Source organism: Paucilactobacillus vaccinostercus DSM 20634 (assembly GCF_001436295.1).
GTDB lineage: Bacteria > Bacillota > Bacilli > Lactobacillales > Lactobacillaceae > Paucilactobacillus > Paucilactobacillus vaccinostercus.
In genome coordinates this window covers 1-57443 of sequence record NZ_AYYY01000070.1, presented here as the reverse complement: position 1 = coordinate 57443, position 57443 = coordinate 1, and the positions used below count along the sequence as shown (strand labels likewise).

Genomic DNA, 57443 nt, shown 5'->3' with positions numbered 1-57443 from the left:
GACTTTGACTCCATCATGTTAATTGATTGATTTCCTGATCGCTAGTAACATGGTGGTATAGCCAAGTGGTAAGGCAGAGGTCTGCAAAACCTTCATCACCGGTTCAAATCCGGTTACCACCTTATGATTGTCAGTTTGCTTAGTGACACTTGATGCCGCTGTGGCGGAATTGGCAGACGCGCTGGACTCAAAATCCAGTTCCCGCAAGGGAGTGTGGGTTCGACCCCCACCGGCGGCATAATTGATGATCATAGGTTAAAAGACATCTTGTAAGTGTTTGAGCTTACAGGATGTCTTTTTTATTATCATTTAACCATCAAAGATTCGGAATTCAGTGAAATAAGGAGCCAGTTTAGGTAAATGGTTTATGGTAAACTAGCGAAGTCCTAGTTGTTAAGGACCCTCATACACTTTGTGCAAGCTGACACGTACCATCCCAATCGTGTTTAGCTCAAGAGCTGTGATCTACGCACAGCTCTTTTTATGCGTTTTTCGGAAACTTTAATTACGTTATATTGTCAATGAAACCTCTATGGGATCCGAAGTCCTGCTTTGTGGGTTTAATTAAAACAGCCGTATGATTTAAAGTATAAATCATACGACTGGCAAGTTAGCATAGCAATTTGGTACCTGATTAGATCAATGAATGGGATAAAATATTCAGATTGAAACAACAATCTTATGTTTTTGAATCAGGCTCTTATTCGACATCAATTAACTGTTCAGCTTGCCGAACCGCCTTTGTGTAGAAGAATCCGTCACGCACAAGACGCCCCAGCTGTGCGGACCCATGAGCCAGTTTATGATATTGAACGTCATCCATTGCGTAGAAAATATCTTCAATATCGCCAATACTGTCAATGACAAGTGCAGCATTGGCGGCTCGTAGAATTGGTGCGGACGCTGCTCGAGCATTGACAATGATTGGTAATCCAGCTGCAAGAAACAGGGATACCTTATGTGAGAGATTCAGCGTTTGATAGTTTGCAAAGTGACCAGCATCCGAATCAACATCAAAAGCGAGTCCAAAGCCGTAGTTAATTAAGTTCGGCATTTTATCAGGGGTTAGGTACCCGGTGTACGAAATTGAGTCGTGAAGTTGATCGATATGATCGATAGCCTCTTCGCGAGCAAAAATATCAATGGGAATATGTGATTGCCATCCTTGCATATAGGTGGCTTTGTAGGGAGAACCAGCAAAAATGAGTTTCTTCATGTATGTTGCTGGTAGAATTTCTCCCTCTGAAAGGTAGTCGTGAAGATCAAGCACGACCATCGGGACATTAACCCCATCCAAAAGAAGCTGTTGATTCATCGCTTGAGAGAGGGTAATTAACACGTCTGCTTGTTGCAGTGCGCTGACCGTAGCTGCTTTATCTGCGGTGTCATAGCGTAGGTAATCAATATTAAGCGTGATTAGAATCAATTTAACCTGTTTTTCTTTGATCTTGGTTAGAAAGGCCAAATCATCTTGTTCCCGTCCTTTACCTGATGGAAAAGGAAAGAGGAGGACATCATCGCGCCGCATTTGTTCGATATTCTGATCAAAATTATTTTGTTCATCCGATTCAAAACTTAAATAGCCTAGTTTACTAGCAATCGACACAATGTCTTTTCTGACCTTATGAGAGGATAAAATAATTTTTGAATGGGCATGAGCCACGTATTTTGCCAATATAACCGCCTCCTTAACTTAATTATAACTAACCATACCACGTCAATTAACGGAATGCAGTAGCCTAAGCTCAGAAAAGCCGGATTTGTTGTCTTAAATGAAAGCCAATATGAGGGCCCTTATTGATGTAAACGTTATTTTTATGCATAATAAAGTGAAAAAATGAAGAAAAAAGGATTATTATGCAACTTTTTTGATATTTTCACTTGCTTTTAATCAAGGTTTAATTTATGATATCTGTAGTATAAAAAAACAGATTTATGCATTCTATATTTCAATAAAGGGGTGTTATTGCCCTTGCTTCGGGATAAACAAGGGACACATTAAAAGAATGCCTGAATAAATATTCAATGTCATTAGGATGGAACTGTTGAGGAGGAAATTGAGATGAAAAAGTGGATGAAGAAAAGTTGGTTAGTCGCACTTAGTGTGGTGATGGTGCTATCCGTTGGGCTTGCCGGTTGTGGCAGCAAGAGCTCAGATAATAGTGTTAAAAAGATTCAGGATAAAGGAACTTTGGTTGTCGGAACTTCTGCCGATTACGCACCATTTGAATTTCCGATCGTTAAGAATGGTAAGAAGCAAATTACTGGTTACGATATTTTAATCGCCCAAAAGATTGCGGATGAACTAGGCGTTAAGCTGAAGGTTCAAAATACTGAATTTACATCATTGATTTCTGATTTGAAGGGTAACAAAGTTGATCTGGTAATGGCCGGGATGGTTTCAACTAATGCTCGTAAGAAACAGGTCGCTTTTTCAAAGAGTTACTACACTGTTCGCAACGTTTTGTTAGTTAAGAAGCAGGATGCAAACAAGTTCAACACGATTGCTGATACGAAGGGTGCTCAAATTGGGGCACAACAAACGACCACACAAGAAAGCATCGCCAAGGAGCAAACGAAGGCAACGGTCGTTTCAGAAGGTTTGGTTACGAGCTTGACGACAGAATTGCTAAACGGTAAACTTGACGGAGTTGTCGTTGAAAATGAAATTGCTGATAACTACTTGAAGAATTACCCTGATAAGTATGCGGTTGCCAAGGTTAACTTGACGACACCTAAGTCACAACGTTATATCAACGTTGCTGCTCGGAAGGGTGACAAGAAGCTGATGAAGAAAGTTAACAAAGTTATCACTAAGCTTCAGAAGAACGGTGACATGGATAAATTATTGCAAAAATCACAAGATCTTCAATCGAAGTACGGAAAATAAAAAGGAGTATGTAAATGTTTAGTTTCCTAGGCCAGTATTATCCGTTGTTCTTAGACGGAACTGCATTAACAATTATTATTTCAATTATTGGGGTTGCTCTGGGGATCGTCCTTGGACTCATCATGGTGCTGATGCGTTTGTCACATCTCAAAGTATTACAGTGGATTTCACGACTTTATATTTCAATTGTCCGTGGAACACCATCGATGATCCAAGTGATGTTGATCTATTACACCTTATCAAAAGTTTTGCCGATTCCTTCAATTCAGTTCCTTGGATCTGGGTTGGACCGGATGATTCCAGGTGCGATCGCGTTGGGGATTAATTCAGGCGCTTATACGGCTGAAATCTTCCGTTCAGGAATTATTTCAATTGCTAAGGGACAAACTGAAGCAGGGATGTCTTTGGGACTTAGTGGCCGTCAAACTATGTTTTCAATTGTCCTGCCACAAGCAGTGCGGAATATCTTGCCGGCTTTAGGAAATGAATTCATTACTCTGATTAAGGAATCTTCAGTATTGTTCTATATTGGGGTTCAAGAAGTAACTGCCCAAGCACTGGGGGTCGGTGGAACCTTGTACGATTTCGTGCCACCTCTGCTCGTGGCTGCGGTGATCTACTTCGTCTTGACGCAAGTTCTTGCACAAGTGATGAAGGTATTTGAGAAACGGATGGGTAGTAAGTACGCCCACTAAATAATTATATGGAACGATGAGAGTCTGCCAATTATCTTTGGCGGCTCTTTTTTTGATTGAAAATGATTATCCCCTTAACAAGTTAGTCGCAACTACTTGAATTTGGCTGTGAGGTCGCATATTCTTTTTAGAAGCGGCTGGTTTACCGGATTGGACAACCAGCAATGACACAGTATCGGACAGTGGGGAGTCAGCATGTATTACGAATTTGAAATTGGGAACTTGTTTTTAATCATGGGCGTTATTGCCGTGTGTAAGTGGTTAGAAGATCGATTAAATACGATCAGGTTGACGTCTGTGATGGTCGATACGACGATTGCGACTATCTTGTTTGGAATGCTCGTCTTTTTGCATACGGAAGTTGTGACGTTTAAAAATTATAGTGCCGGGGCAGTTTCGTTTGACTGGGTCTTTTTAAACATCCAAATTATTCTATACGTCTATTTGGCCGTGACGGTATCGTCACGAATTGGGATGGCTTTTTTGACCGGTACCTTAATTCTGTTTTATTGGGAGCGGGGATTCTTTTCCGATTGGCGAGCATGGCTGACGTTTATCTTTGTTTTGGTAGGCTCACTATTGATTTGCCGCTATGCCGAATGGCTGTTGCGGCAGTTTTGGCGAATTTGGTTAGCAACGCTAATTGTGAGTGTGGCTGTGTGGTACACGGTTGCTATGACAATGGTCAACGATACTTTTGCTGATTGGGCAATTAATTTTTTGATGTTCAACATTCAATTCTTAATTGTGAACGCTTTTAATATTCGACTAAGACGCGATTATAATCGTGAAATGATGCTGGCCAATCAAGTCAGTCACGATGAACTTACGGGATTAAAGAACTTTCGCGCATTTAGTACGGAGCTTAATACGTTTTATACGGCGTTTCAGGAACAGTCTCAATCTTTTGTGCTCATTACAATGGACATTGATCATTTTAAGCACATCAATGATACGTTTGGTCATTTGGTTGGTAATGATGTGCTCCAACAAACGGCACGGGTGTTGGCACACTTGATTGATCAAGAAGGCGCCCCTAATCAAGCCTACCGGACCGGTGGTGAGGAGTTTAGCCTACTGATGCCAGTTAAAAATCGGGATGAAGCTTGGCTAAAGGACTTTTGTCAACGGATTCAGCAAACCATTCGGCAGCAGCAGATGATTGTTAATCAGCAGGCGGTCCAATGGACGGTGTCGATTGGCTGTGATGACGTGATACAAGACGACGATAGCTACCTTGAAGTGTACCGACGGGCGGATAAAGATTTGTATCATTCTAAGGAAAATGGCCGTAATATGATTACTATCCGCGGGGAATCTGTTCAGGTCGGATAGGCTAGATTAGAATGTCTCTTGTTAGGAAAGTGACAAAAAAGGTCAAAAAAGTTTCTGCATATTTTCATTTATCAAATACTAAATTTGGCTTTTCATTTGCTTAAAAATGATGTAGAATTTAAACACTGTCTATTCGAAGATCCGTAACCTATCGATTGTTTCGCATCATAATCGAACGATTAATCGAATCTCAAATAAGGTGTAAAAATGCACCAAAAGTTGCTCCTGCATAAAGCACAACATATTGTATTAGCTCAAAAAAGCCGATACTATATGTTGTGTTTTTGCTATTTATGGGCTAACATAACGAGTGTAGAAACTAAGAAATTTACAGCAAAAGAAATGCTGATGTTCGGGGGAATTGATGATGAATTTACAAATTGCAATTGAGACACAAACGGCCGTCTTAAAGGCTTTGAAAGTAATTAAACGTGACGGAACACCTACTAATTTTTACCCATATAAAATTAACTTAGTCCTCCAACAATTAGGCGCAGATCAAGCGGTGAGCGACTTTGTTTTCCAATCACTCTACGATCAATTTAATGATCGTCAGGAAGTTGAAACAGCAGAGATTGCTGGTGCCATTAAGGAAGCATTGATCGAAGCTAATCATGATGATTTGGCACAAAGCTACCAAGCCTATTACGAGCAATCAGAAGCCAACTTTAAGCAGGCCACTGATCCAACCTACCGCTTAAATAAGTTGTTTAACCAGTCCGATACAGTTGTTCATGAAAATGCGAATAAGGATAGTAAAGTATTTAATACCCAACGTGATCTGGAAGCTGGTTCTGTGAGCCGTGCCTTGGGGTTACAAATGATGCCAGAAGTAGTGGCTAAGGCCCATCTGCGTGGTGATATTCATTGGCACGATTTGGACTATTCACCAGTAACGCCCGAGACCAATTGTTGCTTGATTGATTTTGATGAAATGCTCAAAAATGGATTTAAGATCGGAAATGCGTGGGTGGCTTCACCGAAGTCAATTCAAACGGCTACCGCGCAAATGGCACAGATCATTGCTAATGTGGCATCGTTACAGTACGGGGGATGTTCCGCAAACCGTGTCGATCAACTGCTAGCACCATATGCCCAATTGAACTACGACAAGCACATGAAAGATGCCGAGGAATGGATTGCGCCTGAAAAACGGGAGGCCTTCGCCCAAAAGAAGACCAAGAAGGACATTTACGACGCCATGCAGGCCCTCGAATACGAAATTAATACCTTGTACTCATCACAAGGCCAGACGCCATTTACGACCGTTAATTTCGGTTTAGGAACTAATTGGATTGAACGTGAAATTCAAAAGGCGATCCTAGAGATCCGGATCAAAGGGTTGGGGAAGGAACACAGAACCGCCATTTTCCCTAAGCTGGTGTTCACCGTTAAACGTGGATTGAACCTAGATGTAACGGATCCCAACTATGATATCAAGCAACTCGCACTCGAATGTTCAACCAAGCGGATGTACCCTGATCTATTAATGTATGACAAGATCAAAGAAATTACTGGAAGTTTCAAAACTCCGATGGGATGTCGGTCATTTCTCCAAGGCTGGAAGGATGATAATGGGGTAGAAGTGAATTCTGGACGAATGAATTTGGGTGTGGTGACGGTCAACCTTCCACGGGTGGCACTAGAAGCACAGGGTGACAAAGACTTGTTCTGGGATATTATGAAAGAAAAGATGACTTTGTGTAAGCAAGCTCTGGACTATCGTATTGAACGGACTAAGGAAGCGAAACCAGAAAACGCCCCGTTACTCTATATGTATGGTGCATTTGGAAAGCGACTAGATAAAGATGATAGTGTTGATGAGTTCTTCAAGAATAGTCGTGCAACGGTTTCTCTTGGCTATATCGGACTTTATGAAGTCTGCACCACATTCTTCGGTCCCCAATGGGAAGACGATCCTGAAGCCCATGATTTTGCGGAAGCAATCGTGAAGTATATGTCTGACGACTGTAAAGCATGGGAAAAGGAAGAAGGCTACCACTTCAGCCTGTATTCAACGCCGGCTGAATCATTGACTGACACATTCTGTCAGGCCGATTTGAAGAAGTTCGGGAAAGTTGAAGACGTGACCGACAAGGAATACTACACAAATAGTTTCCACTATGATGTTCGCAAACACCCAACACCATTCCAGAAGCTGTCATTTGAAGAGATCTTTCCGAAGTACGCTGCGGGTGGTTTTATCCACTACTGCGAGTATCCAAACCTACGTCAAAATCCTAAGGCGCTTGAAGCTGTCTGGGATTGGGCCTACGATCATGTTGGTTATTTGGGGACGAATACTGCAATTGATCAATGCTTCAAGTGTGGTTTCCATGGTGACTTTAAGGCCACTGCTAAGGGCTTCCAATGCCCACAATGTGGTAATCACGATCCGCAATATTGTGATGTTGTGAAGCGGACTTGTGGTTACTTAGGTAATCCACAACAACGGCCAATGGTTCATGGCCGGCATCTTGAAATTTCAGCACGAGTAAAGCATATGTCAGGAGATATGATTAAACATGCCGCAGAACACGAAAAAGCCAAACAATCCGATGCCGAAAGAGTGGTTGGCTAAGGATCATAGTCTAGGCTATATTGCGAGCTATAAGCCCTTCAATTTTGTTGATGGTGAAGGTGTTCGTTGCAGTCTCTACGTTAGTGGATGCCTGTTTAACTGCCCTGGTTGCTACAATAAAATTGCGCAAAATTTTCACTTTGGTCATCCCTACACGCAGGAACTAGAGGACCAAATTATTAAGGATATGAGTGAGTCTTACGTTCAAGGATTAACCCTGCTAGGGGGAGAACCCTTCCTCAATACTCAAGTTTGCATCCAGTTGTGCAAGCGAGTTCGAAAAGAATTTGGTCACGATAAGGATATTTGGTCGTGGACTGGGTATAAGTGGGATGAATTGATGAAAGAATCAGACGATAAATTAGAACTTTTATCGCTTCTCGATATCCTTGTTGATGATCGGTTTATGCTTGATAAAAAGGATTTAACCCTTCAATTCCGGGGAAGCTCTAATCAACGAATCATCGATGTTCCTAAGTCACTGGCACAAAATGAAGTTGTGATTTGGGATAAACTCGTTCGATAAAAAATAAAGGCCTCGATTAACATTGACGTTAGTCGAGGCCTTTTGTTGTGTTTTTTAATCGGATAACTCGTTCAGGAGCGTGGCTAGTCGCCGCTGAAGATCATTGATTTGTGCAGGCTGCAGTCTCGGATAACTCATTCGGACGCAGTTTTGGTGAACGCCAAACAAGAAATCTGGTCGAACAAGGACTTTGTGATGTAGGAATTGATGGTAGTCGCTTAACGTCAATGAGTGTCTCGTGTGTAAATGAACCCAGAAACTATTACCATTTTGCGGCAGTTGATAACTAAGCTGGTTTGATTGAACAAACGGTGCCAAACAGGCGGCTAAAAGGGCCTGTTGTTGGTAAAGTTGCTGCTGCTGGGCGTTGATTTGATCAACAAGAATGGATTGGTTGAGTAGTTGGGTGGCAACAATTTGTGGAAAGATACTGATCCCAGCTTCCATTTGTTGTCGAATTTCGGCGAGACGCACCGTGACGGCACTCGGTGCAATTAGCCAGCCAATGCGCGTATGGGCCCCCGTAAGCGTTGATAGTGAGCCTACGTAGAGTACGTTATCGAAGTCGAGTGCTTTGAGCGGTTGAATGGGGTGCTGGGTCACGGCGTTTGTGAGTCCATGCGGATCATCTTCCACGATGGGAAGTTGGAGACGATGACAGCATGTAATCAGTGCCTGACGGGCCGCAAGGGGCATCGTACGACTGGTTGGATTTTGCCCCGTAGGATTGACGAATAAGAATCGTAAATGGTGCTGATAGTATAGTTTTTGTAAAACCTCAAGGTCCAAGCTCCCATCATCATTAAGTGGTACCCCAAAAACCCGAATACCGGCTGCCTGGAAGAGTGACAGCTGATAAAAGTAGGACGGCGCTTCAATAGCAATGGCGTCTCCGTATGAGAGTAGTCCCTGGGTGATTAAGTAAAAGGCTTGTTGCGCGCCCGAGGTAATGAGAATTTGGTCAGGTGTCAGTGCGGTGCCGAGAACCGGTGACAATCGGTGAACTAGCGCGGTTTTAAGGCTGGTTGCACCAGTGATGGCAGTCTGTGTTTCTTGGTTAAGTAGTTCATCGGATGACAAATCGCGTAGGGTGATCGGTAAAGCTAAATTAGACGTGATACTAGCGTGCGAGAGATTGATGCTGGCTGGATCGGCTTCAAGGTGTCGTAATTGAACCATGTAGTGTTCGGGATCACTGAGTCGGCCGGTGGTGAGGTAGCTTTGCCAATTAACTGATTGGGAGAGGACGCCCCATTTGCCGGAGTTAACCCAGGTGCCGCTACCGATTTTTCGGATGAGAATCCCGCGACTGACTAGTTCATTAAAGGCATGCTGAACGGTAGACCGGTTGATATGAAGTGATTGTGCTAATTGTCGTTCTGGCGGGAGCCGTGATCCGGGGAGTAATTGACCGGTCGTGATCGCGGTTGAAATTAAATTTATCAACTTTAAGTATGGTGCATCAGTACCCGTTGGAAGTTGCCAGTTCATTTTTAAAGACCCTCTTTGAAATTGGTTGGGATAAATACCTGCCAATTGGTGGTTTGAATTGGTCCTAGGATACCATAAGATAAAGCCAATTTTCAATGAAAGATGGAGGAATTTAAAATGACACAAACAGGAACGACACTTGTTAAACGCGGAATGGCACAGATGCAAAAAGGTGGCGTCATTATGGACGTTGCTAATGTAGAACAGGCTCGAGTGGCAGAGGCTGCGGGCGCGGTGGCCGTAATGGCATTGGAACGGGTTCCTTCAGATATCCGGGCGGCCGGTGGGGTTGCTCGGATGTCTGATCCGGCCATGATTAAGGCGATTGAAGCCGCCGTGACGATTCCAGTGATGGCAAAGGCTCGGATTGGCCATTTGGCCGAAGCCCGAATTCTGGAGGCCATTGGCGTAGACTATATTGATGAGAGTGAAGTTTTGACGCCAGCCGACGATAATTACCACATTAACAAGACCAAGTTTACGGTGCCGTTTGTTTGTGGATGCCGCAACTTGGGCGAGGCACTACGGCGAATTGGTGAAGGGGCTTCGATGCTTAGAACTAAGGGCGAACCAGGGACCGGTAATATTATTGAAGCGGTGCGGCATATGGAGAAAGTGAATGAGCAAATTGCCCATGTGCAGGCAGCCAATGAGGATCAGTTGATTTCAATCGCGCGTGATTTACGGGCACCGTACGAATTAGTCCAGGAAGTTCATGAAACTGGCAAGCTCCCCGTGATTAACTTTGCGGCCGGTGGGGTTTCAACTCCGGCTGATGCGGCATTGATGATGAATCTTGATGCTGACGGAATTTTTGTGGGGTCCGGAATCTTTAAGTCAGAAAACCCGGCCAAGTTTGCCAAGGCGATTGTGACGGCTACGGCTCATCCAACCGATTGGGATCTGATTGCCCGTGTTTCCGAAAACCTGGGTAATCCAATGAAGGGAATCGAAATTTCAACATTATCAGAAGATCAAAAGATGGCTAGCCGTGGCGTTTAGAATGGGAGTGAAGTGAATGGTGATTGGCGTTTTAGCTTTGCAAGGAGCGGTAAGTGAGCATGTGGTCAAGCTCCAAGCCTGTGGTGTAGCTACAAAACTAATTAATGAATTATCAGATTTAGCGGGGATTGACGGTATCGTCATTCCCGGTGGTGAGAGTACCACGATCCGAAAGTTATTGGTGCGTGAACAGATGTTGACGCCGCTCAAACAACTAGTTAAAAGTGGGCTACCAGTATTTGGAACGTGTGCGGGGTTAGTCCTGTTGGCGCAACCCGACTCGTTGGATGGGTTAAATGGGCAGGTTGAGCGTAATGGATTTGGCCGCCAGCGTGAAAGTTTTGAAACTGAGCTAACTGTAATGGGCTGGTCACGGCCATTCCATGGGGTCTTTATCCGGGCCCCATTTTTAACCCGTGTTGAGACGCCCGCCAAGCCAATTGTCACGTTGCCTGACGGACGCATCGTTGCTGCGCAACAGGCCAATGTATTGGTGACCGCGTTTCACCCAGAATTAACGGATGATGGTCGGTTTCATCAACTGTTTATCGACGAAATTGTTCGTGGCAGAGGATGACCAATTAAAAAGAGTAGGAAACGATAACGTTTCCTACTCTTTTTAATTTTGCCACGGCTTATTCGTGGTTATTGTAGCTAGTTGTTTTTGAAAGAGCTGCCGTTCTTGTCGTCGTTCCTGCACGCGCTGTTCGTAGCCGGCACACATTGCCTGTTGCTCTTCGGTTTGGGGGATGACACGATTGTATTTTACCTGAGCGAGCTGATCTTCAATTACGAAGGTCGCAAAGCATGTAAAGCCCAGAAAGGTTTGTCCTGTTGTGAGATCCTTGCCGATGATTTTAGCGAAGACTTCAATTGAACGATGCCCCATGCCGGTGACGTAGGCCTCAAGGTTCATTGAGTTGTGAAGTTGAAATGGGGCAATAAAGTTAACGTGGTCCAGTTTGGCCGTCACGACCGTTTGTCGCGCAACTTCCATTGCAGCCAGTGAGGCTTCACGATCAACAATATTAAGCGTGATACCACCAAATAAGGTGCCGTGTTCGTTGAGTTCGTCTGGGAAAATCCGGTGAGCGGAAATCGCCAGTGTTTCATTACAAGTGATACTAGGTTGTGCTGTCATTGCTGTCACTCCGATTTAGTAGGATGCTTTTTTACTTGGTAGTAGTATACCGGAATTCCGATGAGAACAAAAATAAACGAAATTAGAACACCTTGCCAGTCCGACATTACTTCACTGATAAGAACGAAGAGAGAACCACCAATTGCAATCAATGGCGTGATGGGATACAGCGGAATGGAGAAGTCGCGCTTAGCGTTTGGGTTGCGACGTCGAAGAATTGTGGGGCCAAAAAAGGCCATCACATAAAAGCAGTATACGGTGAAAATACAAAGTTCTGACAGTCGATCGGCGTCAAAGAAAATAATCATGATTGCTGCGATAAACAGTGTGGTGATTGTGCACCAGATGGGGGTGTGGGTCTTAGGATTTAAGTAAGCTAAGTATTTGTGGAATGGTAGCTCACGGTCCCGTGCCATTGCGTACATAATGCGAGGGAAGGTCATGATTTTGCCATTCATACAACCGACGATAGAAATAATAATGCCAATACTGAGAATCTTACCACCAATGGCGCCAAAATCTTTGGTGGCCATGTAAGGGATCGCGCCGGTGCCGAGTTCGTGGATTTTCGTGGCAGGCAAGCTACGAAAGACACCGTAACTGACGAGCAGGTAAATCACCAAGACGGCCAAAATTCCGAGGACGATTGCCTGCGGGAGCCGTTTACTGGGATTTTTGATTTCACCACCAAGATTAGCGACTAAGATCCAGCCATCAAAGGCAAAGAGGGTAGCCAAGATGGCGACGCCGAATCCACCAGCTGATTGATGGACGGTCTCGATCGAATGACCAAGGGCACTCTGGTCACCAAAGAAGAGCCCAAAGATGATTAAGGCGGCAACGGGAACTAGTTTGCAGATCGTTGTCACGATCGCGAAGCCGGCACCGTAGCGGTTAGAAAAGAGATTCAAAACACCAACGGCAATGACGGCAATTAGTGCAATGGGAACGGTCCACTGGTGGGGGATGTGGAAAAAGTCAATTAGGAGTAGTGACAAGTAAGCTCCCAGCGAGGCAATCATGGCCGGACCATAAATAATGATCTGCATCCAGCCGGATAAAAAGCCCCAGATACGGCCGTAGATGTTTTCCATGTAGACGTATAGGCCACCGGTATGGGGCATTTGAGAGGCAATTTCGGCGATGGTTAAACCAGCCGTCAGGGTAATTAACCCCCCAGCTAGCCACGCCAGAAGGGCGCCAGTCGTTGAACCCGCATCGTCAAGGACGGCAGATTGACGAACAAAGATCCCAACTCCGATGATTGTGCCAACAACAAGTGATAACGCGGACCAGAGGCCGAGCGAACGACTTAGTTCAACAGGTTCTGTTTCATTTTTTTTCATGTATCAAGTACCTAGTCTTCCTATGTATTGTGTAACGAATTTAATAGTACTAATAATGAGATTAAATTGCAAATCAGAGCGTGCTATTGGGGGATAAGGAACACATAATGAATAAAAAAAGCTGACATAGTTGTGAATCTGTTGATGTTAGGGGCAAAACGTTGACACTTGTCGTGATTTTCGCTAATTTTGAGCATAGTTAAAGATAATTTATTTAAGGATGGTGGTTAGAATGGCTAAACGAGCACGGTTAGCTGATTTGGATCAAGACTTTGAAAATGCTAATCTTAATCGGCACGAGGTTGCCTTGTGGGAGGATGGTATGCGAACGGACGCAGCCGGCGAAAACTATGAGTGGTGGTATTTTGATGCTAATTTAGCGGATGGCTCACAATTAGTGATCACATTTTACGCTAAATCGGTTGTTGACCCCTCTAACGGATTGAAGCCAATGATCGATATTGACTTAACGCGGCCAGATGGGACGAAAATTAGCCATACAATGCATTTTAGCCCCACAGAATTTACGGCTTCTGATCAACGGGCGGAAATAAAAATTGCTGGCAATTATTTTCGGGGTGATTTGAATCATTATGTCATTCATGTACAGGCTGAAGATATTACCGTTATGGTCGACGCACACAATATCGTTCCCGCATGGCGTCGAAACGTGGCGATCTTTTTTGGTGACCAAGACGAAACTAATTTTGGCTGGTTACCGGCTACACCACGTGGAATTGCGGATGTGACGATGACGACGCAGAAAGGAACCGAACAATTATCAGGGAATTGTTACCACGATCATAATTGGGGTAATGTTGCCTTAATGAAAGTGATGCACCATTGGTATTGGGGGCGCGCTAACATTGATGATTACACCGTTATTTCAAGTTATATGACTGCAGAGAAAAAGTATGGCTATCAGACCTTACCAGTTTTTATGCTTGCCAAAGGCGATCGTATTTTGGCTGATGATCCAAAGTATCTCACGTATGAAGAATCGGATCGGCAAATTGATGATGTGACGGGTAAGCCATACCATAAAGCGGTGAGTTACGATTATAACGACGGAAAACAACATTACCGGATTACCTACTTATGGGAACAGACCATCACGCAGGATCGAATGATCGATCAGGTAAGCGGGGTCAAGCACGTGCTGGCCAAACTAACCGGATTTGACGGTGCTTATCTGCGGTTCTCTGGCAAAGTTCGCTTGGACGTCTATCAAGGTGAGACGATCAGTGAGACCCATGAAAGTCAGGGATTATGGGAAGAGATGTACTTTGGGAAAACTATAAATTAGTAGCTAGTAAAACGAGACTATGAGTGCTCGTTTTTTATTTTGTAATTGCATTTGGGTTTAACAGTTGTTCGACCAATTGAGCGACCTCTTCGATATCAGTATCTTGGTGGGAATGCCAATCAACGAGAACCTGAGTTAATCCGGCGGCGATAAAACTATGACTATAATGGTTATTTTTTTCAGTCGTGAGTTGGAGTGAAGCCATGCAGTCTTGCGCGTAAGTTGTAAGAAGGGGTTCTAGATGATTGTCGAGTAACAAATTAAAAATAGTCGCATATTTTTGATAGAATGCGAAAAACAAAGTAATTAGTGCGTGCAGTGTAATCGGCTGCCTGTTGAGTGTTTGTTGAAACTCGACGAAGAGACCTTGAATACGACACTTGATAACATCCTCTTTGCTGGTGAAAATTTGGTAAAAGGTCTGGCGTGATAGTTGAGCTTCTTGTGTCAGTTGGCGCACGGTAATATCGGCAAATGTATCATGCTGTAACAAGGTGAACATTGCATCGACAAGTAATGTTTGTGAGCGAAGTGCGGTTGGATTCGTGCCAGTATACATAAAAAAGTCTCCTTGTATTAGTGATTAATAAATTGGTGAGTTACTATGCTGCTAGCATGTAATGGTGCACTAGACTTGTCAAGCGATGTTTCGATGTCATCAATTGAAGTGAATGATAAAAAAAAGGTGGTAACCATGATGGCTACTGCCTTTAAATACTTGGTGATATTAATTTTGAGCAACGGCAAACTTGATCATTTCGGAAAATTCAACGGCTAGGTGCCATTTATGACCGTTGATGATCTCGGTTGGTGTAGCAGATGGTAGGTATGCTGCCAGGATAGCATCGAAGCCCGTTGCAGTGGGACGAATTTGGTGATAAGCACGCCAGCCCTGTCCCAAATCATCATTATCACTACTCAATGCAACGTAGCCGTTCATTTGGATGGGATAGGTTGGATCGGGAACGACCGGTTTAAAGTCACCTTGTTCGACGTATAGGTTCATTTCTGTTGGTTCGCCAAAACAGCCAAATGTTTCAATAATGTGTTGGCCAGCTGTGAGTGAGCCATCGCTATAGAAGTGTTCTGGATTGATGCGAGCTGCAAAATCACTTCCCAACTCACTTCCTAGGACAGCTTGTAGTTGTGGCATGCTAATACCTTCAACGTGCAGTTTAACCTGACCTTCTTGAAGATGATCACGACCGTCGGATTGTTCAGCAACTTGATGCCAAAAATGATCGGCCGTTGCGAGAGGTTCTGCATAGAGCTGTTTGAATTGGGGCAGGGAATACTGTGCCTTGAGATCCAGCAACCGTTGCTTAGCTTCGGGGTATGGAAGGTAGTCAATGGCAGAATCTGATAAATTGACTGGTGCACCAAGAGCTTTCATTTCGTGCAAGACGTGCTTGATTCGTAGAGCTTGAACCTGGTCTAAAGTTTGTTGTGATACGGGTGTATCGTCAATTGTGACTTCTATTTTTAAATTATCCATGTAATCGATCTCCTTTATTGAGTGTCAGTTGTGAGACTATCTGTATCGTAACAGGGATTGGGGAATATCAGAACCACAATAGTTAACAGTTTGCCGGATTATCCAACACAGTGTAGAATAAAAATAAGAATGGGGATGAAATCATGGATCAACGCTATGAACGAACGGATCGAGAGATTAAACGGACTTTTGTGACTAGCATTCAACGATCAGGTTATGACGCATTGACAGTGGCGCAATTGGCCCGTGACAGTCTTGTGGATCGGTCGACATTTTACGCGCACTATGCGGGGGTGTATGAATTGGCCACAGCAGTGATGATGGACTATATTACGGTTATCGAAGATACTCTGAACCAGAGTTTACGTGAGTCACGGTCCATGACGATGGATCACTATCAATTTTTTTCGACCCATTTAATGACCTATCTGATTACCAATACGACAGTCCTACAACAGTTGCGCCTCATTTCACTGGGAACCAATAGCTTTGATGCCCAGTGCCGCCGCCTCTTTCGAAAATTTTATCAACAAGTTTTTCATCTCAATGAGGATAATTTTACCGTCTATTTGTTTGTGAATATGGCAATGAGTGATCTAGATTTCATTCTGGAACGACAACGAGTACCACAACGGCAGGAACTGAAACAGAGTTTGCGGCAAATTGAGAGGTTATTGGAATCGATCAATAATGACAATTAAAAAGCATGGTTGCGTCCGATAGACAGAATGCGACCATGCTTTATTTATTTAAGTAGTAACAGAAAGTCCGTCAATGTTTTTTTCACGTCTGCCAGTTCAGGTAATTGTTTATGTGTGACGAAGTAATCGAATAAATTAACTAATAAGGAAGAAATAATGACTTTTTCAAACGCCGTCATTTCTTCTGGCAAGAACTGGTTGAAATGTTGGATCATAACCTGTTGTAGTTTCTTTTCAAGTGAAGGTTGATCCGTTTGAATGGTTAATAGAGCGTTAAGCGTGTCAAAACGGTGGGCAACAAGCTGCTGTACTTCGGGGAATAAGATACCAAATGACTCTTCAAATGATACATTTTGGGCTTTAAGCACGAGTCGTTTTTCCAGTTCCTGATCGTAGATTGCGACGAAGTCATCAATCATTTCATCAGCGAGTTGATACTTATCTTCATAGTGTTTATAAAAGGTTTGTCGATTGATCAAGGCGGTATCCGCGATCGATTTAACCGTCACGTGTTTGAAACCGACTTGATTGACTAACTGGATGAAAGCACGTTGAATGTTAGCTTTGGTGCGTCGAATTCTTAAGTCTGTCATAAAAGGTCTCCTTTAACAATATTATAGCATATGTCAAATTAGGCGACATTTGTCAATATATGTACAGATAAGGACCCGTTGTACAAGGAAATGCAACTTGAGCCAGATGAATGCGCCCTCTATACTTTTTATGAAAGCAAAGAGAAGGGGGAATAAAAAGATGTTTAAAATATTCAAACAGGCAGGAGTTTGGCTTGCGATGGTAGCGGTGATCGCGATAATTGGTATTTTTTCATTTCTACAAATTGGAGTTAAAAATAATATTAAGCTCCATCAAGTTCCAGTGGCACTTGTGAATGAGGATTCTGGGCAAACCAGTACGAAGTTAGTGAAGCAGCTAAAAAAGAAATTTGCGGGTCATGACGCTCAAATTAAATGGGTTGTCGTCAAACATCAAAAAGATCTCAAACAGGGATTTAATGATAAAAAATACTATGGCGCGCTCATTATTGATCATGATTTTTCTCAACAATTGGGACAGTCTCAGAACTATTTAAAGGCGTTGGTCACAAAAGATAAACTGACGGCGATGGTGCAAAAGAATGCTGCATTGACAACGAGTTTGTCACCGCAAATTAAGGCTGCAGAAGCACAACTCGCCCAAACACCAACGAGTGCAAAGATGACGGTAATCGTGAATCAGGGGATGAACGCAACCGTGGCGCAAGCCCTTACGACGGCCTTACCAGCTATGGGCAATGCGATGAACCAGAAAATTAGTCAGCAGGAAAAAACAGTTCTTCAGCAAAACGACGTTAGTCTTTCGGCGGCGAGTTGGCAGACAATTTCTAATCCAATCAAGGTAACGCAAAAAAAAGTTAACAAAATCCCAAGTAAGAGTGTTAGTGGTGCTGCACCGATGTTAACCATCGTCTTTGCCTGGTTGGGGTCACTAATCGGATCAATGCTGTTATGGCGGGTTTACCATAAAAATAAACCGAATGGTCGTTGGACGATTAAGCACATTACCAGTCAGTTATTAGCTGGTGCGGTGATGAGTGTTGTCGTGGCGCTATCATTTTACTTTTTTGCCCATACCTGTTTTGCGATGGCGGTACCCAATGCCAGCGAATTCATTTGGATTCTAATGGGCAATGTATTTGTCTTCTTCTTGTTGCAAACCTGTATTCTTGACTGGGCCGGATTTAAAGGCTGGCCGTTGATTATTGTGCTATGGTTATGCGCGGCAGCAGTGTTAGCCTATGCGCCAGAAATTATGCCGGCCCTTTACCGAAACTGGATTTACAGTTGGATTCCGATGCGCTTTAGTGCAGATATGATTACCAATGCCCTGTACTTTACGAACGGGTCGGCGACGACGATGAGTTCTGCGTGGGTGATCGGCATTATCGGTGTGGTGGCCTTGATTTTGATCTATCTATTACCTCTAAAGAAGGATCGTCAAGGAATTTTAAAGTAGTATTGATTGAAAGGGAGTGTTGACGAATGAATCATCAAATGATTGAAACCATTTTTGCTGAAACCCTGAATCAATTACACTTATCTGAACCCCAAAAGGGCGTCTTGCGAGCAAGCTTGACGCTCTTTTCTGCTAAGGGCTTCGAAAAAACCACTGCCCATGATATTGCACGCATGTCAGGTGTTTCTGAAAACATAGTTCCCGATAAAGCGTCGCTGCTAGCTGCGGTTGTGACACCAATGATCAACCATGTGGTGCCTGAGTCGTTTGACGCGCTCTTAGCGGAATTTCAGGCCAAAACGGCTATGAGTTTTACGGAAGTGTTGACCACCATTTTTCAGGAAAGATTGGCATTTGTCGATCAAAACCGATTGCAATTACGAGTGTTGTATCGGGAGGCGCTTAATCAGCCATTGATTCGAGCACAATTAGCGGAAAAACGGCAACAATTATTTCAAAATAGTACGATAAATGAATTATTTACGCGTTACCAAGTAAGCGGCGAGTTGTAAACTGGGCTGGTTATGATATTTTACGGCTAATTTTGTCGGTATGGCTAGGGGCTATATTACCGCGAATCATGACGGATCAGCCCAATCTGAATCAACAACAAGTTGTGCAGCAAGTGACGACGTTTCTGTGTCACGGGTTACGCCCTAATTGTGGGGATCAGCGCTAATAGAAAATGGTCCGGATCAATAATGACTGCACCAAAATTTGTCTGAGTAATTCCATACAAATTTCGGTGAAATAACGTTATAATACCGATATACGGGTTATGAGTTAAAAATAATGGGCTACTAAAAATGGGGTACAATAAAATAATGATGGATAATCGAGCATTCTATGACGATATCGTAGATCATCGGACGATTGCGGATTCGATGAAGTTAGCTGAAAGTTTTATGATTCGTTACCGAACAGCGATGGATTTTGTAATTGATAAGCTTAATTTTTTAAGTCGCGAGTTTAAACTACAAAACGACTATGATTTAGTGGATAGCATGCAGCATCGTATCAAAACACCGGATAGTATTTTGGAAAAGGTTGATCGAAAACACTTACCAAAAACGCGTGATACAATTTTTAACCAACTGCATGATATTGCCGGAGTCCGAGTGATTACGCGGTTTATTAGTGACGTGTATACGCTGGAAGACATGTTGCTTGAGCAGCCGGATATTAAGGTTGTCACTAAAAAAGACTATATTAAGCATCCCAAAGAAAACGGGTATCGTAGTTTACATTTGATTGTGACTGTGCCAATTTATTTGACGAATGGAACCGAAAATATTGCTGTTGAAATTCAAATTCGAACGATTGCAATGAATTTTTGGGCATCCGTCGAACACGAATTAAACTATAAAAAAGATATTCCCAATAAGCAGATGATTCGCGAGGATCTCTCGCACACTGCGACCTATGTGGCCCATTTGGATCAAAAGATGGATCATTTGCGTGATGATATTTGGAGTGAAAAAGAAGATCAGTAAAAAAGTAATTGACATTTAATTATGAGCGTTTTATGATAATAACAACATAAATATTAAAAAACGATGAAAAGATGAGTAGCAGTTAACACCTTTTTAGAGAGCCTCTGGTTGGTGAAAAGGGGTAAGGTTGGTGATTGTGAATATGGTCTTGAAGTGAGGAATGTTGAGCGTATGCGAGGCATTCATGGGGACGCCCATTACCGCGTGCGAGTATGATTGTACTCAGCGAGGGAGTGTATGTGAATACATTCTAAATTAAGGTGGTAACACGAGAGATCGTCCTTACTTTTGCATAATGCAGAAGTAGGGATTTTTTTTATACTTTTTTAAATAACAAGGAGATCAAAAATTATGACAACACAAACTAAAATTGGCCCATATCGTTACGACATTGTTGGTAGTTTTTTACGGACACCTGCATTGAAGGATGCTTTAGCTAAGCACCGTGCTGGTGACTTGACGGATGAAGACTTCAAAGCGATTCAACAAACAGAAATTCAAAAACTGGTCGCCACTGAAGCACAGCATGGCCTGAAGGGGTTGACTGATGGTGAATTTAGTCGTAGCTGGTGGCATTTAGATTTTCTCTGGGGTCTTAATGGCGTGGCCAAGTACGATTACAAGGCCAGCTATAAGTTTAAGGGTGCTAAGACACGAACGGATAACGCCGAATTAACCGGTAAAGTGAGTTACAATCCCAATCATCCGTTTTTCGCGGCCTTTGAATATTTAAATTCAATCGTCCCAGCAGGAACCGTTGCTAAACAAACAATTCCATCTCCATCAATGCTCTTCCGAGACAATCGATCAGATAACTGGCCACAGTTTTATGATACTCGTGATGAATACCTTCATGCATTGGCAGATGCCTACCAACAAACGATTCTGCACTTCTACGAGTTAGGCGCACGCTACATTCAGATTGATGATACGACTTGGGCCTTTTTAATTAGTAAGTTAAATGAAACCAAGGATCAACCAGCAGAACACGCTAAATACGTTACGTTGGCTGAAGAATCAACGCGGGTGATTAACGAATTATTGGCTGGCTTACCAGAAGATTTAACCGTAACAACGCATATTTGCCGTGGTAACTTTAAGTCGACCTTTCTCTTTTCGGGTGGGTATGAAGCCGTTGCCCAATATTTAGGACAACTGGATTACGATGGGTTCTTCCTTGAATATGATAGTGACCGTGATGGCGATTTTGAACCATTAAAGACAATTTTTAATGGACGGACTGACAAAAAGATTGTGTTGGGACTTATTACATCGAAGGATGGTCAGTTGGAAGATCGGCAAGCAGTGATCAACCGGATTCATGAAGCGACGCAATATGTTCCGTTGGCTAACCTAGCTTTATCGACACAATGTGGATTTGCCTCAACTGAAGAAGGCAATGTTTTGACTGAGGAACAACAGTGGGCCAAAATTGATCTGGTAAAGTCGATTGCTGACGAAATTTGGGACGCTTAAATACTAAAGATTAACTTGAAGGGAAGTGAAAACATGCGGTTACAAATCATTTACTACTTACATTCCAATAAGACGACGACCGCCTGTTTTCTATTAGGAGACGGCATTGGTGATCAAGTCATGTACGGTTCGTTCGATTAGTTGATTAAACAGACGACTTACTTAAGTTTTTACTATTTGGAGGAATTTAATAATGACAGAACAAACTTTAACAAACCGTACAACTTCACCTTTTCGTTTTGATGTCGTGGGAAGCTTCTTACGTCCCGCAGCATTAAAGGCCGCTCGTAAGCAGTATGCCGCTGGAAACATTGCAGCAGCCGATTTAAAGCAGGTCGAGGATCAATCAATTATTGAATTAATCAAGAAAGAAGAAGCTGCGGGACTACAATCAATTACTGATGGTGAATTTCGTCGCAGCTGGTGGCACTTAGACTTTTTCTGGGGCTTAAATGGTGTGGAGAAGACGGCACTGGACCAGGGCTACATCTTTAATGATGAAGAAACGCGGGCTGAAACGGCACGCTTGAGTGGTAAAATTACGGGGACCAATCATCCATTCGTTGACCATTTTAAATTCCTGCGAGCGCATTTAGCTGATCCAAAGACGGCTAAACAAACGATTCCAGCCCCCGCACAGTTCATTGCCGAATTATACCGTCCTGAAAATATTGAAGCCACCAACAAGTACTATTCATCAGAAGCTGATTTGATTGCGGACATTGCCAAAGCTTATCAACAGGTGGCACTTGATCTTTACGATGCCGGCTTGCGGGTATTACAGCTGGATGATTGTACTTGGGGGATGTTAGCTGGATTCCATGCTGGTGCCAAGGATGGAACAAATAAAATTGACCAAGCCGAAATTGACAAGAACAAGGAACTATATGTAAACGTAAATAATGCCTTTATTGAGGGATTACCAGAGGATCTGATTGTGAATACGCATGATTGCCGTGGAAATTATCATTCAACATGGGCCTCAGCTGGTGGTTACGAAAGTGTTGCGGAACCTCTATTCACTCGAGAAAAAGTGCATGCATTCTTTCTTGAATATGACAATGATCGTTCAGGTGGTTTCGAACCGCTTGCTCAGATTCAAGATGATCAACTTGTGGTGTTAGGACTGATCACTTCTAAATCTGGTGAACTAGAAGATAAGCAAACTGTCATTGATCGAATCCATGAAGCAGCTAAGTATGTTCCGTTGGATCGACTATGTTTGAGTACACAATGTGGATTTGCTTCGACTGAAGAGGGGAATATTCTCACTGAAGATCAGCAATGGGCCAAGATCCAATTGGTTAAAGACGTTGCTGAAGAGGTTTGGGGCGCTTAGACAAACAAAAAATCGATTTACCGATCATGGTAAATCGATTTTTTAGTTTTTAAGAACGTAACCGAAGCCACGGACGGTTTGAAGCCAGATTGGATTTTGAGGATCTGGCTCAATTTTATCGCGTAAATGACTGATGTGAATATCGACCATTCGTGAGTTACCTAAGATATCGTAATCCCAGACGCCCTGTAATAGTTGTTCCCGACTAAGAACTTGATTAGGATGTTGGATTAGGTAGTGGAGTAGCTTGAATTCTTTCGGGGTGAGTCCTAGATCCTGATCATCTCGCAATACCCGATAGTGCTGAAGATCAATGGTGAGGTTATTGAAGGTGAGTTGCTTGGGGGCTGACGGTTCAACCGTTTGGTGAGCAGTGTCCGGTGACTCAGTATTAGCATCAGTGATCTGATCATATAACCAAAATCGTTGTTTAAGAATTGCAATGATCTCTGGGTAATCAAAGGGTTCAACGAGGTAGTCATCGACATGGTGGTGGAATAGTTGTTGCATCTGTTCTGGGTTGCGCTCTTTAGCGAGCATAATAATGGGGATCATCACTTTTTCACGCATATGTGAGATCGCCGTGAGTGTCTCATTAAAGTCAACCGATGTCGTATCCCATAGCACAGCCGCCACAGTTTGCGTTTTTAGAATCGTTAACGCTTCGTCAGAACTGGTTGTGTTGTGAACGAACCAATTTTGTTCGTTGCAATAGGCATTGATCGGAATGAATAGTGGTAACTGTTTCGTCATTAATAATAAATGCTTAATCAAAGTGACTCCTCCAATAATGAGCCGAATTTCTAATCAAATAAACAAAACATTAAAACTAGTCTACCCATTATTAATGGCATAAAATTAAATTTATGTCCAGATATTTACATAATCTTTACATTAGTATGGGTATAATAGCAGTAACGTTTAACTGGATCATACTGTAATAATGGAGGGTGTCTCAATGGACGGATTATTTTCGGATGAATTAAAAAAGCTAAAGTGGCACTTTATTGAAATGGGAATTAACGTCAGTGAACAGATCTATCAAGCAACAAAGGCGTTTATTGACCACGATAAGGAGCTCGCACAACATGTCATAGAACAAGATCAAACTACTAATGAAGAAGAAACTGGGTTGGAAGTTCAGGCGTTGAATTTAATGGCGCTACAGCAGCCTGTGGCGGATGATTTTCGCTCAATTATTAGTATTTTAAAGGCCAGTTCAGATTTGGAACGAATCGGTGATCATGCCGTTAATATTGCACGCGAAACGATTCGCGTTAGTGGTAGTCAACGAGTTGTGGGAATTGAAAATGCGATTGCCGAGATGACGGCTTCGGTTCGGAGCATGCTAGAAAAAGTATTGGATGCGTATGCCCAAGCAGATGAAAAAGTCGCGCGTGAAGGAGCTGCCGCCGATTTGGAAGTCGATAAACAGTATATTTTAGTACGTGACAGCATTACCGCCGCAATGCGGCAGGATGCTAAAACGATTACGGCCAGTTCTAGTTACCTCATGGTATCACGGTTATTAGAGCGGGTTGGTGATCACATTGTTAACTTGTCAGAATGGATTGTTTATAGTCGAACCGGGGAATTAGTTGAGCTTAACCCGGGTAAATCAGATCCAGAAATGTTGCATACATTATTGAATAACTCGGAACAAGAGCTGAATCAATAGGTTACAAAGAACTACTCAGATGATCTCAAGTGGTGTGGTATCAATAGATGAAAGTTTAGGGACCGAACAGAAATTTATTTTTTGTTCAGTCCTTTTTTGTGTGGATGCACGCTCAAAATCGCGGGCTCGGTGGCGGAAAAATGATTTACATCTTTTTTACATAAATATGACTAGATATTTACGTTCGTTGTTTATATTAAGAATGTACCAAGTTCAGACAACCAGTAATCATTTGAAAGGGAGATCAGAATGATGAATAAGAAGAGATTTTTTGCAACAGTTGCAGCGTTGGGAGTCGTAACGATTGGTTTAGCGGCATGTGGTAATGGCGGTGGGAGTGCTAGTAGTAGCAGTTCCTCAGCATCAGCCAAGATCACGGCGGTTGGCTCAACCGCACTACAACCATTAGTTGAAAAGGCTGCATCTAATTATCAATCTCAGAACAAAGGCGTCAACATTTCCGTTCAAGGAGGCGGATCGGGGACAGGATTAAGTCAAGTCCAAGAGGGATCCGTTCAAATTGGTAATTCTGATATTTTTGCTTCACAACAAAGTGGTATTAAAGCAAGTAAGTTAGTTGACCACAAAGTTGCCGTTGTTGGAATGACCCCGGTCGTTAACAAGGACGTTGGTGTTAAGAATGTGTCGATGGACCAGCTAAAACAAATTTTTACAGGCAAGATTACCAACTGGAAACAATTAGGTGGTAAAAACGAAAAAATTACGGTCGTTAACCGGGCTAAAGGTAGTGGAACCCGTGCCACGTTTGAAGCAGCCGTTTTAAATGGTGAAACGGCCGTCAAATCTCAAGAACAAGATTCTAACGGAACGGTTCAAAAAATTGTCTCAACAACCCCAGGCGCAATTAGTTACTTAGCTTTCTCATACGTTAACGATTCACTTCAAGCACTTTCAATTGATAATGTGAAACCAACCGATGCGAATGTAGAAACAAATGACTGGAAAATTTGGTCATATGAACATATGTATACTAAGGGTCAACCAAATAAAGCAACCAAAGAATTTCTAGCCTATATTGACGCGAAGAAACAGCAAAATGGGTTAGTGAAAAAAATGGGTTATATTAGCATTCACGATATGAAGGTATCTAAGGATGCGAACAACAATGTTACCGATAATAAGAATTAAGAAATAGCTGCAATACCCCAAAACGGCAAGCTCTAGGAGGGTTACGATGGATAAAGATAATATTCAAGTGCGTTTGATGAAATCATCTAAAGCGACACGCGAAGATTATTTCGGAAAAACAATTTGTTACGTATGTATTGGCCTTATCACAGTATTGGTCGGCTGCATTTTGTACTTTATTACTTCACGTGGAATTGCTACTTTTACACAGAACCATGTTAAGCTGGGGCAATTTTTATCGGGTACAAATTGGAATCCGGGGATGCTTGATAGTCACGGAAATCCAGAAGTCGGCGCGTTACCAATGATTGTCACATCATTTGGTGTCACAATTTTAGCAGCGCTTGTAGCCACACCGTTCGCGATCGGCATGGCCGTCTTCATGACCGAAATCTCACCTAAACGAGGGACCAAGTTACTTCAATCCGTAACAGAGTTGCTAGTTGGTATTCCATCTGTCGTCTATGGGTTTGTCGGGTTATCAGTGATTGTACCAACAGTACGCCATATTTTCGGTGGCACTGGGTTTGGGATTTTATCTGGCACATTGGTATTGTTTGTCATGATTTTACCAACGGTGACCTCGTTATCTGTTGATAGCTTACGAGCAGTGCCCGTTCATTACCGGCAGGCCTCATTAGCATTAGGGGCGACTCGTTGGCAAACAATTCGAAAAGTGGTTCTGAAAACGGCGACTCCTGGAATTTTAACGGCAATCATCTTTGGAATGGCGCGGGCATTCGGTGAAGCGCTAGCTGTACAAATGGTGATTGGTAATGCGGTGTTAATGCCAACGAGCTTAGTCTCACCGTCGTCAACGCTGACAAGTCAGTTAACAACTCAAATTGGCAATACGGTCATGGGGACGATGCAAAATAATGCGCTCTGGTCATTAGCATTAATCTTGTTACTCATGTCGTTAGTCTTTAACCTTGTCGTTAGAGTTATTGGTAATTGGGGGAAGCATAAGTATGAATCCTAAACGATCAAATCAGATTGCAACTGGTACAATATTTGGACTCGTTGTGATTGTGGTATTAATTTTAATCGGCCTGATTGGGTACATTCTATTTAATGGCGTACCGAATATTTCTTGGCACTTTATCACAGCGGAAGCACAAGCATTTAGTGCGGGTGGTGGTATTCGGGACCAATTATTTAATTCGCTGTACCTGTTAATTTTGACATTGCTGATTTCTTTCCCAATCGCATTGGGTGCGGGAATTTATTTATCCGAGTATGCGAGTGATAACTGGATTACTAATGTTATCAGAACCATGATTGAAGTGTTAAGCTCACTGCCATCAGTGGTTGTTGGTCTGTTTGGCTACCTCCTATTCGTCATTAAATTTGGGTTTGGGTTCTCTATCTTGGCTGGTGCGATTGCACTAACTTTTTTCAACTTACCGCTGCTAACTCGTCAAATTGAAGAATCCTTGCGGACGGTACCGAACCTGCAGCGTGAAGCTGGAATGTCACTAGGACTATCGAGCTGGAAAACCGTGACGGGAATTATACTACCTGCGGCATTACCAGGAATCATCACGGGAATTATTTTGTGTGCTGGCCGGGTCTTCGGCGAGGCGGCGGCTTTGATCTATACCGCTGGGCAAAGTGCCCCGGTAGTGGATTATTTGAACTTTAATCCGCTCAGCCCGACGAGTTTTTTGAACCCCATGAGACCGGCAGAAACGTTAGCGGTGCATATTTGGAAATTGAATACTGAAGGGGTGACACCAGATGCCCACCAAATTTCAAGTGGAGCCTCAGCGGTTCTAATTATTGTCATTTTGATCTTTAATTTAGGTGCTCGGGCACTCGGAAGTTATACGTATCGTAAAATGACGGCCACAAAATAAAGGTGAGAGAATGAAAAATTATAATTTAGATGAAACCTATATTATTAATCCACAGAAAGAATCCGCACTTTCGGCGAAACAGGTAACAGTCTCGTATGGAACGAATCATGTGATTCATGCCGCTGATTTAAATTTCCCCCGGTATAAAATCACCTCACTGATTGGCGCATCCGGTTCCGGAAAATCGACGTATCTGAGGTGCTTTAATCGGATGAACGATAAAATTGCCACGGTCGGCGGTCAAATTATGTACCGCGATACGGATATTAATAACCCCAAAATCAATGTTTATGAGCTTCGCCGACATATTGGAATGGTATTTCAAAGACCAAATCCGTTTGCCAAGTCCATTCGAGAGAACTTGACGTTTGCCCTGAAAAAAAACGGTATGACGGATAAAGATGAACTGGAAATGCGACTAGAAACGAGTCTTAAAGGTGTTGCCTTGTGGGACGAAGTCAAGGATAAGCTAGATCAAAGTGCACTGGCATTATCAGGTGGGCAGGCTCAGCGGCTTTGTATTGCACGCTCAATTGCAATGCAGCCAGATATTTTACTGCTGGATGAACCGGCAAGCGCGCTGGATCCGATTTCAACGGCTAAGTTAGAAGAGACACTAAAAACACTGAGCGATCAGTTCAGCATTATTATTGTGACGCATAATATGCAACAAGCGTCCCGAATTAGTAACTATACCGCGTTTTTGCATATGGGTCATGTTATTGAGTATGATGAAACGGAAAATGTGTTTACGAATCCCCATGTGCGGGCCACTGAAGATTATATTTCTGGGAATTTTGGTTAGGAGGACTGGCAATGAGCAGCGTGATTACTACTGAAGATGTCCATTTGTATTACGGCGAAACTGAGGCACTCCATGGGATTAATCTGAATTTTGAAAAAAACGAAATTACTGCCCTGATTGGACCATCGGGGTGTGGTAAGTCAACGTACCTCAGGTGTTTAAATCGAATGAACGATCTGATTCCCAACACAACAGTGACTGGGAGTCTGAAGTTGAACGGGCAAGATATCTATTCGCCTAACACGGATGTCGTTAATCTACGTAAACGAGTCGGCATGCTGTTCCAGCAACCCAACCCATTTCCGTTATCGGTTTATGAAAATGTCGTTTACGGCCTGCGTTTAGAGGGTGTGAAAGATAAGCAGCGTCTTGATGAACGGGTGGAAACAACCCTTAAACAAGCTGCAATTTGGGATGAGGTTAAAGATTCGTTGCATAAAAGTGCGCTGGCCTTTTCAGGTGGTCAGCAACAGCGAATTTGTGTGGCACGTGTGCTAGCGGTCGAACCAGATATTATTTTAATGGATGAGCCAACTAGCGCATTGGATCCGATCTCAAGCGCTAAAATTGAAGATACACTAGCCGCAATTCGGAGTGACTATACCATCATCATTGTGACCCATAATATGCAACAGGCTTCTCGCATTTCTGATAAAACGGCTTTTCTTCTAAACGGTAATTTGATTGAGTTTGATAATACAGAAAAAATGTTCATGCGACCAGACCGGCAAGAAACTAGTGATTATTTAAATGGGAAATTTGGGTAGGGGGAAATGAGATGAGAGAATTATTTTCAGATGAGCTCAAAAAGTTGCACGGGCGATTTATGGAGATGGGGATTAACATTAGCGAACAAATTTATCAGGCGACCTCGGCCTTTACTCAGTATGATAAAAAACTGGCTCAGCAGGTCATCGATGACGACCAGCGGACAAACAGTGAGGAAATTTTTCTTGAAAAAGAAGCCCTTAAATTAATCGCCCTACAACAACCGGTGGCGTCTGATTTTCGAGAAATTATCAGTATTCTAAAGGCCAGTTCAGATTTAGAGCGCATTGGGGATCATGCTGTCAACATTGCCCGCGAAACGCTGAACACGAGTGATCAAAAAAACGATGTCAAAATTGAAAAACAAATTGGTAAAATGGCCGGTGACATTCGAAAGATGTTAGAGCAAGTCATGGATGCCTATGTTAATCGTGATGAACGGCAGGCCCGTAAAGGTGCTGAAAAAGATTTAAAAATCGATCAACAGTATATCGATATTCGGAAGGCTGTGACCAATGCGATTGAATCCCAAGAGACAACAGCCGAACGGGGATCCAGTTATTTGATGATTGATCGTTTATTAGAACGGATCGGGGACCATATCGTCAACCTATGCGAGTGGGTTGTTTATAATCAATCGGGAAAAATTGTTGAATTAAATGCTGGGAAAATTTCACCAGAGTTATTGCAGAATTAATTTTTTGAAAGTGATTAAAAATAGTTCGTGATGGTTAAAATCATATCACGAACTATTTTTGCGTTTTAAGATCAAAATTAAAAGAAGTCACAGAATTTGTGCAATCGATTGAAAAATTGATATATCGGGTAAAATGAGAATATGTTAAACTGTATTTTAACCTATTTTTAATGCTAAAGGATCTACTAATGATTTCAATATATCTATACCAATTAAGAAGAGTGGTTGCCAAAAAGGCTAAAAAACAAGTTTTTTATTAAAATTATTGCGTATACCAATATGAACTGGTATGATATTTACATGCCAGAGGTAATTAACTTTAAAAATTTAGCAGTCATAATGACAATCAAAATCGTTGGAGGAATTCAAATATGTTTAATGAAACAGATCAATTAAGTGTGACTAATTTACGAATGTTGAGTGTTGACCAAGTTCAAGCTGCCAATTCAGGCCATCCTGGTTTACCACTTGGTGCTGCACCAATGGCCTATGTTCTGTGGCAAAAGTTTTTGAACACTAACCCTAAGGATAGCCAGTGGATCAATCGCGACCGCTTTGTGCTTTCTGCTGGTCACGGATCAGCAATGCTGTACAGTCTACTTCACTTGTCTGGCTTTCAGTTGGGCATTGACGATTTAAAACAATTCCGTCAACTTGATAGCAAGACCCCTGGTCATCCAGAACATGGCTGGACCGATGGCGTTGATGCAACCACTGGGCCGTTGGGTCAAGGAATTGGAATGGCTGTGGGGATGGCGATGGCAGAAGTCCACTTACGAGCAACCTACAACAAGCCTGAATTTCCTGTGATTGATCACTATACGTATGCGATTTGCGGGGATGGCGACTTAATGGAAGGCATCTCTCATGAAGCAGCCAGTTTAGCCGGCCACTATGGTTTGGATAAATTGATTGTGCTGTATGATTCAAATGATGTTTCACTGGATGGCCCCCTCAGTAATGCCTTTAACGAAAATATTCAAGAACGTTTTGAAGCCTACCACTGGAACTATTTGCGGGTGGAAGATGGCGATGACTTGGAAGCAATTGCCAAGGCAATCGAAGCTGCTAAGCAACAACATGATCAACCAACTATTATTGAAATTAAGACGGAAATTGGTCACGGTGCACCTAATGCCGGGACTCACAAAGTTCATGGAGCACCACTGAAGGATGACGAATTAGTTGAACTCCGTCGCTTCTACGATTGGGATCAGCCTGCGTTCACTGTCGAAGATGCGGTTTATGAGCAATTTGCTAACGGAATCGCCAAACGGGGTGCTCAGTCAGAAGATGATTGGCACGATATGATTGTGAAGTACCATCAACAATTCCCAGAATTAGCTGCACAATTTGACCAAGCATTGGCAGGCAAGGTACCGGCTAACTTTGATTTCTTACCACATTATGAAGTCGGTGACACACAAGCAACTCGGAAAACGGGGGCTGAAGTGCTCCAAAGCTTAGCTGAAAATGTGCCCACACTGTGGGGCGGTTCTGCGGATCTGTTTAGCTCTAATAAAACTCAGATCGACGACTCAGATCGGTTTAGTAAGGACAATCCAACGAGCCGGAATCTCTGGTTTGGGGTTCGTGAATTCGCTGAAGCGGCAGCCGTTAATGGAATTGCTTTACATGGTGGAACCCGTGTCTATGGGAGTACCTTCATGGTTTTCTCAGATTATATGCGGTCAGCACTCCGATTAGCAGCACTGCAAAAATTACCAGTAACCTATGTCTTTACCCATGACTCAATTGCGGTCGGAGAAGATGGCCCAACACACGAACCTGTGGAACAACTTGCAGGATTACAAGCAATTCCTAATTTGGATGTGATCCGGCCAGCTGATGGTAACGAAGTCGCTCAAGCATGGGAAAAAGCCTTGCAATCTACAGATCACCCAACCGTATTGATCCTAACCCGTCAAGGATTACCCGCCCTCAAGGGAGCTATCGAGAACCCAACCGGGTTGGCACATGGCGCATATGTAGTTTCACCACAAAAGGGTGAACAGCCGGAAGCGATCCTGATTGCTAGTGGATCTGAAGTTAGTTTAAGTATTGAAGCTCAACAACGGCTAGCTGCTGAAGGTAAGGACGTATCAGTTGTTTCAATGCCAGATCAAAAAGAATTTGACCGTCAATCTGCTGAATACAAGGAATCGGTTTTACCAAATGATGTTCGTAAGCGGGTGTCTGTTGAAATGGGCGTTACCCAAACATGGGGTAAATACGTCGGTTTAGATGGGATCAGCCTCGGAATTTCAACATTCGGTGAAAGTGGGAATGGAGCGGCAGTTGTGGAACGCTTTGGGTTCACGCCAGAAAAAGTGGCTGCTGCGGTTAATTCACTATTTTAATTAAAAAATGAATATAAAAAGGACGCCTCCAAAATTGGGGGCGTCCTTTTGTGTTGATTGCTAGGCTTGCATGATGAAATTAGGATCTCCATCTGGATTGCCATACCATTGATAATTATCATACCACCGAGAATGTTCTTCGGTATTTAGTGAACTAATTTGGGCCATTTCATCGGCTGTCAGGTCAAAATCGTCAATTGCAGCATTTTCAATCATGCGTGATTCATGCACAGATTTTGGAATTACAATCAGGCCTTGTTGTGTTTCCCAACGAAGGATGATTTGAGCAGCTGTTTTTTGATGGGCGGTCGCGATTTTTCCAATGAGGGGATTACTAATTGACTGTCCATTACCGAGAGGGGACCAAGCCTCAACCTGAATGCCCTGTACCCGACAGAGATCAACAACTGCTTGTTGATGAATTCGCGGATTGAATTCGATTTGATTAACCGCTGGGGTGATGGATGCGTGTCGAAGGAGGTCAGTTAGACGCTCCACATCAAAGTTGCAGACGCCAATTGCGAGGGCTTTACCCTGACGATAGATGGATTCCATTGCCCGCCAAGTTTCATTGTATAAGTCGTTAACTGGCCAATGCATGAGTAGCAAGTCAACGTGGTCGGTTTGAAGACGTTCCAGCTGACCGTTGATGGCAGCCAGAGTTTGATCATACCCTTGGTCACCACTGAAAACCTTAGTAGTGATGAAAACATCGTCACGGGTTTGTTGTGTTTCTTTAAGACCCCGAACGATTCCGTTACCAACGCCGGCTTCATTACCGTATTGTTTGGCAGTATCAATCATGACGTAGTCGTTTTTTATGGCTAGCCGAACAGCTTCTTCGGCATCCTGATTGCTTGCTTTCCATACCCCGAGGCCTAATTGGGGCATCATAATTTGGTTGTTGAGGCGGATTGATGGTTTTAAAACGCGTGTTGTCATAAATCTCCATCCTTTCGGTCTAATAGTTATGTCTATTGTAGGCGGTTCGGCTAAAAAAAGCCAACTTCCAGAATTAGTAAATTGCAAGCAAATTAGTAGAGCTTTTCACAAAATGGAATTATAATAAAATTATGGTTTGAATAAAATAATTCAAACAAAAAGTAAGCTGTTTTGTTTGAATTTATGGTTCAAACTGATTAGCATTGATAGTGGAATCAAGATAAAGAAGGGAAGTTATAAGTATGGCAAATGGATTACAAAAACGTCATGACGATTTCTTTGGTGATTTTGGTGATTGGATGAACGACGGATTCTTCTCAAACCTTGGAAAAGCTTTCTATTCAATAACGCCGGAACATGGCACAATGAAAACAGATGTGAAGGAAACAGATCAAGCATATCAATTAAAGATTGATTTACCGGGCTTTGATAAGGCGGATATCCACCTGAACTATGCCAATGATATGTTAGCTGTTACTGGTCACCGGAGCAGCTTCAGTGATGATAGTGATAAGAAAGGCAACATGATTCATAGTGAACGCACTTATGGTCAGGTTAGTCGTCAATACCATCTGCCGGATGTTGATCGGGATAAGATCACCGCAAAGTATGAAAAAGGTGTTCTCAGTATGACACTACCAAAACTCGATCAGGCTGTGGATAATGATAGTCACATTGAAATTGAATAATTAAATAAAAAGATCGAAGCAAAGTCGCTTCGATCTTTTTATTAGATTAACCTAAATGTTCTTTAATGCCATTGGGAAAATCTTTGTCAATTTCTTTTAGGATTGGTAAAAGGTAGTTGATATAGGTATGGTAGGCATCAATGGGTCGATCTCCCTTAGTGTTGGCAGACGCGAGAGCAAGAGCAATATCATGTGCACGTTGTTCGTTTGAAATCATTTTTTCACCTCATATTATGTAGACTGAACTTATTAACAAGTAGACGGGTGCTAAACTGAGATAGAGCATAAATTAGGATCATACCAATCCAGACACCACAGGCATTTGTAATTAGGTCATCAACCTCGACCCAGCGGCCGAGTTGGACGAACCAATTAATAATAAATTGGGTTGTTTCAATGGTCAGACCAGTGCCAATGCCTAACCATACCTTAACACTCAACCGGCGTGGATTGAAGATTAACATGTAGTAAATACCGGCGGGGACGGTCATAAGGACGTTTAGCCAAAAGGCGGTGTCCATCGCCTGAAAAGGGACGAGATTGACAATCATCCCATGAATGAGAAAGTAGTGAATCTCATGAACCGCAGGAAAAGAAAACGGTGCGGGAGCAAAGCAGATTCGACAGATAAAAAAGAGATAGACCCAACTTGTCAGAAGGGTGATTTTTTGCCAGATCGTGTCAGTCTGTTGCCGAATCAGTTTAACGAGCAACACTAACAATAATAAACAAATTAAAATAAATGGAATCCAGATCTTCATGTTCATACTCCTCGAAGTTACTGTTAAATATGATAAAGGATCTGGGGATGAATTGCTAGTTTTCCTCATTATTCAGGTAATTTATTTTAATTCATTAGCCATTAAAGTGATGAATGATACGAGTTAATCCCTTTTTTTTATGAAAATCGGATTAAAATCCGATTATTACTAGCTACATGGTGAACAAATGCGCTATAATTTTTTACATGTATTGTTTTTGGTAAAAGGGAATTGAAAAAAATGGAAGAAGTGATCAAATGGCACAACAAGGGACCACGGAACTTGCGCGGAACCTTAAAAACCGACATGTACAGCTGATAGCACTGGGTGGCACGATTGGGACCGGACTCTTTTTAGGCTCTGGACAGTCAATTCATTCTGCCGGACCTTCGATCTTATTGGCGTATGTGATTGCCGGATTGGCGTGCTTCCTCTTGATGAGAGCATTAGGAGAGATGTTGCTTTCAAACTTGCATTATCGTTCATTTATTGAAGCGATTCGAGATTATTTAGGTGAAAAAATTGCATTTGTTACCGGCTGGACCTACTGGATCTGCTGGATTACCATTGCAATGGCTGAAATGACGGCGATTGGAACCTACATCAAACTATGGTTTCCAAGTGTCCCGCAATGGTTGCCGGGACTCGTTGTTTTAATTATTTTGTTAGGGGTCAACTTAATCACGGTTGGCGCATTCGGTGAAGTTGAGTTCTGGTTTGCGTTAATTAAAATTATTGCCATTATTGGTTTAATTTTAGTTGGAATCGTCCTTCTATTGGTACGATTCAAAACGCCAATTGGGCATGCGTCAGTTATGAATTTAGTCAACCATGGTGGCTTCTTCGCAACCGGAATTAAAGGATTTTTGCTTTCCTTTCAAATGGTAATCTTTAGTTTCGTGGGAATTGAAATGGTCGGGATGACATCGGCTGAAACACAGGATCCGGAGACGGTGATTCCAAAGGCGATCAACGATATCCCAATGCGAATTATCTTATTCTACGTTGGTGCTTTGTTCATTGTGATGAGTATTTATCCATGGAATCAGTTACAGACAAATCAAAGTCCGTTTGTCATGGTGTTTAAAGATATTGGTATTAAAGGGGCCGCAAGTGTGATCAACTTTGTGGTTATTACGGCCGCTGCTTCGGCTTGCAATAGTTCTTTATACACAACGGGACGGATGCTTGCAGAATTAACAATGGGTTCCAAGAATCCACGTATTCGTCGGATTAGTCGGTTATCTAAGCACCATGTACCAGCTAATGCCTTGATTTTATCAACAATTTTAATTTCTGTTTCGGTATTGTTAAACTATTTTATTCCCAGTCAAGTATTCACATTGGTTTCAAGTGTGGCAACGGTTTGCTTTATTTTTATTTGGAGCATTATTATTTTGGCGCACATGAAGTTCAAAAAGACAGAAAAAGGCCGGCAATCGACCTTCAAAACCCCATTATATCCGGTGGGAGATTATCTAATTTTACTGTTCTTAATGGCAGTGGCGGTTGTTTTATGCATGAAACATGAAACTTTGATTGCGTTAGTGCTCTCAATCGTCTGGTTCGTAGTGTTATACGGCTTGCGGTTACGACAGAAAAAAGTAATCAATTAAAAAAATCGAGCAAATCCGATCTAAATGGTCGTATTTGCTCGATTTTTTACGTATATTAACTGGAGGAGATGAAAAAATGACGAATATCAAACGCCCTGAATGGGCTCAAAAGACAGCGTTGATGCGCGACTATTACGATCATGAATGGGGAGTGATCTGTCATGATGATCGGCAGTTATTTGAGATGCTATCATTAGAAACCTATCAAATTGGATTAAGCTGGCAAACGGTGTTGAATAAACGAAACGCATTTGAAGCAGCCTTTCATCAATTCGAGATTGAGAAAGTGGCGGCGATGACCGCGCAAGATGTGACACAATTACTACAAGACCCGGCAATCATTCGTAACCGTCGTAAGATTGAATCAACCATTCATAATGCGCAGGTTGTCCGCCGAATTCAGCATGAATTTGGTAGTTTGGACCATTACTTATGGCATTTAGTTGATCACAAAGTTCAACGAGTCGTCTTGGCGGCCAACGAACAACTGCCACCCAAGACTAAAATGTCTGAGGCGGCAGCTAAACGATTGAAGCTGGATGGATTTAAACTTGTTGGACCGGTAACCGTCTATTCGTTCATGCAAGCAACGGGTATGGTGAACGCCCGTCTGTAGGTGAATTACCAGTAGATCAACAGGACTACCAACATTTGAACAAAACTGTATTTGAGGTAGGGTTGGCTCATTTTAGGAAAGTTATTCATGACTAACCACGCACAAACAATGAGGATAATTGCAATAATGGCGGGTAATGAAAGATGCCGAAATAAAAGTGTCACAATTAAAATCACCCCGACAATCAGTGCAACGATAACCGCTTTTTGGGGCTCCCGGGCTAAAAAGATGGGGGTCAAAAAAAGCAGATACGATAACATCAGTGGAATAAGCGTCATAACGAAGGACCAGGACAGAAAATGAACGCTTAAAAAGGCCAACGCACTCGGAAGGGTGAGAGCAGCTAATAAGCTATAAATGAAGAGGCCGAATTCGTTTTGTAACTGTAATGGCCGGAGTTGCACGGTAAATAAAAATACGGGTAACAAAAGAAGCAGTAAAATGATGACAAATTTTCCGTGAATGACTCCCGAAAAGGCCAAGAAGCCACTTGCAATAATTGTTAGCAATGAAAAGCGGGAAGTGAAGTTTGTACTAAAGAGAAGAAATGATGTTGCGGCGACTGCCAATTCATATAGGAAAATAAAAGCAAGGTTATATTCAAAGGTGGCCGTTGAAATTTGGACGGCATATTGAAACGGGACATACCACCAAATAACGGACTGAATGACGAGAGATGGGATGAGTTGGCGCCAATTAATGGAACGCCATTGTGACGCGATTGTTTTTAGCATATGATGCTCCTTTATCAATCTTTGCTTCCATGTTAATTAATTTCAGGCGAATCGTCAATTTGATTTTTGTTTCTTTTTTTTCATGACTATTGACTTTTTGATGCAAATTGATATAATCAATTGTGAAATTAATAACTAAATTTGACGAGGATGATTAAAATGACAGACAAGAAAGTTGCATTAATTACTGGTGCCGGCCAAGGAATTGGCGAAGCAATTGCGAAACGCCTTCACAATGATGGCTTCCGAGTAGCATTAGTTGGTCGGACTTTGGCTAAGGTAGAACGAGTTGCTAAGGAAATCAATGCTGATGGTGGCGAAGCATTCGCAATTGCTGCTGATGTTTCAAAGCGTGAAGAAGTTTTTGCTGCCGTTGATGAAGCAACAAAGCACTTTGGTGATTTTAACGTCATCGTTAACAATGCCGGTGTTGCACCAACGACACCAATTGACACAGTTACACCAGAAATCTTAAATGATACCTTAGCAATCAACCTTGGTGGTGTAATCTGGGGAATTCAAGCTGCAAGTGCTAAGTTCAAAGAACTTGGTCATGGTGGTAAGATCATTAACGCGTCATCACAAGCCGGCCAAGTTGGGAACCCGAACTTGACAGTTTATGGTGCTACTAAGTTTGCGATTCGTGGTGTTACCCAAACAACTGCTAAGGAATTGGCAGAATTCAACATCACTGTTAATGCATATTGCCCAGGAATCGTTAAGACACCAATGATGAACGACATTGCCCAACAAGTTGCTGACAATGCCGGTAAACCATTCGAATGGGGAATGGAACAATTCTCTAAGGATATCGCCTTAGGTCGCCTTTCAGAACCAGAAGATGTTGCTGCTTGCGTGGCTTATCTTGCCGGTCCTGACTCAGACTATATGACAGGTCAATCACTATTGATTGATGGCGGAATGGTCTTCAGCTAAAAATAACCAATGAAAAGGCTACCATTATATAGGTAGTCTTTTTGTGTATTCAAAAATAATAATCAAATTTAAGTATTTTGTTAAAAAAATGACGAATCCATGATTGTTATGTTGATCACACAATCTGATTTGTGCTAAGATAGCTCAAGTTATGAGTATTCCCGATAGGATTCACTACCTGTGAAGAAGCCTTGTAACCGAAAACGGCCGTAAGTTACGGTCAGAAACAAATGGGGGAATTTATTTTGTCAGAACGACACTTATTTACATCAGAATCAGTTTCAGAAGGCCATCCAGATAAAATTGCAGATCAAATTAGTGATGCTATTTTGGATGCCATGTTAGCACAAGACCCAGACGCTCGTGTGGCTTGTGAAACGTCAGTGACTACCGGACTTGTCCTAGTCTTTGGTGAAATTTCAACCAAAGCCTATGTTGACATTCAGCATGTCGTTCGTGAAACCATCAAGAGTATTGGATACACCGATGCCAAATTTGGTTTTGACGGAGATACCTGTGCCGTAATGGTCGCAATCGACGAACAATCACCTGACATTGCTCAGGGGGTTGACGATGCACTAGAACGTCGCCAGGGAGACGAAGATCCGCTGGATCAAATCGGCGCCGGCGACCAAGGCTTGATGTTTGGGTATGCCATTGATGAAACACCAGAATTAATGCCACTACCAATTTCATTGAGTCATAAATTGATGCGGCGTATTGCTTGGCTACGTAAAAACGGAACGATTAACTACTTACGTCCTGATGCGAAGGCCGAGGTGACCGTCGAATATGATGACAACAACCAACCACAACGGGTTGATACGGTTGTTTTAAGTACGCAACATGATCCAGATGTTACGCTTGATCAGATTCGACAAGACGTTATCGAAGAAGTTATTAAACATGAAATTCCAGCTAAGTATCTGGATGACGATACTAAGTATTTGATTAATCCAACTGGTCGTTTCGTGATCGGCGGTCCTCAAGGAGATGCCGGGTTGACTGGTCGAAAAGTAATCGTGGATACCTATGGTGGTGCGGCTCATCATGGTGGTGGTGCTTTCTCAGGAAAGGACGCTACTAAAGTGGATCGTTCCGCAAGTTATGCTGCACGTTACATTGCCAAGAATATTGTGGCTGCGGGATATGCGCACAAGGTTGAAATTCAACTGGCCTATGCGATTGGGGTCGCCCAACCGGTGTCAATTTCAGTTGACACTTTCGGTACGGGAACTGTGTCAGAGGCTAAATTAACGGAAGCGATCCGTAAAATCTTTGACTTACGACCAGCCGGAATCATCGAGATGCTCGACTTGAAGCGGCCCATCTATAAGCAAACTGCTGCTTACGGTCATTTTGGTCGGACAGACATTGATTTACCATGGGAACACACTGATAAGATTGATGAATTAAAAGCAGTATTAGGATAGTTATAAAAAGGCAACGAACATTTTTGTTCGTTGCCTTTTTATAATTGGTGATGGCGTGGTGAGTGATGGTAGCCAAAGACAGTTTGACCAACAAAAACGACGATATATCCCAAACAAAATCCTGCGAGGACATCACTTGGATAATGAACGCCGACATAGATACGCGAATAGCCTACTAAGAGAATAAAAATGAAGATCACGATATTAATGACATAACAACGTTGACGTTTGATCATAAAGCTGCTGATGAGTACCATCACACAGCCCAGTACTAACACCGCGCCGCTGGAGTGACCACTCGGGAAGCTATAGCCACCGTAGTGCATGAGCGGGTCAAAACTGGGCCGGGGACGCTTGACCAGCGCTTTAATCACCGAATTGAGGATGGTTCCCAATACCGGAGTGAAGAGAAAGAAGAACATTGCCCGGTAGTAGTGTTCGATGAATAGGATTAAGGTTCCAGCCAAAATAAAGATAATTAGAGGAACTGGATTGAAAAATGTGGTGTACCAGGAAACAATTAAATTTTTCCATGGTGTCTGTGGAAAGCGTACGGCACGGATGATGAGTCGATCAAGGTTAATCACCCATTGAGCGTGAGTCGTGATTCCAATGGTGAGCGTCACAAACAAGACAAGTGAGATTCCCAACAATCCCCATTCCCATAAATTCGGGCGTCGTGTATCGTTCATTTAAATTCCTCCCAAAAAGATCGATAGAGCTATTGTATCATAATCAAAATCGACTGAAGGAGAGAACTTTTTGTTTTCACCAAGGCAGTTGCTCACCGGAATAAACTTGCAAATTCTGGTGGGCTTTGTTAACATTGATTCAATATTTAATCGTTGAGAGGGACTATTAGAGCGGTGCTGTTTTCAGAGACCACGTGACGCTGCAAACGTGGAGCAGTTACTTTTCGAACTCGTCCTCGAAGATTTTTTACTGAAATCAAGAGTAGGTAAAAACGTGGATTCGCGTTACGGATACTAAGAGCTACATTTTGTAGAACATGGGTGGTACCGCGGAGTCATTCGTCCTGTAGGATTTTTTCCTATGGGCTTTTTTTATTTCAACGATTATACATAATAAGACTTAATACCTGAGGAGACGATTATTCATGGCTTACGATCATGATACAATTGAGCGCAAATGGCAACGCTATTGGAAGAAGAACAAGACATTTAAGGCTGACATTGATCAGTCTAAGCAAAAATACTATGCATTGGATATGTTCCCGTATCCATCTGGTCAAGGATTGCACGTTGGGCATCCAGAAGGCTATACTGCTACCGATGCAGTTTCACGTATGAAACGGATGCAAGGGTTTAACGTTTTGCACCCTATGGGTTGGGATGCGTTCGGCTTACCCGCAGAACAGTATGCTTTGAAGACGGGGCATAACCCCAAGAGTTTTACGGACCAAAATATTGGTGTCTTCAAAAACCAAATCCAATCGTTAGGATTTTCATATGATTGGGATCGCGAAGTCAACACCACTGATCCTAAGTACTATAAGTGGACACAGTGGATCTTTGAACAACTGTACAAGAAGGGGTTGGCCTACGAAGACGAAATCATGGTAAACTGGGCGCCTGACTTTATGGGTGGTACAGTTGTGGCTAACGAAGAAGTGGTTGATGGAAAGACTGAACGTGGTGGGTACCCCGTATACCGGGTCCCAATGCGTCAGTGGGTTCTTAAAATTACTGCATACGCTGACCGTTTGATCGATGATTTGGATGACCTTGATTGGCCAGAAAGTATCAAAGAACAACAACGTAATTGGATTGGCCGTTCTGAAGGTGCCAGTGTGTTCTTCCAGGTGGCCGGACATGATGATGCCCGAGTAGAGGTCTTTACGACTCGCCCAGATACGCTATTTGGTGCTTCATACATGGTATTAGCGCCAGAACACGATTTGGTAGACCAGATTACGACGCCAGAACAGGCCGCTGCTGTCAAGGCATACCAAGAAGAGACCTCTCGTCGTTCAGACCTTGAGCGGACAGATCTCAACAAAGATAAAACTGGGGTCTTCACCGGCGCATATGGGATTAATCCAGTCAATGGAGAAAAACTGCCAATCTGGATCGGCGACTATGTTCTTGCCTCATACGGAACTGGTGCGATCATGGCCGTTCCTGCGCATGATGATCGAGACTGGGAATTCGCCAAGAAGTTTGGCTTGAAGATTATTCCGGTCATTGAAGGTGGCGACGTTGAGACTGAAGCCTATACGGGTGACGGTGCTCATATCAATTCTGGATTTGTGGATGGCATGAATAAAAAAGATGCGATTCAAGCAATGATCGAATGGCTTGAGGATCATCATGCTGGTGATAAGAAGGTTAATTATCGTCTTCGTGACTGGATCTTCTCACGGCAACGTTACTGGGGTGAACCCATCCCAGTTATTCATTGGGAAGACGGCGAAACGACACTTGTCCCAGAAGATGAATTACCACTTCGCCTCCCAGACACGAAGCAACTAGAACCATCAGGAACTGGTGAAAGTCCACTTGCTAACATCGATGACTGGGTCAATGTTGTTGATGAAAATGGACGCAAAGGAAAGCGTGAAACGAACACGATGCCACAATGGGCCGGATCATCGTGGTACTGGTTACGTTACATGGATCCACACAATGATCAAGAATTTGCAAGCCAAGAGGCCTTGAACTATTGGTCACCAGTTGACCTGTATGTTGGTGGGGCAGAACACGCAGTCTTGCATCTACTTTATGCCCGTTTCTGGCACAAAGTTTTGTTTGACCTTGGTCTCGTACCAACAAAGGAACCCTTCCAGAAATTAGTCAATCAAGGCATGATCCTTGGTGAAAATCATGAAAAAATGTCTAAATCGAAGGGCAACGTTGTTAACCCAGATGACATTGTTAGCCAATACGGTGCTGATACGTTACGGTTGTACGAAATGTTCATGGGCCCACTAGAGGATTCTGTGCCGTGGGACGAAAAGGGATTGCATGGTAGTTACAAGTGGATCCAACGGGTATGGCGGTTATTGATCGATGATAATAATCATCTGCGTGATCGGGTGACGACGATCAATGACGGTAAGTTGACAAAAATTTATAACCAAACCGTTAAAAAAGTGACAGAAGACTTTGGTCGGATGCACTTCAACACTGGAATTTCACAACTGATGGTCTTCGTCAACGAAGCCTACAAGGTGGATGATTTACCAGTTGAATATATGGAAGGTTTCGTGAAGATGGTTGCGCCAATTATGCCGCACGTTGCTGAAGAATTATGGAGTCAATTCAACGAAAGTGAAACCATCACTTATCAACCATGGCCAACATACGATGAAACCCAGTTGGTCGAGGATGAAGTTGAAATTGCCGTTCAAGTGAACGGAAAAGTTAAAGCTCACTTGAAGGTTGCTAAGGATGCTTCTAAAGACGAGATCGAAACACAGTCATTAGCTGAAGAACATGTTAAGGCTAATTTGACTGACAAGACGATTCGTAAGGTGATTGTTGTCCCAAACAAGATTGTCAACATCGTTGCCAACTAAATAATAGGACGTCATTTAACACGATTAGGCTGCCGTCTAATCGTGTTTTATTATGCAGTGAGCACTGAATGATGATGGTTTTGCGGGTAAATTGTTAAAAACTGATAAAACTTTAAAAATAAATTGCGTCACCCATGCATAAAGGCTAAAATAATTAGGACTGATTATTAGAAAGTAGGCAAATAATGGCTAAGCAACAATCATCAGCGCTGAAAGTTGGAAGTAAGCGTGATGCACAAAGTAAAATGCTGAGCGGTTCAGCTTGGATGACTGCCGGTAGTATCTTTTCACGAATCTTAGGTGCAATTTATATTATTCCTTGGGTGACGTGGTTAGGATCTAATAGTGATCAAGCCAATGCATTATTTGCGAAGGGCTATAACATCTACAGCTTGTTTTTAATGGCTGCCACTGCGGGGGTACCATCAGCTATTTCCAAATTGGTTGCGCATTATAACGCACTGAATGAGTATGGGGTGGGGCGTCGGTTATACCGGCACGGAATCTACGTATCTGCCTTAACCGGATTAGTCTGTGCACTTGTGCTATATTTTGGTGCGGGCATTTTGGCGAATGGGGATCCCAATGTTGTACCAGTCCTTCGATCGTTGACGTTAGCAGTACTGATCATCCCGACCATGAGCCTCACCAGGGGCTTTTTTCAGGGGTATCAAAATATGGCGCCATCAGCTATTTCACAGTTTGTTGAACAGCTATTCCGTGTGATTTATATGCTGGGGGCAACGTATTTAATCATGAAGCCGATGCATGGGCGCTGGCAAGATGCTGTGACCCAATCCACGTTTGCCGCATTTATTGGTGCGATTGGCAGTTTCCTGATTCTGGGATTTTACCACATGAAGAATCGAGCAGAAATGAATGCCTTGGTGGCTCAGAGTAACGATGAAGTTTCGATTTCATCGTGGTCGCTTATCTCGAACATTATTAAACAGGCGATTCCGTTTATCATTATTGGGGCCGCGACGAGTATTCTTCAAATTATTGATCAATACACGTTTTTCCCGGCAATGAAGCAGGTAGTTCACCTGACAAGTTACCAATTGAATTCGCTATATGCGCTGTTTTCATTTAACGCTAACAAGCTCATAATGATCATTATTTCATTAGCATCGGCGTTGGCCACTACGGTAATTCCGTTGTTGTCCGGTGCTCGAGCCCGCGATGATGTTCGCAGTATTCGTGAGCAAATCGCAAATGTGCTCATGCTCTTTTACTTTGTAATGATGCCGGCGTCGCTTGGATTAGCAGCCGTTGCACAGCCGATTTATACCATTTTTTACCGGTATAGCGCTGCGGGGACAACGATTTTAATCTTTAACGCCTTTATTGGGATTTTACTGGGCTTATTGACCGTTGTTTCTGCGGTAATGCAAGGAATTTCTGAAAACACGAAGACGTTAAAATATCTTGGAATTGGGTTAGTCATCAAGATGGTGATCCAGTTCCCCGCAATCTGGTTATTCCAAACAATGGGACCGTTATTAGCGACCGGTATTTCAATGGCGATTACCGATTACCTCATCATTCATTCGTTGAACGTTGAGTTTCAATTGCCATTTAAAAAGATGTCTAAACCAACCAATCAGATTCTTGTATATTCGCTGATTACGTTTGTTGTGGCTAAAGCGGTTGTTAGCGGTGCCTATCTGGTCTTGGCGCCAGGGGGGCGTTTCGCAGCATTTGTTGTGATCATTCCAGCCGTTGCTTTGGGTGCCGGAATTTACGTGTACCTAATGCTGAGATCTCATCTAGCGGATAAGTTATTGGGTGCCCGAGTGGCGGGACTTCGTCGTCGGCTACACATTAAGGGGTAAGTAATGAGAATTGATAAATTTTTACATGATCAGCAATACGGGAGTCGTTCAGAAATCCACGAGTTAATTAAGCGGCGACAAGTGATGGTCGACGGTCAACCAATCAAATCGTTTAAGGTTAATATTGATCCTGACGTGAATGCGATTCAGGTTAGTGGGCAATTGGTTCAAGTACAGGCACCATTTGTGTATTTGCTGCTTAACAAACCAGCAGGGGTCATCACGGCAACGCATGATGAGACACAAGCGACCGTGATGAGTTTAATTGCATCGGCTGATTTGCGAAAGGACCTTTCCCCAGTTGGCCGTTTGGATAAGGATACGACTGGGATGTTACTATTAACTAATGATGGACAATTGGCGCACCAGTTAGTAAGTCCCAGGCACCATGTTCAAAAGACGTATCGTGTTACGACTACGGGGCAACTGACCGCGTCGCAGTTAGATGAGCTGGAAGCTGGGATTACATTACGGGATGGCTCACAAGTGTGTGCGGATGACTGCCAATTGGTTGAGCAACAAGCGGATCACTCAATTGTGTTGATTACGCTTCATCAGGGGAAATATCATCAAATTAAGCGAATGATTGGGTACCTTGGTCAACGCGTCACGCAACTTGATCGGGAATCATTTGCTGGGATACAGGATTCAACGCTTGAACTTGGAGCCTATCGTGCCCTAACCGCAGCAGAAATTGAACAATTAAGCAAATAAAAATGCAGATGACTACCATTGTTGGTAGGGCATCTGCATTTTTTGGCGCTATTGATTGGCGTAGCGTTGCATGAAAGCAGGTAGCGCTTCGGTAATTTGGTGTGGTAAAACAACATAGCGTGTTTCGGCCAGTTCTTCTGCAATGGCGCTATGTGCATAAACGGCTGCTAATACAGCAGCTTGATGATCTGAAAATTGAGCGGTAAACCCACCAATTATACCTGCCAAAGTATCTCCCATTCCGCCAGTTGCTTGGGCGGGCGTTCCAAGTGGGAGCTGATAGATTTGACCAGTTGGTTCATAAATTTCAGTGTGGTGTTTTTTCAAAACGACAGTTGCTTTTAGCTGTTGTTGCACGGCTAGATTATTAGTGGTTGTTTGATCTGCAATTTCAATTCCGCTGAGGCGTTGCCACTCCATTTGATGGGGGGTGTAGATCAGGTGTCCTGCTGGTTGAGTGATCTTTTGGTGAGCCATCATTGTGATGGCGGAACCGTCGATAACTACGGTCTGGTCGGGTTGCGTATTGGCAAAGACGGTGGCCAGCACTTCCTGACTACGAAAATCATCTCCGAGTCCGGGACCAATGACAATTGTATCGGCCTCACTAGTTAAGTTGCTGAGCTGAACTTTATCATGGTAGTTGACGAACATGGCCTCAGGAACTTGAGCGTGTAAACTGCCAAGATTAACGGCATCGGTGGCGGTGGTGACGAGGCCTGCACCAGCGTGAACTGCAGCCATGGTGGCCATAATAATAGCGCCGCCAAAGTTTTGATTACCACCAACTAATAGTACGCGGCCGAATGTCCCTTTGTAGCTGTTGGCGGGGCGTGGTTGGATTACGTGAGTTAAAATCTGATCTGTTAATAGTTGCATAGTTTTCATCCCTTAATGATTAATCAATATCGTTATTGTAGCGCATGTTGTCTGATCACGCTATTCAGAATGTCTCGATGAAACTTGAAAGGCACTATGGTACAATGAAACCCTAAGATCTTAACTGGAGGAATTCGAATGATAGACTGGCAAGCCAAGGCGCAGGAGCAACAAGACGAGTACTTGAATGATTTGATGGCCTTGATCAAAATTCCAAGTGTTCGTGATGATACACAGGCTACCGATGAGTATCCGCTCGGTCCGAAGCCGGCACAGGCATTGCACGCAATTTTAGAAATGGCGCAACAGGATGGTTTCAAGACAAAAAATATCGATAATGTGGTTGGTTATGTAGAATGTGGCGAGGGCGATGAAACCTTAGCAATTTTAGCTCACGTGGACGTTATGCCAGCTGGTGATGGGTGGCAAACGGATCCATTCGATCCAGTCATTAAAGATGGGAATATCTATGGTCGTGGGACGTCCGACGATAAAGGCCCCGGGTTGGCAGCTTACTATGCATTGAAAACGCTTAAATCTATGGGTGTTAAATTTAATCAAAAAGTTCGTATGATTTTTGGCACGGATGAAGAAAGTAATTGGACCGGAATGAAACGGTATTTTGAAGTCGAACCGGCACCAACGTATGGTTTTTCACCGGATGCGAGTTTTCCTCTAATCAACGGTGAAAAGGGTAACGTCTCATTGAAGCTTAACTTCGATGCAACAGCGACGGGAACGGTGGCTTTAACACGCTTTGACGCCGGTTTACGGCCTAACATGGTCCCCGGTAAGGCAACGGCAAGTGTGCATACAACTGCAGCCCACCAAATGGCCAGTGCGTTTGATGATTATCTTGCTGAACAACCGGTTAGCGGATCAGCTCATGTAGACGGTGACAACGTCAACTTTGAGGTGATCGGTAAGGCAGCCCATGGAATGGAACCAGAAAAGGGCAACAACGCCGGAACCTATCTGGCACAATTTTTGATGCAGTTTGATTTTGCAGCAGCGGCGCATGATTTTCTGACCATTTTAGGACGAGATTTACATTTGGATACCCGACTACACAATCTGAAGATGAATTTTGTGGATGAAATAATGGGTGAATTGACGGTCAATGTTGGGATAATGCGGTACGATGCCCAAGTTGGTGGCATGATTGATTTGAATTTCCGCTATCCAAAGGGCTTGTCAGCGGATGCGCTAGTTGAGCAACTGACAGTGGCAACAACTGGACAACAGTTGACAATTACTCGTGGAGACGCCATGGAACCACATTACGTCGATCCCCAAGATCCAATTGTGCAGACATTGATGAACGCGTATCGCGATCAGACTGGGGACGTTGATAGTCAGCCAGAGGTCGTTGGCGGTGGCACGTATGGTCGGATGATGACACGTGGTGTAGCGTTTGGGGCGTTGTTCCCCGACACAACGAATACAATGCATCAAGCGAATGAATTTCAGCCAGTTAATCAACTTGTTCTATCGATGGCGATTTACATGCAGGCGATATATGAATTAAGTGTCAAAAAGTAAACGTTTTACTACTCATTAATAGTTAAATTTGTTAAAATAAATGTGAGAAAGTTCCTTCTCAACTTCTGAACCTATTCTTTATTGGGGGTGCTATTTATGAGTAGCTACAAGAATATATTAGTCGGTGTTGATGGTTCCAAACAATCTGAAATGGCATTAGAAAAGGGTATTATTAGTGCAATCCAGAATAATGCGAAATTAATTCTATTGAGTGTTATTAATGGGGAACGTTATCCCAATACCAGCACCGTAGGATACGGATTTATCGACCGCAGTGTGTACGATACAGCGGTTGAAGAGATGAAAAAGAAATTAAATGAATTTAAACAACGGGCAGTGGATGCTGGTGTGAAGGATGTTGAAACTGAAGTTAAGATTGGTAATGCGAAGCTTGAACTCGGTACAGACTATCCTCGTGCGCATGACGTTGATCTGATTGTGGTGGGGGCCACAGGCTTGAATGTGATTGGTCGCATGATTGTTGGCTCAACTTCTTCATACGTTATTCGTGAAGCACCGTGTGACGTAATCGTTGTTAAAACAGATAAAGATAATCGAGAAGTGGATTTACAAAAAACCACCTACCCAGAAATCTAAAATAGTGTATTGCTTCAAAGCCTTGTGCCCGTTGGGATCGCAAGGCTTATTTTTATACATTTTTTTATCATGCCCACGAAAGGCCCACATTATACCGAAAAAATTAACTGGGACTATTTAAATATGCATCCAATAGATCAACTGCTTTTCGTTTGTCGCTGTCGGAAACATGGGTGTAAATATCTAAAGTATTCTGTATTTTCGTGTTGATTAAGCTAAGTACCGTATTTAACTAATAGGAAGTTAGAAACGGAGTGAACAAGATCAATGCAGAAATATCGAATTTGTAGTGTTGTATTAGGCATAATCCTGATGAGTCAGTGGTGGGAACCGGTAGCAGTGTTAGCCAGTCAACCAAGCATGCCAATTAAGGAAGAGGTTATTTGGTCGGCCGATGAACAGGACCGAGAACAGCAACGAGCGCAAAAAGATGCCGATCAGGCGGTACTAGACGGTATTACTGAACTCGCATCAGTTCAGATGAGTGGGAAATCGGTTCAGTATCAGACGGTATTTGAACGTACCTTTAACCAGGATTGGGTGGATTACCAAGCTTATTTTACGCTCGGCCAGACATTTGACTGGGCAGTGATGACTTTACCTGAAGCATTGACCAATTTGTCCCATGAATCGGTGTGTTATCAAGCGCTAATGCGCGGCAAAGCGCAATACGAACGCCAACCTGTCATTTCAGCTTTGACTCCGGAGAAACAAGCGAGTTCGAGAACAAAGTCAGAAATTAAAAATAATTCCACCAAATTAGTGCAACAACCGGTGCAGCGGCCGGTTGAAAGGCCGGTACAATCCACAAGTTCCAAGTTTAGTCGGGAGAGACAGCAAACGGAACCCAGAAAATCTGGGCCAACAGAGTCGACCACGCCAAAGTCTCGGGTATCGAACGATCCGTCCAGTACAGAGAAGGTTGTACAGGTAATTTTGCCGGAGAAGCTACCAATAATTGGTAGCCAACAATCATTTATTAAACATATTGCTCAGTCAGCTAAGATAATTGCAGCTAATAATGATTTGTATGCCTCGGTGATGATTGCTCAGGCGGCTCTTGAAAGCTCGTGGGGAACGAGTGACCTCAGTGGCCGACACCATAATTTGTTTGGTATTAAGGGTGGTTACAGGGGCCAATCTATCCAAATGTGGACGAAAGAAGTCACTAACGCGGGCGTACAAAAGCATATTTTGGCAGATTTTCGGAGTTATCCAAGCGTCGCTGCATCGTTAAGGGATTATGCCGTAGTGATGCAACAACCAATTTTTAGAAATGCCAAAAAATCACAAACGAATAGTTATGAAGAAGCCACGACGTTTTTGACACAGCGGTATGCCACTGATCCTACGTATGGACAAAAGTTAAATCAGATTATTAAAACCTATGATTTAACGCGTTATGATCATGCGGAAGTTCCATCATCGACCATCCCAAAATCACATCATCAAGCGCCTTTCTCGAAGTCAACCGTGCTGAAACACCACCAGCAGAACCACTCTTCAAAGGGGATGAGTGCGACGATTAAAAAGGTGTGTTTTAGTAGCGCAGGCTTAATTGTATGTTTGCTGCTTAAAAAAGGACTTAAACTGTAATCAAAAACCCCGTCAAAGTTGACGAGGTTGATTAATTAAAGTGCTTTTAGTTTTGGTTCACGAATATCTGTCAGAGCTTGATCAATTTGATCGAGCACTAATTGAACGTTTTGTGGGTTTTCCAAGTCGTACTTTTGGAGATCCACTTTGATTTTAGGACTTACATCGTATTCATCAAACCATTTACGATAAGCAGTCCACATTTTGTAGTAATAACTTTCTAGTTCAGGGTTATTATCAAATTGTTCATAGTCACGGCCACGTTTTTTAATTCGATACAAAATTGTATTGAAGTCAGTTTCGGCATATACGAGCAAGTCTGGTGCTTTCTTAGGTAGTTGTTTCAAATCGTTCATCATGTTGTCAAGCAGTGTTAAATAAACACCCAATTCTGTATCGCTGATGTTTCCCTCGGCATTGTTTTCCTTAGTAAATAGGGCGTCTTCATAGATTGAACGATCCAAAACGTTATTATCATCAGAAAGTGCTTTTTTGATCATGGAGAAACGCTTATTTAAGAAGTAGATTTGTAATAGGAATCCGTACTGCTTGGGATCCTTATAATACAATGGTAGCACTGGGTTTTCACCGACTGGCTCGAAAAAGGCTTGAGTTCCTAAATGATCGGCAATCTTGCCAGTTAAAGTTGTTTTACCAACACCAATCATTCCTGCTGTAATTATCACCATAGTGGCCCCTCTTTACACAAATTTTTACGCAATGCATACATGTTACTACAATTCTGATTAAATTTATATACTACTATTGGTTATTAAAAAAGAAAATGGAGCATCGATCCCTATGGTGACGCATTTTTATATCGAATTAAGCATTATATAAAATTATTATTTTTTATCATCTTGAGATTGTTCCGATAGGAGGTCACGAATTTCTTTTAGGTAGGTTTCCTCATTAGATGGCACAACGGGTTCTTCTTCCTTCTTTTCCGTGTGGAAAAAACGATTAATAAGCTTGACCATGAGAAAAATCACAAATGCAACGATGAGGAAGTTGATAATGGAATTGAGGAAAAGGCCAACTTTAAATTGAGCACTTCCAATAGTCCAGACCACGTTCGAAAAGTCGATTTTGCCAAGAAACAGTCCCAATAACGGACTAATCAAGTTGTCAGTCAGTGATTTAACGATGGCCGTAAAGGCAGATCCAATAATAACCCCAACGGCCAGATCCATTACGTTACCCCGAAGAATAAATTCTTTGAATTCTTTAAGCATAGATTAATTCCCTCCAAAATTGTTTATCTAAAATATAACATAATCCGATTGATGAAAGTTAGTCATAGACCGTTTTATATAGTAGTATGGGAGGTAATATATTGAGTGATAAGGACTGGCGGTAATGGAAAACGTAGATGAAATTAAGCAAGAACTGGTGTTGGCGCAGCAGAAGCAGGAATTAATTACAATTTACAACTTTGATGGTGATGGCACATTTTCTGTTGGTTACGTCGTGGGGATGGATGGCGTTTTTGTATTGACGATTGGCATTGATATGGAAGGCAAAATTAATGGGCTCACCGCCATTCGATTAAGTAGTATTCACCGGGTAGCCCGTGATACAGACTATTTAACGACGGTGCAAATTAAACAAGACGTGGCCCGTCAAAATGGCTTTTATGATCTGTGGCATGTGACGGATTATTTGCAGCAAACGGATTTTAAAACTGATGGCATTTTGGCCACCATTTTGCAAGAATGCGTCGAGACGAAGGAACCCCTCGTGATTGGCACACGACAGTATAAGGATCGCGATGACTTTGAAGGGTATATTCATGAACTGACACCAATTAAACTAATCATGCATTATCTCAAATTTGAAGATCTCAGCTCATTGTGGGAATATGAAATTTTATGGGCGGAAGTTGACTATATTCGAATTAAAGGATCGCAAGCACATATGTGTCAGGCGATTTTAGATCGTGTTTTTCGGTGAAATAAAGAGGATTGAAACTCAAATTAACTGAGTTTCAATCCTTTTTGGCGAAAATTAGTCGATTTCAATTGAACCATTCTGGGTTGAGATGATGACTTTGTTGGTGGCTGATTCATTTTGATTTAACTGATTTGTTGCGTCATGGTCAAAGAGTTCTATATGACCATTTTGGGTTGTTAGCTGGTAGCCTTGCGTCGTTGGTGATTCAAGCTCGACTTTGCCATTTTGATTATGAATATTTACCGACTGGTTGAAAGTTGTGTTATCAAATTCTTGATTGCCGTTTTTGGCGGAGTAGTTTCCACCAGTTAACGTGCTGCTTTCAACATCTAGTTTGCCATTCTGCTGTGAAACGGTCGCGTTATTGAAGGTGACACCGTATAAATTGAGATGGCCATTATTCACTGAAAGCCGGCCGGAATTGGTAATGGTCATTCCATGGATATCTGCGTTTCCATTGGCAAGCTGAAGATCAAGGGTCTGCAGTGTGAAGCCAGCTTGGGTATCTAAGTTACCATCATCAATGGTACCGCTAAGGGAATCAAGTTTTGTGTTAGCTGGTAAGGTAATAATAATGAGGGCATCTTGAGTGCCTGACAACCACATTCCAGGGGCATCTAGGGTTTTACTGTCGATTGTCACGGTCCCATTTTTTTGAGTTACTTTGGGGTTAACGAGATTAGAGCCTGTAACTTTAACGCTGGCGGTAGTGCCAGTTTTAAACTCAACGTTATATCCGGAAGTATCAAAATTGAAATGTTTCACTTGGCTAAGATGTTTGATGTGGTACGTTTGACTTGATTGGCGTGCGATTTTTACACCGTTATGCCAAACTAAGTTGGTTGAAGCGCCCATTGAAAAGCCAACAAACGCAGCAATTGCACCAATAATGGTTAAAACGACACCGGTGATTAATAGTTTTTTGGTCATCATTAGTCCTCCTTTGGTTGCTGACGTGGCTTACTGAATCGTTGGTATAACCACCGAGTAAAGTTGGCGGCCATTTCAAGAAGTACTTTGATAATCAAGTATCCTAACGGTGCGACGACCAGCATAATACCAATGGCTGACAGTCCGATGCCAATGAAGAATACACAGGTTGCGATAGAGGTTGGTGAAATCAGCAGACCACCAATAATGCAGGCAATTCCAGCAACCGCAATGGCAATCACCCCAACGATGGTTCCAATAATGACACCTGCAATGGCCACCATAAAGGCGAAGAGAACGGCGATTAATGCTAATAATAGTGGGATTGCAATTGGACTGGCCATTAAAGCCAGGATGACGAGCCAAATCATACGAATGTTACGTTTTGATCGCGGCTCAGATTTTTGGTTCGGTGTTTGCTGGTCTTCTGCATCAATGGCGCGAATCGAGTAATCAGCAAGGATTTTACGAGCCAGTTGTTTTGGTGTACCGAGCTTTTGCACAATTTCGTCTTCGGTTGTTAAGTTAGCGTCCATGATGTATTCACTGTAGAAGTCAATGACATCATCACGTTCGCTGTCGCTTAATTGAGACAATTGACGTGTTAATTTATGAATGTATGAGTTATTTTCCATCATCAGTTCCTCCCAAGATACGATTAATGGTGGACTGGTAGTTTTGCCAGTCTAATTGAATTTCTTGTAATCGCTGTCGGCCAGTAGCGGTAATTTGATAGTAACGACGATTGCGTCCTTGAAAGGGTTGATCGTAAGTGATTACCCAATTTTCCTTTTTCAACCGGCGAAGAACAGGATACATGGTCGATTCCGAAACAGGAGTAAATTCCTGAACCTGTTGTGTGAGTGCATATCCGTAGTAATCTTCGTGAGTGAGGAGAGCAAGCACGCATCCATCAAGCAGTTCTGTTGTGATTGAAATTGCCATAATTATTTCCCCTGTCATATTATATTCAATATAGTATTGGATGCAATGTAAATATACCAAGTTAAACAAACGATGTCAATTATTTAATAAAATTAAAAAAATAAACCACAACCGCTGAATTTTAGCGATTGTGGTATACTGCTTAGGTAGAATTTAAGAAGGAGAACACAATGAATAAATCATTAATTGCCCTTGTATTGATGGTGCCGATTTTGACGTTTGCCATTATTGTATGGCTAACGATGGCAAAAATTGTTACGGGTGGCGCATTGATTGCAATTTGGATTATTGGCTTTGTATTGGCGACGTTAGCCACCACAGCAATCATGACGATTGTACAATTAAATAAATATAAAAATAAGGAAGACGAGGATTAACAATGGGGCAACCGACAGACGACTGGGATTTATATCGCCAACATCCAACGGTCGGACACTTTTTAGGATGGTTACTAAGTCTGATTAAACGCATGGGCATGATTGCGTTGTTATTTATTCTAATTCAGCTACCACCGGAAGCAATGGTTATTTTAAAACATCAGCCGCGATTGTATGGAACCGCAATTGTGACAATTGGTTGCTTTATCCTCATTTTCGTCGGTATTATCCTGTGGGCTAAAAAAATATGGCAGCAAAATAATCGGACAGTTAAGCGATCGCTGAGTACCGGAAAGTCAATTGGTTATGTAATCTGGGGGTATGTCGCAATTTATGCGGGGCAGATAGTGTTAGGAACCCTGAACATCATGCTTTATCACCAGACACAAACGGCCAACAATAATGAAGTCTCAAAAATAATGGCTAATAATATGATGGTGATGGTCGTGTTTGGTCTGTCAACAGTCCTTTTGACGCCAATCGCAGAGGAATTAATCTTTCGTGGTGTTTTAACGAATTTGTTTTTTAAGCCCAACCAATTTTGGCCGAAACTAATTTTATCAGGTTTTGTCTTTTCAATCGGCCACATGAGCACCACCGTTATTAGCTTTTTAATTTATTTTTATATGGGCATGGTGCTGGCTTTCTTGTATCAGAAGACGGGACAGTTGAAACTGTCGATTGCGTTGCATGGTTTGAATAACTTAATTGCAATTAGTCAGATGATTATGATTTTAATGCGTTAAAAAGCGGTGGCGGCAGCCATCGCTTTTAGATTTCACTCAGGATTTGATCTAATCGTTGTGAAATATCATTAATTTCGTGTAGTCGTTGAAGATATTCAGACTTTTTCATGTTTAAGTGATTGAGATAGGAATTAACTTTGTTTAAAATAATCCCCTGACTTTGTTCGGCCTTTGGGGTAAGTGCAACCAAAACGTGACGTTCATCGTCAGGATCTTTATGACGCGTCACCCATCCACGTTGTTCAAGGCGTCGGAGAAGGGGGGTCAGCGTGCCACTGTCTAACGCCAGTTGGCGTCCGAGGTCGCGCATAGTGATTTCACAATTGGCTTCCCAGAGATTTAATAGCACAAGATATTGTGGATAGGTGAGGTTGAACGGATCTAGGATTTCGGCGTAGAAGCGATTAAACTTCTTGTTAGCCTCATACAGAGCAAAACACATCTGTTGATTTAATCTAGTAGGTTCATTCAAATTTAGGGTCATTAGTACTTCCTCCTCCAACTTATACTGCAATTCTAACCTAAATTTGTTTGTTTAACAAACAAATTGATTGAGATGCAGAAGCAGCCACCTTGTGAATTTCACAATGTGCAGGAATTATTTTTTTACAGAGACTTGATCGCGATTATAGTAGCAATCGTTGGTAAGTCGGCAATTGTGATTTTGAATTTATTTCACAAGTGCAAATATGCGTTTGAAATTTAGTTTGAACATTGCGTATAATAGAAATATTGATTTATGGGAATGGAGATAATGATAGTGAAGGACTTAACCACAGTATATCAACATGGCACATTAGCAATGCTCGTGGCGGGCTTATTCGAAGGAACAATGCCGCTTTCAGAGTTATTGACGCATGGCGATAGCGGGATAGGAACGGCGGATAGTCTTGATGGTGAACTCGTGATCGTCGACGGTAAGGCGTACCAAGTGAGGGAGTCTGGTGAAGTTGTTGAAATGACACCAGACACTAAAATTCCGTTTGCATCAGTGCACTATGACGATGTTGATGCGGAGCAAACACACATTGAAAATATGAACGATCGTCAATTGCAAGAACGGCTGATTAAGGATCACAATATGTTTAATGTTTTTTACGCCATCAAAATTACTGGAACGTTCTCTCATATGCATACGCGGGTAGTGCCACGGCAAGAAAAACCATATCCTAAACTAACCGTTGCCACTAAAGTGCAACCTGAGTTCGAACAGGATCAGGTGCATGGAACGATTGTGGGCTATTTTATGCCATATCTTTTCTTAGGCGCCGCAGTTGGTGGAATTCATTGGCATTTTATTAATGATGCGCGTGATTTTGGGGGACATATCCTGGACTTCCAATTAGCATCTGGAGACGTGAGTGTGCAGGTATTGGAAAACTTGAATCAACATTTACCGGTTAATAACACACCATTCCGGGATGCCCAAATGAATCTGCAGCAGGTTGGCGATGAGATTAACGAAGCAGAACATTAAGTCGAATAAAAACGTTGTAACCGTTTACATTATGTGCTAATATAATAGGCGAGGAAGAACAATTTAAGTTCTTGGACGCCGTGAAAAAAGATCAGTCATCGAGGATTGATACTTTGTCCGAGACCCGTTTCTGGACGTTGAATCAGAGTAGGCGAGAAGCAGCGTAAGTGTGACTCTTAATATCGAATAAATAATGGATGATGTAGTTACCAGCGTGCGCTAGAAATGATCAATAGTAACTTTGTGGGAGAGTACCAGTTAGTGATGCAAAGTCGCTCAGTTCTTCCGTAAAAGGTCACCAGTGTTAAAGACTGGTGGCCTTTTTGGGTACCAATAAATACACCCCCTCAATTCACAAAGAAAAGTGAACGAGGGGATGTTTGACGGTAAGCACGTAATAACAGACCGGCTATAATTACGCACTTCAGTGCGATAGAATCA

At 42.6% G+C, this 57443-nt stretch carries 57 protein-coding genes, 2 tRNA genes, 1 riboswitch and 2 other annotated features; of the genes, 39 read left to right on the top strand and 20 right to left on the bottom strand.

Translation table 11 applies throughout. From position 1 onward, the window contains the following. The first annotated feature begins 51 nt into the window (after window positions 1-51). Window positions 52-122 (top strand) — tRNA-Cys (locus FC26_RS12265). A 32-nt stretch (window positions 123-154) separates the two neighbouring features. After that, window positions 155-238, top strand: a tRNA-Leu gene (locus FC26_RS12260). A gap of 462 nt (window positions 239-700) precedes the next feature. Here the strand turns inward: FC26_RS12260 and FC26_RS12255 are convergent. Further along, window positions 701-1675, bottom strand: coding sequence for a glycosyltransferase (locus FC26_RS12255; protein WP_057781326.1), 975 nt, complete (start codon window positions 1673-1675; stop codon window positions 701-703). A gap of 387 nt (window positions 1676-2062) precedes the next feature. On the opposite strand from FC26_RS12255, the gene FC26_RS12250 reads away from it, so the two are divergent. From FC26_RS12250 to nrdG, 5 genes are all read left to right on the top strand, one after another. Continuing rightward, complete coding sequence (locus FC26_RS12250; RefSeq protein ID WP_057781323.1) at window positions 2063-2890, top strand: transporter substrate-binding domain-containing protein; 828 nt, start codon at window positions 2063-2065, stop codon at window positions 2888-2890. Window positions 2891-2904: 14 nt separating this feature from the next. Further along, window positions 2905-3585 (top strand): amino acid ABC transporter permease, encoded by a 681-nt coding sequence (locus FC26_RS12245; protein ID WP_057781320.1) that lies wholly within the window; start codon window positions 2905-2907, stop codon window positions 3583-3585. Window positions 3586-3780: 195 nt separating this feature from the next. Next, complete coding sequence (locus FC26_RS12240; protein ID WP_057781317.1) at window positions 3781-4920, top strand: GGDEF domain-containing protein; 1140 nt, start codon at window positions 3781-3783, stop codon at window positions 4918-4920. 364 nt (window positions 4921-5284) lie between these two features. Continuing rightward, complete coding sequence (gene nrdD, locus FC26_RS12230) at window positions 5285-7501, top strand: anaerobic ribonucleoside-triphosphate reductase (RefSeq protein ID WP_157061213.1); 2217 nt, start codon at window positions 5285-5287, stop codon at window positions 7499-7501. Beyond that, the gene (gene nrdG / locus FC26_RS12225; RefSeq protein WP_057781308.1) at window positions 7446-8027 is read left to right on the top strand and encodes an anaerobic ribonucleoside-triphosphate reductase activating protein; all 582 of its coding nucleotides are present in this window, start codon (window positions 7446-7448) and stop codon (window positions 8025-8027) included. Before nrdD ends, nrdG begins: the two co-directional genes overlap by 56 nt. Window positions 8028-8081: 54 nt before the next feature. On the opposite strand, the gene FC26_RS12220 is transcribed toward nrdG, so the two are convergent. Further along, window positions 8082-9518, bottom strand: a complete 1437-nt coding sequence (locus tag FC26_RS12220) for an aminotransferase-like domain-containing protein (protein ID WP_057781305.1) — start codon at window positions 9516-9518, stop codon at window positions 8082-8084. Window positions 9519-9635: 117 nt separating this feature from the next. On the opposite strand from FC26_RS12220, the gene pdxS reads away from it, so the two are divergent. Next, window positions 9636-10520: a pyridoxal 5'-phosphate synthase lyase subunit PdxS gene (pdxS, locus tag FC26_RS12215; protein WP_057781302.1), complete on the top strand. Its 885-nt coding sequence runs from the start codon at window positions 9636-9638 to the stop codon at window positions 10518-10520. A 16-nt stretch (window positions 10521-10536) separates the two neighbouring features. Next, on the top strand, window positions 10537-11097 hold the full coding sequence (gene pdxT / locus FC26_RS12210; protein ID WP_057781299.1) for a pyridoxal 5'-phosphate synthase glutaminase subunit PdxT: 561 nt from the start codon (window positions 10537-10539) through the stop codon (window positions 11095-11097). A 42-nt stretch (window positions 11098-11139) separates the two neighbouring features. Here the strand turns inward: pdxT and FC26_RS12205 are convergent, their stop codons facing one another. Next, window positions 11140-11661 carry an acyl-CoA thioesterase gene (locus FC26_RS12205; protein ID WP_057781296.1) on the bottom strand — a complete coding sequence of 174 codons (522 nt, stop codon included), beginning with the start codon at window positions 11659-11661 and terminating at the stop codon, window positions 11140-11142. A gap of 5 nt (window positions 11662-11666) precedes the next feature. Beyond that, complete coding sequence (locus tag FC26_RS12200) at window positions 11667-13007, bottom strand: APC family permease (RefSeq protein ID WP_057781293.1); 1341 nt, start codon at window positions 13005-13007, stop codon at window positions 11667-11669. A gap of 232 nt (window positions 13008-13239) precedes the next feature. Here FC26_RS12200 and FC26_RS12195 point away from each other — a divergent pair, with 232 nt between their 5' ends. Next, a complete protein-coding gene (locus FC26_RS12195; RefSeq protein ID WP_057781290.1) occupies window positions 13240-14313 on the top strand; it encodes a hypothetical protein in 1074 nt (357 codons plus the stop codon). A 34-nt stretch (window positions 14314-14347) separates the two neighbouring features. Here the strand turns inward: FC26_RS12195 and FC26_RS12190 are convergent, their stop codons facing one another. Beyond that, complete coding sequence (locus FC26_RS12190) at window positions 14348-14872, bottom strand: TetR/AcrR family transcriptional regulator (RefSeq protein WP_057781287.1); 525 nt, start codon at window positions 14870-14872, stop codon at window positions 14348-14350. Between the two features lie 168 nt (window positions 14873-15040). Then, complete coding sequence (locus tag FC26_RS12185) at window positions 15041-15808, bottom strand: hypothetical protein (RefSeq protein WP_057781284.1); 768 nt, start codon at window positions 15806-15808, stop codon at window positions 15041-15043. 143 nt (window positions 15809-15951) lie between these two features. On the opposite strand from FC26_RS12185, the gene FC26_RS12180 reads away from it, so the two are divergent. Continuing rightward, the gene (locus FC26_RS12180; protein WP_057781281.1) at window positions 15952-16509 is read left to right on the top strand and encodes a TetR/AcrR family transcriptional regulator; all 558 of its coding nucleotides are present in this window, start codon (window positions 15952-15954) and stop codon (window positions 16507-16509) included. Between the two features lie 44 nt (window positions 16510-16553). Here the strand turns inward: FC26_RS12180 and FC26_RS12175 are convergent, their stop codons facing one another. Further along, window positions 16554-17102 carry a TetR/AcrR family transcriptional regulator gene (locus tag FC26_RS12175; RefSeq protein WP_057781278.1) on the bottom strand — a complete coding sequence of 183 codons (549 nt, stop codon included), beginning with the start codon at window positions 17100-17102 and terminating at the stop codon, window positions 16554-16556. Between the two features lie 160 nt (window positions 17103-17262). Between FC26_RS12175 and FC26_RS12170 the strand changes: the two genes are divergently transcribed. From FC26_RS12170 to FC26_RS12150, 5 genes are all read left to right on the top strand, one after another. After that, window positions 17263-18522: a YhgE/Pip domain-containing protein gene (locus tag FC26_RS12170; protein ID WP_057781275.1), complete on the top strand. Its 1260-nt coding sequence runs from the start codon at window positions 17263-17265 to the stop codon at window positions 18520-18522. Between the two features lie 26 nt (window positions 18523-18548). Then, window positions 18549-19034, top strand: a complete 486-nt coding sequence (locus FC26_RS12165; RefSeq protein WP_057781272.1) for a TetR/AcrR family transcriptional regulator — start codon at window positions 18549-18551, stop codon at window positions 19032-19034. 312 nt (window positions 19035-19346) lie between these two features. Next, window positions 19347-20015 (top strand): GTP pyrophosphokinase, encoded by a 669-nt coding sequence (locus FC26_RS12160; protein ID WP_235809518.1) that lies wholly within the window; start codon window positions 19347-19349, stop codon window positions 20013-20015. A 54-nt stretch (window positions 20016-20069) separates the two neighbouring features. Continuing rightward, window positions 20070-20302, top strand: a binding site (T-box leader). Window positions 20303-20366: 64 nt separating this feature from the next. After that, window positions 20367-21491 (top strand): vitamin B12 independent methionine synthase, encoded by a 1125-nt coding sequence (locus tag FC26_RS12155; protein ID WP_057781270.1) that lies wholly within the window; start codon window positions 20367-20369, stop codon window positions 21489-21491. A 193-nt stretch (window positions 21492-21684) separates the two neighbouring features. After that, a complete protein-coding gene (locus FC26_RS12150; RefSeq protein WP_057781267.1) occupies window positions 21685-22830 on the top strand; it encodes a 5-methyltetrahydropteroyltriglutamate--homocysteine S-methyltransferase in 1146 nt (381 codons plus the stop codon). Between the two features lie 42 nt (window positions 22831-22872). Here FC26_RS12150 and FC26_RS12145 read toward each other — a convergent pair whose 3' ends face one another. Beyond that, on the bottom strand, window positions 22873-23604 hold the full coding sequence (locus FC26_RS12145; protein ID WP_083483859.1) for a winged helix-turn-helix transcriptional regulator: 732 nt from the start codon (window positions 23602-23604) through the stop codon (window positions 22873-22875). Between the two features lie 184 nt (window positions 23605-23788). Here FC26_RS12145 and phoU (FC26_RS12140) point away from each other — a divergent pair, with 184 nt between their 5' ends. From phoU (FC26_RS12140) to tkt, 8 genes are all read left to right on the top strand, one after another. Next, complete coding sequence (gene phoU, locus FC26_RS12140; protein WP_057781264.1) at window positions 23789-24508, top strand: phosphate signaling complex protein PhoU; 720 nt, start codon at window positions 23789-23791, stop codon at window positions 24506-24508. Between the two features lie 252 nt (window positions 24509-24760). Next, window positions 24761-25657, top strand: a complete 897-nt coding sequence (locus tag FC26_RS12135; protein ID WP_057781261.1) for a phosphate ABC transporter substrate-binding protein PstS family protein — start codon at window positions 24761-24763, stop codon at window positions 25655-25657. A 46-nt stretch (window positions 25658-25703) separates the two neighbouring features. After that, the gene (pstC, locus tag FC26_RS12130; RefSeq protein ID WP_057781258.1) at window positions 25704-26639 is read left to right on the top strand and encodes a phosphate ABC transporter permease subunit PstC; all 936 of its coding nucleotides are present in this window, start codon (window positions 25704-25706) and stop codon (window positions 26637-26639) included. Beyond that, window positions 26629-27516, top strand: a complete 888-nt coding sequence (pstA, locus tag FC26_RS12125; RefSeq protein WP_057781255.1) for a phosphate ABC transporter permease PstA — start codon at window positions 26629-26631, stop codon at window positions 27514-27516. The genes pstC and pstA overlap by 11 nt, the downstream gene beginning before the upstream one ends. Window positions 27517-27526: 10 nt before the next feature. After that, window positions 27527-28321, top strand: coding sequence for a phosphate ABC transporter ATP-binding protein PstB (gene pstB / locus FC26_RS12120; RefSeq protein ID WP_057781252.1), 795 nt, complete (start codon window positions 27527-27529; stop codon window positions 28319-28321). An 11-nt stretch (window positions 28322-28332) separates the two neighbouring features. Continuing rightward, the gene (gene pstB / locus FC26_RS12115) at window positions 28333-29088 is read left to right on the top strand and encodes a phosphate ABC transporter ATP-binding protein PstB (protein WP_057781251.1); all 756 of its coding nucleotides are present in this window, start codon (window positions 28333-28335) and stop codon (window positions 29086-29088) included. Between the two features lie 11 nt (window positions 29089-29099). Further along, window positions 29100-29786 (top strand): phosphate signaling complex protein PhoU, encoded by a 687-nt coding sequence (phoU, locus tag FC26_RS12110; RefSeq protein ID WP_057781248.1) that lies wholly within the window; start codon window positions 29100-29102, stop codon window positions 29784-29786. A 371-nt stretch (window positions 29787-30157) separates the two neighbouring features. Then, window positions 30158-32146, top strand: a complete 1989-nt coding sequence (gene tkt / locus FC26_RS12105) for a transketolase (RefSeq protein WP_057781245.1) — start codon at window positions 30158-30160, stop codon at window positions 32144-32146. 60 nt (window positions 32147-32206) lie between these two features. Here tkt and FC26_RS12100 read toward each other — a convergent pair whose 3' ends face one another. Continuing rightward, complete coding sequence (locus FC26_RS12100) at window positions 32207-33088, bottom strand: aldo/keto reductase (RefSeq protein WP_057781242.1); 882 nt, start codon at window positions 33086-33088, stop codon at window positions 32207-32209. A gap of 242 nt (window positions 33089-33330) precedes the next feature. On the opposite strand from FC26_RS12100, the gene FC26_RS12095 reads away from it, so the two are divergent. After that, the gene (locus FC26_RS12095; protein ID WP_057781239.1) at window positions 33331-33777 is read left to right on the top strand and encodes an Hsp20/alpha crystallin family protein; all 447 of its coding nucleotides are present in this window, start codon (window positions 33331-33333) and stop codon (window positions 33775-33777) included. 46 nt (window positions 33778-33823) lie between these two features. Here FC26_RS12095 and FC26_RS12945 read toward each other — a convergent pair whose 3' ends face one another. Both FC26_RS12945 and FC26_RS12090 read right to left on the bottom strand, forming a co-directional pair. After that, window positions 33824-33994 carry a hypothetical protein gene (locus tag FC26_RS12945; RefSeq protein WP_164478258.1) on the bottom strand — a complete coding sequence of 57 codons (171 nt, stop codon included), beginning with the start codon at window positions 33992-33994 and terminating at the stop codon, window positions 33824-33826. A 4-nt stretch (window positions 33995-33998) separates the two neighbouring features. Then, complete coding sequence (locus FC26_RS12090) at window positions 33999-34538, bottom strand: VanZ family protein (protein ID WP_057781236.1); 540 nt, start codon at window positions 34536-34538, stop codon at window positions 33999-34001. A gap of 257 nt (window positions 34539-34795) precedes the next feature. Here FC26_RS12090 and FC26_RS12085 point away from each other — a divergent pair, with 257 nt between their 5' ends. Together FC26_RS12085 and FC26_RS12080 are read left to right on the top strand one after the other, a co-directional pair. Further along, window positions 34796-36154, top strand: a complete 1359-nt coding sequence (locus FC26_RS12085; protein ID WP_057781232.1) for an amino acid permease — start codon at window positions 34796-34798, stop codon at window positions 36152-36154. Window positions 36155-36230: 76 nt separating this feature from the next. Beyond that, window positions 36231-36770, top strand: a complete 540-nt coding sequence (locus FC26_RS12080) for a DNA-3-methyladenine glycosylase I (protein ID WP_057781229.1) — start codon at window positions 36231-36233, stop codon at window positions 36768-36770. Window positions 36771-36775: 5 nt separating this feature from the next. Here FC26_RS12080 and FC26_RS12075 read toward each other — a convergent pair whose 3' ends face one another. Then, window positions 36776-37504: a hypothetical protein gene (locus tag FC26_RS12075; RefSeq protein WP_057781227.1), complete on the bottom strand. Its 729-nt coding sequence runs from the start codon at window positions 37502-37504 to the stop codon at window positions 36776-36778. 159 nt (window positions 37505-37663) lie between these two features. Between FC26_RS12075 and FC26_RS12070 the strand changes: the two genes are divergently transcribed. Both FC26_RS12070 and metK read left to right on the top strand, forming a co-directional pair. After that, window positions 37664-38440 carry a (S)-acetoin forming diacetyl reductase gene (locus FC26_RS12070; RefSeq protein WP_057781224.1) on the top strand — a complete coding sequence of 259 codons (777 nt, stop codon included), beginning with the start codon at window positions 37664-37666 and terminating at the stop codon, window positions 38438-38440. A 144-nt stretch (window positions 38441-38584) separates the two neighbouring features. Then, window positions 38585-38688: riboswitch (SMK box riboswitch) on the top strand. Continuing rightward, a complete protein-coding gene (metK, locus tag FC26_RS12065) occupies window positions 38686-39873 on the top strand; it encodes a methionine adenosyltransferase (protein WP_057781222.1) in 1188 nt (395 codons plus the stop codon). Its footprint overlaps the riboswitch before it by 3 nt. A 38-nt stretch (window positions 39874-39911) precedes the next feature. Here the strand turns inward: metK and FC26_RS12060 are convergent, their stop codons facing one another. Then, window positions 39912-40565, bottom strand: a complete 654-nt coding sequence (locus tag FC26_RS12060; RefSeq protein WP_057781218.1) for a phosphatase PAP2 family protein — start codon at window positions 40563-40565, stop codon at window positions 39912-39914. 144 nt (window positions 40566-40709) lie between these two features. Continuing rightward, window positions 40710-40915, top strand: a binding site (T-box leader). 75 nt (window positions 40916-40990) lie between these two features. On the opposite strand from FC26_RS12060, the gene leuS reads away from it, so the two are divergent. From leuS to FC26_RS12045, 3 genes are all read left to right on the top strand, one after another. Continuing rightward, window positions 40991-43411: a leucine--tRNA ligase gene (gene leuS / locus FC26_RS12055; RefSeq protein WP_057781215.1), complete on the top strand. Its 2421-nt coding sequence runs from the start codon at window positions 40991-40993 to the stop codon at window positions 43409-43411. Between the two features lie 185 nt (window positions 43412-43596). Then, window positions 43597-45246, top strand: a complete 1650-nt coding sequence (locus FC26_RS12050; RefSeq protein WP_057781212.1) for a putative polysaccharide biosynthesis protein — start codon at window positions 43597-43599, stop codon at window positions 45244-45246. 3 nt (window positions 45247-45249) lie between these two features. After that, window positions 45250-45960 (top strand): pseudouridine synthase, encoded by a 711-nt coding sequence (locus FC26_RS12045; protein ID WP_057781209.1) that lies wholly within the window; start codon window positions 45250-45252, stop codon window positions 45958-45960. A gap of 48 nt (window positions 45961-46008) precedes the next feature. Here the strand turns inward: FC26_RS12045 and FC26_RS12040 are convergent, their stop codons facing one another. Continuing rightward, on the bottom strand, window positions 46009-46839 hold the full coding sequence (locus tag FC26_RS12040; RefSeq protein ID WP_057781206.1) for an NAD(P)H-hydrate dehydratase: 831 nt from the start codon (window positions 46837-46839) through the stop codon (window positions 46009-46011). Between the two features lie 138 nt (window positions 46840-46977). Between FC26_RS12040 and pepV the strand changes: the two genes are divergently transcribed. From pepV to FC26_RS12025, 3 genes are all read left to right on the top strand, one after another. After that, a complete protein-coding gene (gene pepV, locus FC26_RS12035) occupies window positions 46978-48381 on the top strand; it encodes a dipeptidase PepV (RefSeq protein WP_057781201.1) in 1404 nt (467 codons plus the stop codon). A 96-nt stretch (window positions 48382-48477) separates the two neighbouring features. Continuing rightward, on the top strand, window positions 48478-48978 hold the full coding sequence (locus FC26_RS12030; protein WP_057781196.1) for a universal stress protein: 501 nt from the start codon (window positions 48478-48480) through the stop codon (window positions 48976-48978). Window positions 48979-49290: 312 nt separating this feature from the next. Then, the gene (locus FC26_RS12025) at window positions 49291-50574 is read left to right on the top strand and encodes a glycoside hydrolase family 73 protein (protein WP_162259985.1); all 1284 of its coding nucleotides are present in this window, start codon (window positions 49291-49293) and stop codon (window positions 50572-50574) included. Between the two features lie 35 nt (window positions 50575-50609). On the opposite strand, the gene FC26_RS12020 is transcribed toward FC26_RS12025, so the two are convergent. Both FC26_RS12020 and mscL read right to left on the bottom strand, forming a co-directional pair. Then, window positions 50610-51263 (bottom strand): deoxynucleoside kinase, encoded by a 654-nt coding sequence (locus tag FC26_RS12020; RefSeq protein ID WP_057781190.1) that lies wholly within the window; start codon window positions 51261-51263, stop codon window positions 50610-50612. 156 nt (window positions 51264-51419) lie between these two features. Then, window positions 51420-51809, bottom strand: coding sequence for a large-conductance mechanosensitive channel protein MscL (gene mscL / locus FC26_RS12015; RefSeq protein WP_057781187.1), 390 nt, complete (start codon window positions 51807-51809; stop codon window positions 51420-51422). 124 nt (window positions 51810-51933) lie between these two features. Between mscL and FC26_RS12010 the strand changes: the two genes are divergently transcribed. Continuing rightward, window positions 51934-52527: a hypothetical protein gene (locus tag FC26_RS12010; protein WP_057781184.1), complete on the top strand. Its 594-nt coding sequence runs from the start codon at window positions 51934-51936 to the stop codon at window positions 52525-52527. A gap of 54 nt (window positions 52528-52581) precedes the next feature. Here the strand turns inward: FC26_RS12010 and FC26_RS12005 are convergent, their stop codons facing one another. The 3 genes from FC26_RS12005 to FC26_RS11995 are packed head-to-tail and all read right to left on the bottom strand — an operon-like array spanning window position 52582 to window position 54402. After that, window positions 52582-53460: a DUF4097 family beta strand repeat-containing protein gene (locus FC26_RS12005; RefSeq protein ID WP_083483857.1), complete on the bottom strand. Its 879-nt coding sequence runs from the start codon at window positions 53458-53460 to the stop codon at window positions 52582-52584. Next, window positions 53460-54095 carry a DUF1700 domain-containing protein gene (locus tag FC26_RS12000; RefSeq protein WP_083483856.1) on the bottom strand — a complete coding sequence of 212 codons (636 nt, stop codon included), beginning with the start codon at window positions 54093-54095 and terminating at the stop codon, window positions 53460-53462. Before FC26_RS12000 ends, FC26_RS12005 begins: the two co-directional genes overlap by 1 nt. After that, window positions 54082-54402, bottom strand: a complete 321-nt coding sequence (locus FC26_RS11995) for a PadR family transcriptional regulator (protein WP_057781174.1) — start codon at window positions 54400-54402, stop codon at window positions 54082-54084. Before FC26_RS11995 ends, FC26_RS12000 begins: the two co-directional genes overlap by 14 nt. A 170-nt stretch (window positions 54403-54572) precedes the next feature. Between FC26_RS11995 and FC26_RS11990 the strand changes: the two genes are divergently transcribed. Next, entirely contained in the window at window positions 54573-54779 is a 207-nt protein-coding gene (locus tag FC26_RS11990) for a hypothetical protein (RefSeq protein WP_057781171.1), read from the top strand. A gap of 2 nt (window positions 54780-54781) precedes the next feature. Then, window positions 54782-55525: a type II CAAX endopeptidase family protein gene (locus FC26_RS11985; protein WP_057781167.1), complete on the top strand. Its 744-nt coding sequence runs from the start codon at window positions 54782-54784 to the stop codon at window positions 55523-55525. A gap of 25 nt (window positions 55526-55550) precedes the next feature. Here the strand turns inward: FC26_RS11985 and FC26_RS11980 are convergent, their stop codons facing one another. Beyond that, window positions 55551-56009: a MarR family winged helix-turn-helix transcriptional regulator gene (locus tag FC26_RS11980; RefSeq protein ID WP_191978897.1), complete on the bottom strand. Its 459-nt coding sequence runs from the start codon at window positions 56007-56009 to the stop codon at window positions 55551-55553. A gap of 276 nt (window positions 56010-56285) precedes the next feature. Here FC26_RS11980 and budA point away from each other — a divergent pair, with 276 nt between their 5' ends. Further along, window positions 56286-57002: an acetolactate decarboxylase gene (gene budA, locus FC26_RS11975; protein ID WP_057781164.1), complete on the top strand. Its 717-nt coding sequence runs from the start codon at window positions 56286-56288 to the stop codon at window positions 57000-57002. The last annotated feature ends 441 nt before the right edge of the window (window positions 57003-57443 follow it).

Excerpts from the sequence above, each read along its gene's own strand:
- FC26_RS12085 (WP_057781232.1), top strand. The coding sequence starts at position 34,796 with ATGGCACAACAAGGGACCACGGAACTTGCGCGGAACCTTAAAAACCGA.
- FC26_RS12030 (WP_057781196.1), top strand. The coding sequence starts at position 48,478 with ATGAGTAGCTACAAGAATATATTAGTCGGTGTTGATGGTTCCAAACAA.
- pstB (WP_057781251.1), top strand. The coding sequence starts at position 28,333 with ATGAGCAGCGTGATTACTACTGAAGATGTCCATTTGTATTACGGCGAA.
- FC26_RS12165 (WP_057781272.1), top strand. The coding sequence starts at position 18,549 with ATGAATCATCAAATGATTGAAACCATTTTTGCTGAAACCCTGAATCAA.
- FC26_RS12200 (WP_057781293.1), bottom strand. The coding sequence starts at position 13,007 with ATGAAAAAAAATGAAACAGAACCTGTTGAACTAAGTCGTTCGCTCGGC.
- FC26_RS12080 (WP_057781229.1), top strand. The coding sequence starts at position 36,231 with ATGACGAATATCAAACGCCCTGAATGGGCTCAAAAGACAGCGTTGATG.
- FC26_RS12010 (WP_057781184.1), top strand. The coding sequence starts at position 51,934 with ATGGAAAACGTAGATGAAATTAAGCAAGAACTGGTGTTGGCGCAGCAG.
- FC26_RS12095 (WP_057781239.1), top strand. The coding sequence starts at position 33,331 with ATGGCAAATGGATTACAAAAACGTCATGACGATTTCTTTGGTGATTTT.
- pdxT (WP_057781299.1), top strand. The coding sequence starts at position 10,537 with ATGGTGATTGGCGTTTTAGCTTTGCAAGGAGCGGTAAGTGAGCATGTG.
- FC26_RS12025 (WP_162259985.1), top strand. The coding sequence starts at position 49,291 with ATGAGTCAGTGGTGGGAACCGGTAGCAGTGTTAGCCAGTCAACCAAGC.
- phoU (WP_057781264.1), top strand. The coding sequence starts at position 23,789 with ATGGACGGATTATTTTCGGATGAATTAAAAAAGCTAAAGTGGCACTTT.
- FC26_RS12195 (WP_057781290.1), top strand. The coding sequence starts at position 13,240 with ATGGCTAAACGAGCACGGTTAGCTGATTTGGATCAAGACTTTGAAAAT.
- FC26_RS12205 (WP_057781296.1), bottom strand. The coding sequence starts at position 11,661 with ATGACAGCACAACCTAGTATCACTTGTAATGAAACACTGGCGATTTCC.
- FC26_RS12240 (WP_057781317.1), top strand. The coding sequence starts at position 3,781 with ATGTATTACGAATTTGAAATTGGGAACTTGTTTTTAATCATGGGCGTT.
- FC26_RS11995 (WP_057781174.1), bottom strand. The coding sequence starts at position 54,402 with ATGGCAATTTCAATCACAACAGAACTGCTTGATGGATGCGTGCTTGCT.
- FC26_RS11980 (WP_191978897.1), bottom strand. The coding sequence starts at position 56,009 with ATGACCCTAAATTTGAATGAACCTACTAGATTAAATCAACAGATGTGT.
- FC26_RS12945 (WP_164478258.1), bottom strand. The coding sequence starts at position 33,994 with ATGATTTCAAACGAACAACGTGCACATGATATTGCTCTTGCTCTCGCG.
- FC26_RS12050 (WP_057781212.1), top strand. The coding sequence starts at position 43,597 with ATGGCTAAGCAACAATCATCAGCGCTGAAAGTTGGAAGTAAGCGTGAT.
- FC26_RS12245 (WP_057781320.1), top strand. The coding sequence starts at position 2,905 with ATGTTTAGTTTCCTAGGCCAGTATTATCCGTTGTTCTTAGACGGAACT.
- nrdG (WP_057781308.1), top strand. The coding sequence starts at position 7,446 with ATGCCGCAGAACACGAAAAAGCCAAACAATCCGATGCCGAAAGAGTGG.
- pdxS (WP_057781302.1), top strand. The coding sequence starts at position 9,636 with ATGACACAAACAGGAACGACACTTGTTAAACGCGGAATGGCACAGATG.
- FC26_RS12070 (WP_057781224.1), top strand. The coding sequence starts at position 37,664 with ATGACAGACAAGAAAGTTGCATTAATTACTGGTGCCGGCCAAGGAATT.
- leuS (WP_057781215.1), top strand. The coding sequence starts at position 40,991 with ATGGCTTACGATCATGATACAATTGAGCGCAAATGGCAACGCTATTGG.
- FC26_RS12020 (WP_057781190.1), bottom strand. The coding sequence starts at position 51,263 with ATGGTGATAATTACAGCAGGAATGATTGGTGTTGGTAAAACAACTTTA.
- FC26_RS11990 (WP_057781171.1), top strand. The coding sequence starts at position 54,573 with ATGAATAAATCATTAATTGCCCTTGTATTGATGGTGCCGATTTTGACG.
- FC26_RS12060 (WP_057781218.1), bottom strand. The coding sequence starts at position 40,565 with ATGAACGATACACGACGCCCGAATTTATGGGAATGGGGATTGTTGGGA.
- mscL (WP_057781187.1), bottom strand. The coding sequence starts at position 51,809 with ATGCTTAAAGAATTCAAAGAATTTATTCTTCGGGGTAACGTAATGGAT.
- FC26_RS12135 (WP_057781261.1), top strand. The coding sequence starts at position 24,761 with ATGAATAAGAAGAGATTTTTTGCAACAGTTGCAGCGTTGGGAGTCGTA.
- FC26_RS12170 (WP_057781275.1), top strand. The coding sequence starts at position 17,263 with ATGTTTAAAATATTCAAACAGGCAGGAGTTTGGCTTGCGATGGTAGCG.
- FC26_RS12100 (WP_057781242.1), bottom strand. The coding sequence starts at position 33,088 with ATGACAACACGCGTTTTAAAACCATCAATCCGCCTCAACAACCAAATT.
- FC26_RS12005 (WP_083483857.1), bottom strand. The coding sequence starts at position 53,460 with ATGATGACCAAAAAACTATTAATCACCGGTGTCGTTTTAACCATTATT.
- FC26_RS11985 (WP_057781167.1), top strand. The coding sequence starts at position 54,782 with ATGGGGCAACCGACAGACGACTGGGATTTATATCGCCAACATCCAACG.
- FC26_RS12040 (WP_057781206.1), bottom strand. The coding sequence starts at position 46,839 with ATGCAACTATTAACAGATCAGATTTTAACTCACGTAATCCAACCACGC.
- FC26_RS12180 (WP_057781281.1), top strand. The coding sequence starts at position 15,952 with ATGGATCAACGCTATGAACGAACGGATCGAGAGATTAAACGGACTTTT.
- pstC (WP_057781258.1), top strand. The coding sequence starts at position 25,704 with ATGGATAAAGATAATATTCAAGTGCGTTTGATGAAATCATCTAAAGCG.
- FC26_RS12175 (WP_057781278.1), bottom strand. The coding sequence starts at position 17,102 with ATGACAGACTTAAGAATTCGACGCACCAAAGCTAACATTCAACGTGCT.
- FC26_RS12160 (WP_235809518.1), top strand. The coding sequence starts at position 19,347 with ATGATGGATAATCGAGCATTCTATGACGATATCGTAGATCATCGGACG.
- FC26_RS12155 (WP_057781270.1), top strand. The coding sequence starts at position 20,367 with ATGACAACACAAACTAAAATTGGCCCATATCGTTACGACATTGTTGGT.
- tkt (WP_057781245.1), top strand. The coding sequence starts at position 30,158 with ATGTTTAATGAAACAGATCAATTAAGTGTGACTAATTTACGAATGTTG.
- FC26_RS12045 (WP_057781209.1), top strand. The coding sequence starts at position 45,250 with ATGAGAATTGATAAATTTTTACATGATCAGCAATACGGGAGTCGTTCA.
- pepV (WP_057781201.1), top strand. The coding sequence starts at position 46,978 with ATGATAGACTGGCAAGCCAAGGCGCAGGAGCAACAAGACGAGTACTTG.
- FC26_RS12090 (WP_057781236.1), bottom strand. The coding sequence starts at position 34,538 with ATGAAGATCTGGATTCCATTTATTTTAATTTGTTTATTATTGTTAGTG.
- phoU (WP_057781248.1), top strand. The coding sequence starts at position 29,100 with ATGAGAGAATTATTTTCAGATGAGCTCAAAAAGTTGCACGGGCGATTT.
- FC26_RS12190 (WP_057781287.1), bottom strand. The coding sequence starts at position 14,872 with ATGTATACTGGCACGAATCCAACCGCACTTCGCTCACAAACATTACTT.
- FC26_RS12000 (WP_083483856.1), bottom strand. The coding sequence starts at position 54,095 with ATGATGGAAAATAACTCATACATTCATAAATTAACACGTCAATTGTCT.
- nrdD (WP_157061213.1), top strand. The coding sequence starts at position 5,285 with ATGATGAATTTACAAATTGCAATTGAGACACAAACGGCCGTCTTAAAG.
- FC26_RS12150 (WP_057781267.1), top strand. The coding sequence starts at position 21,685 with ATGACAGAACAAACTTTAACAAACCGTACAACTTCACCTTTTCGTTTT.
- FC26_RS12250 (WP_057781323.1), top strand. The coding sequence starts at position 2,063 with ATGAAAAAGTGGATGAAGAAAAGTTGGTTAGTCGCACTTAGTGTGGTG.
- FC26_RS12185 (WP_057781284.1), bottom strand. The coding sequence starts at position 15,808 with ATGGATAATTTAAAAATAGAAGTCACAATTGACGATACACCCGTATCA.
- FC26_RS12220 (WP_057781305.1), bottom strand. The coding sequence starts at position 9,518 with ATGAACTGGCAACTTCCAACGGGTACTGATGCACCATACTTAAAGTTG.
- FC26_RS12075 (WP_057781227.1), bottom strand. The coding sequence starts at position 37,504 with ATGCTAAAAACAATCGCGTCACAATGGCGTTCCATTAATTGGCGCCAA.
- pstA (WP_057781255.1), top strand. The coding sequence starts at position 26,629 with ATGAATCCTAAACGATCAAATCAGATTGCAACTGGTACAATATTTGGA.
- pstB (WP_057781252.1), top strand. The coding sequence starts at position 27,527 with ATGAAAAATTATAATTTAGATGAAACCTATATTATTAATCCACAGAAA.